This window comes from Paraburkholderia acidisoli (genome assembly GCF_009789675.1).
GTDB lineage: Bacteria > Pseudomonadota > Gammaproteobacteria > Burkholderiales > Burkholderiaceae > Paraburkholderia > Paraburkholderia acidisoli.
The window spans coordinates 1,778,204-1,829,290 of record NZ_CP046914.1 but is presented as its reverse complement, the minus strand read 5'-3'; the positions used below and the strand labels follow the sequence as shown (position 1 = coordinate 1,829,290).

The following is a 51,087-nucleotide window of genomic DNA, read 5'->3' as shown; positions in this document are numbered from 1 at the left end:
GGTCTCGATAGGGTATGTGTCAGGCGGTGGCTATTGTACCGCCCCGCCATCGCCGGACTTTCGGCTCGCCTGACCTCGCGCGCAGAGACAAAATACCTGGTTATCCGAAGTAAATTCGAACGTGCTTTCGGTCGCTCCGTCGAAGCTGCACTTTGCTTCAAAAGCGGCCGGCCATTGCCATGAAATTTCTTTCAGGTTTCATCGACATTACAAATAAATTTCGATTTAGCCCCTTATTTAGCGGCACGATAATGCACGCGCACTATCGTGCAGCCTTGACATCCGATCGGCATAACGCGAATAATGCAGCGTTCGATTAACGAAACCGTGTTCGAATTACGAACACGAGAACAACAAGAACGGGCTGGCCGCCTCGTCGTGCAACACCGCATGCGAGGCGTGATATGAACCCGCTGCGCCGGGGCGGCACCGCCTCTCGCAAATGGAGGAGCGCCGCGTCTGTCTCCCCGTCCACCACGCTCACGCTGGCTCGCCAGTCGCACGGTCCGGGGCCATCCGCAACTCAACGCCGATCCTGTCTGCTCCGGCCAGCCGTAGCCTCACGCTACGAACACGCTGAAAGAGCATGAAAAGAGACCTCCAGACTCAACCCCCCGCGCCGCGTCAAGGCGTCGTGGCCGCCCTCGTTTACGTCTTCGAACGCGTCATGCCCGACCCGTTCGTGCTGTCGATCTGCCTCACGCTCGTCGTCGCGCTGCTCGCATTCGCGATCGCGCCGCATGGCAACGTGCCCGTGGTGCTCGATTCCTGGTACACGGGCACGTTCGGCATTCTCGGCTTCGCGCTGCAGATGATCCTGATTCTCGCGACCGGCTACGCCATCGCCGAGGCGCCCGTGATCCAGCGCGTGCTGCGCGCGCTCGCCGCGAAAGCGCACACGCCCGCGCGCGCCGCCCTGCTGGTGTTTCCAGTGGTAGCCGTGGCGGCGTGGCTCAACTGGGGGCTCGGGCTGATCGTCGGCGCGCTGCTCTCGCGTGAAATCGCGCGCCGCGTGGATGTCGATTTCGCCTGGCTCGTGGCGGGCAGCTATTCCGCCTGGTCGATCTGCAACAGCGGGCTGTCGAGTTCGATCGCGCTCTCGCAGGCGTCGGCGGGCAACGCGCTCAATCTGGTCGAAAAGGCCACGGGCCACGTGATTCCGCTGAGCCAGACCGTGTTCGCGCCGTTCGTGTTCGTGCCCACCGTGCTGGTCGTGGTCGTGATGACGTTCATCTTCATCCGCATGCATCCGAAGCCCGAGCACGTGGCCTCGTTCCGCGAAGCGGCCGAAACCGAAGCGAACGACGCGGGCGGCGATCCGCACGCGCGCGTCGGCGACGCGGCGCCCTCGTTCGCCTCGCGGCTCGAGCAGTCGATGTTCGGCACGCTGCTGCTGATCGTGTTCGGCGTGGGCTATCTGTGGATGGAGTGGAGCGAAAAGGGTTTCGATCTCGACATCAACACGACGATCCTGATCTTCCTGCTGATCGGCCTCGCGCTGCAGCGCACGCCCATCGCCTACGCGAACGCGATTCGCCGGGCGGCGCGCCAGACCGGTTCGATGCTGCTTCAATACCCGGTTTATGGCGGCATCATGGGCATCATGAAGGGCACGGGCCTCGCCTCGATGATCGCCAAGGCGTTCGTCACGATCGCCACGCCCGCTTCGCTGCCGCTCTGGAGCTATCTCAGCTCGCTCATCATCACGCTGCTGGTGCCGAGCGCGGGCGGCCACTGGGCCGTGCAAGGTCCGTTCGTGCTGCCTGCCGCGCTCAGCCTGCATGCATCGGTGCCGCGCACCGCGATGGGCGTGGCGATGGCGGAAAACGTCTCGAACATGCTGCAACCGTTCTGGGCGGTGCCGATCGTCGCGATCGCCGGGATTCGCATTCAGCGCGTGATGGGCTACACGGCGGTGACCTTCGCGGTATCGCTCGTGATTTACGCGGTTTCGCTCTGGCTCGTGCCTTGAGGTTCGCGGCGGCGGGCGCGCGGCTCGAAGCCGGCGCCTGGCCGTTCATGCGCTGAACCCCTGAACGCCGCGCCTCGAAGTTTCGGCGCCAGAGACGCCGCACCGTGGCGCACCCGACGGCGCCGCGCCAGTCGCCCCAAGGCGGCTCGCGCGGCGCCGTTTTGTTCGTGCGTTCGCGGACGCCTTACTCTCAGCGCTTGCGAAGATCGGCGACAATGACCGCGATGCGCCGCCCACCTTCGCTCAAGGAGACTGTCATGACCGCCAACGCACCTTCGTCCTCGTCCGGTTCACCGCCGGGCGCGTCTGGCTCCGGAGGCTCGGGCGGCGGAGAAGTCGATCCGCGCCTCGTCGAGTTCGCGCATCAGGTATTCGATACCGCGCGCCGCGGCGAAGCCAACACGCTCGCCAATCTCATCGATCAGGGCCTGCCGCCCAATCTGCGCAACGAGAAAGGCGACAGCCTCGTGATGCTCGCGAGCTACCACGGCCACGCCGCCGCCGTGCGCGCGCTCGTGCAGCGCGGCGCCGATCCGAACCTGCGCAACGACAACGGCCAGACGCCGATCGCGGGCGCGGCGTTCAAGGGTTTCACCGACGTGATCACGACGCTGCTCGACTGCGGCGCCGATGTCGAAGGCGCTTCGCCGGACGGCCGCACCGCGCTGATGATCGCCGCCATGTTCAATCGCACCGATATCGTCGATTTGCTGATCGCGCGCGGCGCCAACGCCGCGGCCCGCGACGCCGCCGGCAACAGCGCGCTCGACGCCGCCCGCGCGATGGGTGCGGCGGACACGGCCGAGCGCCTGGCAGGAACCTCGGGCGGCGCCGGCGCATCGGACAAAAGCGCTTGAGCGAAAACGGTGCGGGCGGCGAACCCGGCGCGGCAACGCGTTCGGCGTTCGCCGCGACCGCCAAATCGCACGCATCACGAGTCCCGCGACGGGTTTCCCTCGATCCGGGCGCGTGACCGTGCGGGCCACGACGGTGGCCACCGTGTCGACCACCCCACCCAGCGCGCCGCGTTCGCGCGCGTTCCTGGTGTCACTCCTGGTTTGCATACGACGCGCCGCCAGGCGACGCTACTGATGTCATCCGCGTGAAACCCGCACCGACCGGCCCGATGAGGGCAGGCGCAAAAATTCGACCCGTGATATCGTTTTGATAACGCGTTGTGTCATCGAATTGAAAAGCCTGCCGCATCCGTCAATCGAACGCTGTTACTTTCGCGAGCGTCGCCATGAGTGATGTACGCCACCACCTGAGTCCGCGCGACCGCGTGGAACTGCTCTGCTGGCTCACCTGCGGGAGCCTCGGAGCCTACTACCTCAACGAATCCTGGCCGAACGCGGCGTTTCACGTGCAGGCCGCGCACAAGTGGCTCGACCGCCACGCGCGCGAAGCCGACTGGCTCGCGATCGCGCGGCTCGCGGCACTGGCGCAGGACATCGCGCAACAGCACGCGTGGTTCGTCGACGCGGTGTGGGCTCGCGACGCCGTCGAGGAAATTCTCGACACCGACGACCTCAACTATCAGGCCAAGCTGGTCCTGCAAGTGCTGAAGGATTGCGAACGCGCCCTCGCCGACCGCCGTCCCGCCGACTGAGTTCCGCCGACTGAATTCCGCCGACTGAATTCCGCCGGCTGGGTTCCGCCGGCTGGGTTCCGCCGGCTGGGTTCCGCCGGCTGGGTTCTTCCAGTTAAATCGCGCCTGGGCCGATTCGATCGGCCAAACGCTTTCTGTTCGGCACGCCACACAAGCCGCACGATTCTCCATCAGATGATGGAGGCGTCGCGGCTATCGTCCGAACATACTTCCGCGTGCAGTGCCGGCATCCCGCCGGCGCTCGTCCACGCGGGAGCGTTCCATGATTCGCCCTCACGCCCTCACGATCGCCGCGGCGCTCCTCGCGCTCTTTGCGGTCAGTCCCGCAGCACCGGCGCAAACCGGCGCCCATCCGTCCACCCTCAGTACCGCCCGCCCCATCCCTTTGCAAAAGGTCGCCAGAACCAGCCACACCGCCGTCCAGCAGACGGCCAAGGCCACGAAACCCGCGCCGCAATCGCTGCGCTGGCTGCTTTCGGAAACGCCTTGATGTGATCGCGGCACGGCGCGCGGGATAACGCGCTGTGCCGCTTTCTGTGCCGCTTTCCGGCCCGCGAAGAAACGACCGCAACCGGTTCGCGAGGAGACCATCGCTACGATTGCGGCGGCCTGGCACCGGCCGCCGTGGGCGTTTGCGCGGGATCGGGCTGGGTGCCCGGCGGCGCGTTGCCTTGCGCGGGCGTCCAGCCATAACCGAGCGCCTTGTACAGATTGACGATCTGCGCGAGCTGCTGATCCTGCAACGCCGACTGCTGCAACTGCGCCGCGAACAGACTGCGCTCGGCGTCGAGCACTTCGAGATAGCTCGTGTAGCCGCCCTCGTAGAGATCGCGCGACAGCGACGAATACTCGCCGAGCGCCGCCACCTGGCGCGTGGTCGCATCGAGTTGATCGCGCGTGCGCGCCACGCCCACCAGCGCGTTCTCGACATCGGCGAACGCCTGCTGGATGGTCTGCTGATAGCTGAACAGCGCCTCCTGCTGCACCGCCTCGGCCTGATGCACCGAACCGGCGATCGCCCCGCCTTCGAAGATCGGCTGCGAGATCGCGCCCGCGAACGACCAGACGCGCGCCGGGCCGGTCCACAAACCGGAGAGCGCCGTGCTCGCCGCGCCGAACAGGCCCGTAAGCGAGATCTGCGGGAAATACTGCGCGCGCGCCGCGCCAATCGACGCGTTCGCCGCCACCAGCGCCTGCTCGGCCTGAAGAATGTCGGGGCGCCGTTCGATCAGCGACGAAGGCAGCCCGGCAGGAATCGCGGGCGCGCTCAACTGGGTGATCGACTTGCCACGCGGAATGGGCCCCGGATTCTGACCGAGCAGCAATGAGAGCGCGTCTTCCTGCTGCGCGATCTGCTGCTGGATCGCAAATACCGAAGCCTGCGCCGACTCGTATTCCGAGTGCGCCTGACTCAGTTGCAGCTTCGACACCACGCCGCCGCCAAAGCGCTCCTCGAACAGGTCGACGGCGCTCTTGCGGCTTTCGAGCGTGGCCTGGGCGATCAGCAACTGGTTGTCGAAATCGCGCAGTTGCAGATACGAAGTGGCCACGTTCGCGATGATGGCGATGCGCGTGGCCTGCTGCGCGGCCTGGGTGCCCAGATAGTCGGCGCGCGCGGCTTCCGTCAAGCGGCGCAAGCGGCCAAACAGGTCGAGTTCCCACGCGACCGTGCCGTTCAGCTGCACCTGATTGCCGACCGCGGGCGGATAACCCGGCGCGGGCACGCCGCGGCTGCGCGACGCGCCGAAGTTCGCGCCCACCTGCGGAAAGAGACCGGCCCGCGTGACCACGTAGCGCCCGTAATACTCCTCGACGCGCGCCGCCGCGATCGCCAGATCCTTGTTCTGCGCGAGCGCCTTCGCGATGAGATCGTTCAGCACGGGGTCGTTGAACTGGGTCCACCAGTCGAGCGAGGTGTCCACGGCCTCGGCTTGCGGCGAGGCGTAGCGATACGACGAGGGCGTTTCAACCGCGGGCCGACGATAGTCGGGGCCGACCGCGCAGCCGGCGAGCATGACGAGGGTCACGCCTGCCACGGCCAGCGCGACGGGACGCCATGTGCGATGCCAGAGTGTCTTCATCGCGTCAGCCCTCCTGCGAAGGCGGCAGCGCGGGCGGCGTGCCCGCGGGCGGCGCGGCGGCCGCCGCCTTCTTCTTGCGCGACGACAGCGTTTCGAGCCCCCAGAAGAACATCGGAATGAAGAACAGCGCGATGAGCGTCGCACCCAGCATGCCGAAGATCACGCCCGTGCCCAGCGAACGCCGGCTCGCCGCCGACGCGCCGCTCGCGATCGCCAGCGGCACGCAACCGAGAATGAACGCGAGCGACGTCATGATGATCGGCCGCAAGCGCAACTTCGCGGCGCGCAGCGCGGCTTCGTACGGCGAAAGCGCTTCTTTCTCGCGCATTTCCACCGCGAATTCGAAGATCAGAATGGCGTTCTTCGCGGCCAACGCGATCAGCACCGTCAACCCGATCTGGAAATACACGTCGTTTTCCATGCCGCGTATGAAGATGCCGACGAGCGCGCCGAATAGCGCGAACGGCACCGCGAGCAGCACGCCGATCGGCAGCGACCATTTCTCGTACTGCGCCGCGAGAATGAGGAACACCATCAGCAAGGCGAACGCGAACACGAGCGCCGCGGTCGAGCCGGCCTTCTTTTCCTCGAACGCCTGCCCGCTCCACGAAAAGCTGTAGCCTTCGCCGAGCGTTTCGTTCGCGATCTGCTCCATGGCGGCGATGGCTTCGCCCGAGCTATGCCCCGGCGCGGCGTCGCCGATGATCTTCGCGGCCGGGAAGTTGTTGAAGCGATTCACGATGTCGGGGCCCGGCACGAAGCGGAACGTGGTCACCGCCTTGATCGGCACCATGTCGCCGCTGCGGTTACGCACGTAAAGCTGCTGAATGTCTTCCGGGCTCGTGCGATATTGCGGCTCGGCTTGCACGATCACCTGGAACAGGCGGCTACCCTTCGGGAACTGACTCACGTACGACGACCCGAACATGGTCTGGAGTGCAGAATAAACGTCCTGAACCGGCACACCCAGCGTTTCCGCGCGCTCGCGATCCACTTCCACCAGCAACTGGCGCGAGTGCGTGTTGATGGTCGAATTCACGCCGCGCAACGCCGGGTTTTGCCGCGCTTTCGCAATGAACTGGCGCACCTTGTCTTCGAGTTGCTGGTAATTGCCGTCGCCCGTACTTTGCAGCCAGAATTCGAAACCTCCCGTGGTGCCGAGACCCGGAATGGAAGGCGGATTGACCGGCACAACCACGCCGTCCTTGAAGCTCGCGAAGGCCTTTTGCGCGTCGCGAATCAGGTCTTGCGCGGTGCCGTTCGCGCCACGGTCCTTGAAGCCTTTCAGCGTAATGAAGAGCGTGCCCGCGTTCGCCTTGTACTGCGAGTCGATCAGGCTATAGCCGATAGGCGCCGCCACCGAACTCACGGCGGGCTGCTTCGCGAACCAGTCCTCCGCGCGCTTCGAGACTTCGCCCGTGCGGTCGAGACTGGCCGCGTCGGGCAGCACCACGGCGCCGAGCAGATAACCCTGATCCTCCACCGGCAGGAACGACGAAGGAATGTGCTTGAACAGCCCGCCCGTGGCGATCATCATCACGACGATCAAACCGATGGAAAGCACCACGCGGCGTATCGCGCTCTGCACCCAGCTTCCGTAGCCCTCCGTAAGACGTTCGAACTTATCGTTGAACCAGCGGAAAAAGCGATTCTTCTTCTGCTCGCCCGGTTTGAGCAGAATGGCCGCGAGTGCGGGCGACAGCGTGAGCGCGACAATGCCCGAGAGCACGACCGAGACCGCGATCGTCACGGCGAACTGCTTGTACAACTGCCCCGTGATGCCCGAAAGAAACGCCACGGGAATGAACACCGCGAGCAGCACGAGCACGATGGCGACCACCGGCCCGCTTACTTCGTCCATGGCGCGCTTGGCCGCCTCCTTCGGCGCGAGACCGAACTCGCTCATGTTGCGCTCGACGTTTTCGATCACGACGATGGCGTCGTCCACCACGATACCGATCGCGAGCACCATGCCGAACAGCGTGAGCATGTTGATGGAGAAGCCGAACGCCATCATGCCGATGAACGCGCCGATGATCGACACGGGCACCGCGAGAATCGGCACGAGCGTCGCGCGGAAGCTTTGCAGGAACACGAACACGACGAGGATGACGAGGATCACCGCGTCGCGCAGCGTATGGATGACTTCGCCGATCGACTCGCTCACGAACTCGGTCGTGTCGAGCGCGACTTCGTATTTGAGCCCCGGCGGGAAGCTCTTTTGCAATTGCTCGAGCGTTTGCTTGACCTGCTTCGCCACTTGCAACGCATTCGCGCCAGGCTGCTGATACACGGCGATCAGCGTGGCGGTCTTGCCGTTGTAGCGGCCGCGCAACGAGTAGTCTTTCGCGCCGAGTTCCGCGTGGCCGATGTCCTTGATGCGCACGATCGCGGCGTCGCCCGAGGCGGCGCGCAGGATGACATTGTCGAAGTCGGCGGGCTCGGTCATGCGGCCTTTGGTGGCCACCGGAAAGGTCTGCTGCACCGGCGAGGTGGTGGGCGACTGGCCGAGACGGCCCGCCGAAAACTGCTGATTTTGCTGACTGATGGCGTTCTGCACGTCGGCCACGGTAATGCCGAGCTTGGCCATGCGATCGGGCTTGAGCCAGATGCGCATGGCGTAGTCGGCGGAACCGAAGATCGACGCCTGGTTCGCGCCCGGAATGCGCTTGAGCGCGTCGAGCACGTACACGTTCGCGTAGTTCGCCACGTAGGCCTGATCGTAGGCGTTATCGGGCGAATAGATCGCGATCACCATCATGAACGCCGAGGAGCGCTTCTGCACGGACACGCCCTGCGCCGTGACCGCGTCGGGCAGCGTGGGCAGCGCGAGATTCACGCGGTTCTGCACGTCCACCTGCGCGAGCGACGGGTCCGTGCCAATATCGAAGTACACGGTGAGCGACATGTTGCCGGTGGAAGAGCTCGACGAGTTCATGTACATCATGTTGTCCGCGCCGTTGACCTGCTGCTCGATGGGCGCGGCCACGTTCTGCGCGACGATGTCGGCGCTCGCACCCGGATACGTCGCGCTCACGGTGATGGTGGGCGGCGCGATGTCGGGGAACTGCGCGATCGGCAGATTGAACATCGCCACGAGACCCGCGACGACGAGCACGATCGACACGACGGACGCAAAAATCGGCCGGTCGATAAAGAAGTGGGAGAACTTCATCGCTCAGCCTCCCGCGGCGGCCGCAAACGAGACGTCCACGCGGCGCGATTTGTCGGGCGGATCGTTCGCCACGACGCGCGTGGGTTTGCGCATCTCGATGTGCGCGTCGGGCACGCCCGCGACGATCAACGCCGACCGCACCGTGTTCGCGCGAGCATGCGCGAGACGTTCGTTGGCCGCATAGGAGCCGCTCGAATCGGCATAACCCGAGATCACCACGCGCGCATCGGGCGTGCCGGCGAGACGGCGCGCGACGGCCGCGAGCGCATCCGCCGAGCGCGCGTCAAGGCTGGCGCTGCCGGTGGCGAAATAGAGCGCGGTTTGCGTGGCGTGCGACTGCGGTTTCGCTGCGCGGCCTGCATTCGCCGCGTTGGCTTGCGCGCCGTTCGTGGCCGCGCCTTGATTGGCACCGCCGTTTGCGCCACCGCTCGCATCGCCGCTCGCTCCACCGCTCGCTCCACCACCCGCGCCGCCACCATCGGCGCCCTCGCCCAGATTCACGCTGGCCGGCTTCGTCGCCACCACATTGGCCTTGACGGGCGCGCCCGGCATGAGCCGCAACGTGTTGTCGACGATCACGCGATCGCCCGGGTGCAAGCCCGACTGGATCACCCAGTCGTTGCCATTCCATTGCCCCGTTTCGACGGAACGCTGCTGTGCTTTGCTGTCCTTATCGACGGTCCACACGTACGCGCCGCGCGGCCCCTGCTGCACGGCCTCCTGCGGCACCGCGACCGCCGCCGCGCGCTCCGCGCCCAGCAGCTTGATGCGCACGAACTGGCCCGGCCGCAACGCGCCGTTGGGATTGGGCACCTCCGCGCGAATCAGATACGTGCCGGTTTCCGAACTGAGCGCGGCGTCGGTGAACGCGATATGGCCGCGCTGCGGATACGTGCTGCCGTCTGCAAGCACGATCACGGCTTCGAGCTGGCCCACCTGCGGCAGCTTGAGCGTGCCGTTGCGCGTTTGCGTGCGCAGATCGAGCATTTCGTTTTCGGAGAGCGAGAAGTTGATCCACATGGGATCGAGCTTCGCCACATAGGTGAGCAGGCTGTTGCTCGCGTCGATATACGAGCCGTCCTGCTTCTTCGCGAAGCTCGACAAACCCGTGACCGGCGAGGTGATGGTCGTATAGCCGAGATTGAGCGACGCGCTCGTGACGTTCGCGCGCGCCTGTTCGAGCGCGGCGGCGGCGGCTTGCTGCTGGCCGACCGAATCGTCGAGATCCTTCTGGCTCAACGCGTTCTTCGCGACCAGCGGACGCACGCGGTTGAGATTGGCCTGCGCCGTGTCGAGCCGCGCCTTTTGCTGCGCGTATTCGGCCTGCGCAGCGTCGAGCGCGGCCTGATAAGGCTTGCGGTCCATCACGAACAGGACATCGCCCTGATGAACCAACGTGCCCTCCTGATAAACGCGCTTTTCGAGGAAGCCATTCACGCGCGCGCGAATTTCGACCTGCTGCGAACTCTCGGTTTGCCCGACGTATTCGTAGACCACGGGCACGTCGCGCAATGCCACGTCGATCACGTCGACGTTCGCGGGCGGTGGCGCCGATGCGGCAGGTTTGTTTTCATGGCAACCGAAGAGTGCCGCCAGCAACCCCAACGACAGGCACAAACGGGCAAGCCGAATTACGCGTGTCATGCTGTTCTCCGTTATCGACGATCTGCGCTGGACCGGCGTACCCGAATCGTTCACGCGCTGATTCGTCACGCGTGAGACCGACTGGCGCTCGCAATGAATACTACTGTTTTTCCAGACCGTGCAGATCGAATGTGATGAGTCGAGCGGATGCGCGCGAATTGCCATCCCGATCGTTGAATGATCGACGAATTTATTTCGTTCCTCGAAACAAATTCCGATGATGTCGTTCGCTAACGTCCGCGATTTTTTGCAGGACGCCGAGGTTAGCGAAGAAAAGTTAATTCCAGGAAAAACCTGAACGCTTTTTGCGGGCAGACAAAGTTGAGATCGGCGTGTATTGACGCAGTCGTCGCGATACGGAGATGCCTCGCGAAGGCGCAACAAGAGCCCGTCCGAAAATCCGTCAGACCCGGCGATCGAGTTGGCGGATCCGGCCGAATTCGGCGTACGACAGCGTGCGCATGAGCAGCGCCATGGCTTCGGCGACGCGGCGGCGCTCGAGTTCGACGTGCAGACAGGCGAGACCGCAACGCCGGTCGATATCGATCGTATGCACGCCGAGCGCCGCACCGAGCAAACCGTGCAGCGTGCAGCGCGCGAGCTGGGCGTCGCGCGTGGGCACGCGCACGACGAGTTGCACCGTCACCGCTTGCGCGTTGGGTCGAACGGGCGCACGCCCGGTCAGTAATGGGCGCTGCGCCGCGCGTGAGCGGCTTGCGGCGGACGGCACGCGTGGCGAAACAATCGACGTCATGAAGTTGGGCGCGCACGAGTTGGACATGCGCTCATTCTAGAAAGCCCGGTATCAACGCCCCATAAAAAAACGCGGTGCGCGCGCTAAAACGGCATAGCGCACGCACCGCGTGACAGGAATGGCCAACTGCGCCGGTCAGTCGAGCGGACGTCCCGCCGGTTCGCGAATCAGCGGCAACGCCAGCAGCGAGACCGCGCCGCAACCGATCAGATACCACGCGGGCGCCAGCGGATTGTCGAGCAGCTTGATGAGCCACGTGGCGAAGAACTGCGCGAAGCCACCGAAGATCGACACGCCCACGCAATAGACGATCGACATGCCCGTGACCCGGATACGCTGCGGAAACAGCTCGGGCAGCATGACGATGTTGGGCACCGCCGTGAACGCGACGATCGCGCCGAGCACGGCCACCACGGCGAGCACCGTGGTCACGTTCGGCGAAGCATGAATCACCATGAACGCCGGGTAGATCACCGCGATCAGCGCGACGCGCGACAAGCCCATCACCCACTTGCGCCCGAGCCGGTCGGAGAGCATGCCCGCGAACGGCGAGCAGAGCGCCGTGACGAGCGCCGCGACCAGCGCCGCGCTCATGCCCACCGACATCGGCAAGCCGAGAATCTTGATCGCATAGGTGGACATGTAGAACAGCACGATGTAGTTCGCCGCCGTGCCGCCGATGGTCGTGACAATGCCCGCCACCAGCGCCTTGCGATGCCGCGAGACGATCTCGCGCACGGGACGAGCGACGTCGGCCACCGCGGCCGCGCCCTCCACGGGTTCGGGATGCACGAGCGTTTCGTCGAGATGGCGGCGGATATACACGCCCACCGGCACCACGAGCATGCCGATCACGAACGGGACGCGCCAGCCCCAGCTTTCGAGCGCGCCGGGCGAAAGCAGCGAAGAAAGCGTGACGCCGATCAACGCGCCGCAAACCGTGTTGAGGCCCTGGCTCACGAACTGCCAGCTGCCGTAAAAGCCGCGCGAACGGTCGTCGGCATATTCGAGCAACAGCGAAGTGGACGCGCCCACTTCGCCGCCCACCGCGAAGCCTTGCACGAGGCGCGCGAGCAGAATGAGCGCGGGCGCCGCGAGACCGATCTGCTTGTAGGTGGGCGAGAAGGCGATGAGCGCCGAGCCGAGCGCCATGAGCCACAGCGTGAGCGTCATGGCGGCTTTGCGGCCCGCGCGGTCGGCGAATGCGCCGATCACGATGCCGCCGAGCGGCCGCACCACGAAACCCACGCCGAAACTGCCCACGGCCAGCATCAATTGATTGAGCGAGCCCTGCACGGGAAAGTACAGCGAGCCGATGATCGACGCGAAGAAGCTGTAGACCGTGAAGTCGAAAAACTCCAGCCCGTTGCCGAGCGTGATCGCGAAGATGGCCTTCGCGCGTGAGCGACGCGTGGCGCCGTTCGATGCGGCGCTGTGCGACGTGAGAGTGGTGGCGGTCATCGTGGGTCTCCTTCTTCGGTCGTTCGGGAGCGAACTCAGGCGCGCAGGAAGCGCTCGGCGAGTTGCACCCAGTACGCGGCGCCGGTGGCGAGGCAATCGTCGTTGAAATCGTAGCCGGGGTTGTGCACCATGCAACCGCCCTCGCCGTCGCCATTGCCGATGATCAAGTAACTGCCCGCGCAACGCTCCAGCAGGAACGCGAAATCTTCGCTGCCCGTGAGCGGCGCCATGTCGTCGATCAGACCATCCGCGCCGAGCCAGTCGCGCGCCACCTGCTGCGCGAAGGCCGTCATCGCCTCGTCGTTGACGAGCACGGGATAGCGGCGTTGATAGTCGATACGCGCCGTCGCGCCGTAGGCGCTCGCCTGCGCATGCACGAGCGCGGTAATGCGCTCCTGCAGCAGATCGCGCACTTCGGGGCGCAACGCGCGCACCGAGAGTTTCATCTGCGCGGTTTGCGGAATCACGTTCGGCGCCTCGCCCGCGTGGATCGCGCCCACGGTCACGATCGCCATGTCGAGCGGCGGCACGTTGCGCGAGACGATCGTTTGCAACGCCAGCACCACGTTCGCGCACACGACCACGGGATCGATGGCCTTGTGCGGCACCGCGCCGTGACCGCCGCGCCCGTCGATGTCGATCACCACGGTATCCGACGAAGCCATGAACGGCCCCGCGCGAAAGCCGAGCTTGCCGGTGGGAAAGCCGGGCATGTTGTGCATGGCGAACACGGCGTCGCACGGAAAGCGCTCGAACAGGCCCTCTTCGAGCATGCGCTTCGCACCGCCCAGACCTTCCTCGGCGGGTTGAAAGATCAGGTGCAGCGTGCCGTTGAATTGACGCGATTGCGCGAGATGCTTCGCGGCGGCCAGCAGCATGGCGGTGTGACCGTCGTGGCCGCACGCGTGCATCTTGCCCGCGATCCGGCTCTCCCAGGGAAGACCCGTGGTTTCGTGGATGGGAAGCGCGTCCATGTCGGCGCGCAAGCCGAGGTGCAGCGGGCCGGCGCCCACCTTGAGCGTGCCGACGACGCCGGTGCCGCCCAGCCCGCGATGCACCTCGTAACCCCACTCCGCGAGCCGTTGCGCAACGAGATCGCCGGTCACGAATTCCTCGAAGCCCAGTTCCGGGTGGGCGTGGATCTCGTGGCGCAGCGCGATCATTTCCTCTTCGATCGCTGCGATTGCGGCGGGAATGGCCATCGTGTTCATGCGGGTTCTCCTGTCGATCGATTCCGAATCAACGCCGAGGATAATGACGCCGTTTTTTGACCGACAGCCCTAAAATGGTTGGCCCGCCAACCAGAAGTGAGCACCCGGGTTATCCCTATGAAGTTTCACCAGTTCAGGACGCTCGTCGCCATGGCCGACACCGGCAGCATTCGCGCGGCGGCGCGTCAGCTCGGCATTTCGCCCGCCGCGGCCACCAAGGCGGTGCGCGAGCTGGAGGCCGAGCAGCAGATCGCGCTCGTCACGCGCAACGCGAACGGTATTGCGTTCACGGAAGCGGGCCAGGCGCTGCTCGTGCACGCGCGGCTCGTCGTGCACCAGATGTCACGCGCGCAGGACGAACTCGACGCGCGGCGCGGGCGCGGCGGCGGCAAGCTCGCGATCGGCGTGACGCCGTGGCTCGCGCTCTCGTTTCTGCCGGATGCGGTCACGCGGTTTCGTGAGCGCATGCCCGAGATGCAGCTGGAGTTTTACGAAGGATTGCTGAATATCGTGATGCCGCGCCTGCGCGACGGCTCGCTCGACTTCTCGCTCGGCAAGCCGAGTTCGGCTTCGCTGCATGCGGAGTTCACGCAAACGCCGATCTTCGCAACCGAATCGGCCGTGGTCGTGCGTCACGATCATCCGCTCGCGCACGCGCAATCGCTGCGCGATCTTCAGGAATCCGAATGGCTACTGAACTGGGATCCGGCCAGCAAGGAGATGATCGCCGACGACGTATTCCGCCGCCACGGCTTGCCCATGCCGCGCAAGGTGCATCTCGCGCATTCGTTCATCGTGGCAATGGGCCTCATCATGAACACCGACATGGTGAGCATTTTCCCGTGGCCGCTGGTGGAATCGCGCTTTGCGCGCGAGAACCTGCGTGCGCTCGCGCTGCACGAGGAAGTGGATCGCACGGTGGTCAGCATTGTCGCGCGGCGCGGCGTGCCGCTCTCGCCCGCCGCCGAATGCTTTCTGGATTGCCTGAAGGAAGCGATACACGCCGGCGAGGCGTCCACCGACCCGGAGCGGCGGCGCCTCTATCATTCGCTTGAACTGCTGATCTGAGCGCCGCCGGTTTCGGTTGCCCGCGTTAGAACGACGTACCGATCTGGAACTGGAACTTCTGGTACTGATCGCCCGCGTGCTTGACGATCGGGAAGCCGAGGTCGAGCTTGAGCGGCCCGATCGGCGAGATCCATTCGAGACCCGCGCCGTAGCTGTAGCGCAGGCCGTTCGCGCCCGTGCTGTTGCCTTCCGTGCCCCAGACGTTACCGCCGTCGACGAACGTGAACACGCGCAGCGTACGATCGTAACCCGTGCCCGGCAGCGGGAACGTCAGTTCGATATTGCCGACCACCATCTTCGAGCCGCCAATCGGATCGTTCGTGCTCGCGTCGCGCGGACCGAGCGAACTGGGCTCATAGCCACGCACCGACCCGATACCGCCCGCATAGTAGTTCTTGAAGATCGGATACGGCTTGCCGCCGAGACCGTTACCGTAGCCCGCCTGCAGATTCAGCCCGAGCACGAAGCCGCGCGCGAACGAATAGTAGTACTGCGACTGCACGTCGGCCTTGTAGTATTCCGTGCCGATCGGCGTGCCATATTCGGCGTTGGCCTGCGCGAAGTAACCGCGGCTCGGCACGAGCGCGCTGTCGCGATTGTCGCGCGACCAGCCGATCGTGAACGGCACCGTGTTCGAGACGCGGCCGAAATCGTTCACATAGTCGATATAGGTTTGCGGCGTGGTCGAGTCCACGTCGAGCCGGTCCTGTTCGATACCGAGACCGAAATACACCATGTCGGTTTCGGAGAACGGAATGCCGAACTTGGTATCCGCACCGTACGAAATGATGCGGAAGCTCGTGTCGTTCGTGCTCGAATAATAGAGCGGCTCGGTCGTGCGGTAATACACGTCGGTGATGCGCTTGATGCCGTCCACCGTGAAATACGGATCCACTTCCGTCACCGAAAGCGTGCGGTAGGTCGTGGCCGTATTCACGTTCAGCGAAAGACTATTGCCCGAACCGAACACGTTGTCCTGCGACACGCCCGCCGAAATGATCGGGCCTTCGCCCGAACCGTAACCCACGCCCAGCGAGATCGTGCCCGTGGGCTTTTCCGTCACGGCAACGTCCACGTCCACTTCGTCCTGCGTGCCTTCCACGGGCACCGTGGTCACCTGCACGTCGGTGAAATAGCCGAGACGATTGACGCGGTCCTTGGAAAGCGCGAGACGGTTCGAATCGAACCACGAACTTTCGAGCTGACGCATTTCACGGCGGATCACTTCGTCGCGCGTGCGCGTATTGCCCGTGATATTCACTTGCCGCACATACACGCGGCGGCTCGGATCGACCTGCAGCGTGAGCGCGACCGTGTGGTGCGCCTGATCGATCTGCGGTTCGGCGTTCACCGTGGCGAACGCATAACCGTATTCACCCAGACGATCGACAATCGCCTTGGTCGTGTCCTTGAGCTTTTGCGCCGAAAAACGCTGGCCGGGCTTGATCGTGACGAGCTTGCGCAATTCCGGTTCGCGATCGAGCAGATTGCCCGCGAAATTGATGCTCGAAATAGTGTACGGCTGGCCCTCGTGCACGGCGACCGTGAGGTACATGTCCTTCTTGTCGGGCGAAAGCGAAACCTGAGTCGAGTCGATATTGAATTCGAGGTAACCGCGATCGAGATAATACGAGCGCACGTTCTCCAGATCGCCCGTGAGTTTTTCCTTCGAATACAGATCGTTCTTCGTGTACCACGAGAACCAGTTCGGCGTGGATAGCTGCATTTCGTCGCGCAGCGTGCCTTCGCTGAATGCATGCGTGCCGATGAAATTGACCTGGCGAATCTTCGCGCTCGGCCCTTCTATCACCGAAAACAACAGGCCCACGCGGTTGCGATCGATCGGCGTGACCGTGGTCGTGACTTCCGCCGCGTAATAGCCGCGCGTGAGATATTGACGCTTCAGTTCCTGCTCGGCTTTGTCGACGAGCGCCTTGTCGTAGCTGAGGCCCGGCGACAAACCCACGGCCTTGAGCGCCTTCGTCAGATTGTCCTTGTCGAATTCGTGAATGCCGGCGAAATCGATCGTGCCGATGGCGGGACGCTCCTGCACCTGCACGACGACCGTGCCGCCCTCCACCGCGATGCGCACGTCGCTGAAAAAGCCCGTGGCATAGAGCGCACGAATCGCGTCGGAAGCTTTATCGTCGGTGAACGTGTCGCCCTGCTTGATCGGCAGATAAGCGAACACGGTGCCCGGTTCGATGCGCGAAAGACCGTCGATGCGGATGTCCTTGACCACGAAGGGCTCGGTGGCATGCGCCGAGGCGGTCACGCCAATGCCGAGACCGGCGAGTGTCAGCGCGCGAGCAACGCGCGCCGTGGTAATTGATGCCGTCATGCGGGAGGTGGAAAGAGAGGCCAACGAAAGCCGCCAGGCAGCGCGATGCGTGCGCGGCGGCGACGACGGAAACAGCGGGTGCGACGAATGCGGCCGCGTTACTGGACGCTCATGCCGCCGGGGCGACGCACCGCGGCGAGACCGGTGACGAGCGACAGGACTTCGGTCATATGCGCGGCCTGGGCCGGATGCAGACGAAACGACAATTCAGCGCCGCCCGGCAGTCGAAAACTCACGACCAGGTGCTGCACCTCGCCCGATTCGCGGCCGATTTCCCACGCCTCGCAGGGCATGGTGAATTTCACGCTCGCGGTCTTCTGACGAATCCGTTCGGAACGGCCAATTGCATTGGAAAGCGCGGCAAGCAACTCATGCATCACCGAACAATGCAGCGCAACGCTGTCGGGCTGATTGCCGTTCACCATCAAATACTGGCCGTCCGCAGTCAGCTCGAAATCGCGCAGGGAATGAATGGCAAGAGCCGGGGACGAAGGCATGAGCAACGCTCCGAGACAAAAAGCATCGGCGGAGTCTAGGGGTTGCGTGAGCGCCGTCACATTACCCGCGCATTACTCGTATTACTTTCATCAATATTCGCGACGATGGAATCTTGCCGCTTTTTTGGCGTTGGTTTTCGACGCAGGCGTTATTGGCTTGTTTCGCGAGGCGGCTTTCAATTGCCGGCACCGATAGCGCCGCACACCCTTTCGGCGAAATTTTTGGTAACCGTAGCGGTTACCGATACTTGCGATCACAAAACAGTCATATTAAGGATCTGGCCATTCGATCGACAGAATAGAAAGCCACGCGTCATGCGCTGAAATGTTCGCGCAACAACTGGATGGGCGCGCTCACGGCGAGCGCCTGAAAAGGAAAGCATTGCGCGATCCCCTCTTCTATATTGCGGAGTTGGGCAACGCGCGTGAGCATGCCCGCCGCCGGCATTTCACGCAGCGCGCCATGCCGATCGAGAAATTGCCCCCAGAGCGAGAGCGCGCGCCAACGCGGCACGGGCTGCGCGCTGGCCACGTAAACATCGGGAAAGAGGCCTCGATACGCGGGCACGTTATAAAGCCAGGACGTGCCGTGCAGTTCGAGCGACGACCAGGCGGGATCGTGTTCGCACACGTGCTCGATCAACCGCTGCAATTCGGCGCGGCGAGCGTGGCGCCGCCGGATATCGAGCGGCGACATGCCTCTATCGACACGCGGGTCGAAATGCAGCCGCACGCCGCCGTGCGCGTCGCGCGCATAGGCGAAGCAACCGAAGCTCGCGATGACATACGGCGACGCGCGATGCGTCGGGCACCGCTGGAGATAGCGCCATGTCCATTCGCATTGCTGCGCAAGCGGCGCGCTTTCGTCGATACCGCTCGAATAGGCGGCCCAAAGCGGATGCGCCGGATCGAAAGCACGCCCCGCTCCGAAACGCACATACAGATTGGTCCACTCGAGCAACGCGCCCACGAGCGGCGCACCGGTCAAGCGCGCGGCTTCGTGCGCGAAGCGCACCTGCAGGTCGAAAAACGCGCGCGCGGGTCTCACCGGGCCTGGCCTCCCTCGTCCACGATACAATGCGGCTGCGCTCGATCCGTCCCTCGCTGCCCCAATCCGACATGCAGAATTCTACCCGGGCCTTTCTGCTAGGCCCGTTGCTCAAAGGCGTTTCCCGTTCGTTCTACCTCACGATGCGCGTGCTGCCGGCCGGCATGCGCGACCCCGTGGGCGAGGCCTACCTGCTGGCGCGCGCCGCCGACACCATCGCGGACACCGCGCTGATCCCGCCCGAGCGCCGCCTCGCGCTGCTGCTCGCGCTGCGCGAACGGATCGACGGCACCACGACCGACAACCGCGCGCTCGCGCATCTCGCGGGCGAAGTCGCGGGCCAGCAAACGCATTCGGACGAGAAACTGCTGCTGGAGTCGCTCGATGGCGCGCTCGACATCCTCGCGCAACTCGACGAAGGCGATCGCGCGGCCGTGCGCGGCGTGGTCGCGACGCTCACCGAGGGCATGGAATTCGATCTACGCACCTTCCCCGACGAACAATCGGGCGAAGTGAAGGCGTTGGAAACGCGCGACGATCTCGACCGCTACACGTATCTCGTGGCGGGTTGCGTGGGTGAGTTCTGGACGCAGATGACTTACCGCCATGTGCCGGGTGCGCTCGCGCCATCGCTCGAGGCAACCCTGTGCGCGCGCGGCGTGCGCTTCGGCAAAGCGCTGCAACTGGTGAACGTGCTGCGCGATTGCGGCAAGGATCTGCGTATCGGACGATGCTATTTGCCCGTGTCGATGCTCGGCGAACTCGGACTCGACGCGCGCGCGCTCATGCAGCCCGGCGCATCGTTGCGCGCGCAACCGGTCATGTTCGACCTCGTACGCGTGGCGCTCGAGCACTTCCGCGCGGCAATCGACTATACGTTCGCGTTGCCGCGTCTTTCACTGCGTTTGCGGCTCGCGTGCCTGTGGCCCATTCTGATCGGCCTCGAAACGCTCGACCGTCTCGTGGCCAACGAAGACTGGCTCGATCCCGCGAAAACCTCGAAGGTTACGCGCCACGACGTCTATCGCATCCTCGCGTGCTCGACCGTGCTCGCGCCTTCGAATGCGCTGTTGAACCGCTGGTTCACACGCCTGATCGACGGCATCGAATCGAAGATGCATGCGGCCATTGCGGCGCGCCAATAAAAAAGCGCGCCCGTTAAGGCGCGCCTCGATACGTTGGATCCCACGCGTTATTGGTCGCTACGGTAGAGCTTGATGATCGCCGAAAAATCGAGCTTGCCGTCGCCGCGCGTACTCATTGCCTGATACAGCTGTTGCGCGAGCGCGCCCATGAACGCAGGCTGGCGCGCGCCCTTCGCGGCGTCGGTGGCGAGCCCGAGATCCTTGAGCATGAGATCGGTGCCGAAGCCGCCCGAATAACCGCGCGAGGACGGCGCCGTTTCGATTACGCCCGGAAACGGGTTGTACGTGTCCGAACTCCAGCTGCGACCCGTGGACGTGTTCATGATGCCGCCCAACACCTTCGGGTCGATGCCGAGCGCCTCGCCCAGCGCCATCGCTTCGGCCACGCCCGCCATCGTCACGCCCAGCACGAGGTTGTTGCAGATCTTCGCGACCTGCCCCGTACCCGTCTCGCCGCAATGCACGATGTTCTTGCCCATGCCCGAGAGCACGGGTTTCACGCTCTCGTAGATCGCCGCGCTGCCGCCCACCATGAACGTGAGCGTGCCCGCCGCCGCGCCGCCGGTGCCGCCGGAAACGGGCGCATCGACGAATGCGTTGCCGTGCGCGGCGGCGAGCGCCGCGAACTCCTTCACGCTCGCGGGATCGATCGTGCTCGAGTCGATGATCGTCACGCCCTTCGCGATGCCCGCGAGCACGCCGTCTTCGGCACCGAGCACGCTGCGCACGTGCGCGGCGGCGGGCAGCATCGTGATCACGTATTCGGCGCCGTTCACGGCGTCTTTCGGCGAAGCGGCCTTGCGCGCGCCCGCATCGGCAAGCGTTTGCATGGCGTCGGCGCTCAGGTCGAACACCGCCAGCGCATGCCCTGCCTTGAGCAGATTGAGCGCCATTGGCGCGCCCATGTGGCCCAACCCGACGAATGCGATTTTCATGAGCGTGTCTCCGTTATCGTTGATAGAGGTCGGTTGCGCGCGCAACCGTTCAGCGCAGACTGATCGTGGTGTTCACGCCGTCGTTCACCGTGGCGTCGTCGAACCAGCGCGCGGTGACCGTCTTGGTTTGCGTATAGAACTGCACCACTTGCTTGCCGTACGGGCCGAGATCGCCGAGCTTCGAACCGCGCGAACCCGTGAAGCTGAAATAAGGCACGGGCACCGGAATCGGAATATTGATGCCGACCTGGCCGATGTCGATTTCGCTCTGGAATTTACGCGCCGCCGCGCCGCTTTGCGTGAACAAACCCACACCGTTGCCGAACGGATTCGCATTGACGATAGCAATGGCTTCGTCGAGTGTGTTTGCCGTAAGCACCACGAGCACGGGCCCGAAAATCTCATTGGTGTAGATGTCCATCCCGGTCTCGACGTTCGTGAACACCGTTGGCCCGACGAAATTGCCGCTCTCGTAGTTCGGCACCTTCACGTCGCGGCCGTCGAGCGCGAGCGTCGCGCCCTGCTTCACGCCCGCTTCGATCAAACCGAGAATGCGCGTTTTCGCCGCGCGCGACACCACCGGACCCACGTCGGTATTCGGTTCGTGGCCCGCGTTCACCTTGAGCGTCTTCGCCTTCTCGACGAGTTCGCCCACCCACTCCTGAGCCGCGCCCACGAACACCGCCACCGAGGTCGCCATGCAACGCTGGCCCGCCGCGCCGAACGCCGCGCCCACCAGCGCGTTGATCGTCTGCTCGCGGTTCGCGTCGGGCAGCACCACGGCGTGATTCTTTGCGCCCATCATCGACTGCACGCGCTTGCCGTGCTCGCTGCCGAGGCGATAGACATGCGTGCCCACGGCCGTCGAGCCGACGAAGGAAATGGCCTTCACGAGATCGTGCGTGCAGATCGCATCGACGACTTCCTTGCCGCCGTGCACGACGTTGAGCACGCCCTTGGGAATGCCCGCTTCGATCGCGAGTTCGACGAGTTGCATGGTCGAAAGCGGGTCTTGCTCCGAGGGCTTCAGCACGAACGTGTTGCCGCACACGATCGCCATGGGGAACATCCAGAGCGGAATCATGGCGGGGAAATTGAACGGCGTGATGCCCGCGCACACGCCAATCGGCTGTTGCAGCGTATAGGTATCCACGCCGCCCGCGACGTTCTCGGCAAAACCGCCCTGCTGCAACGTGCCGATCGAACACGCGTGCTCGACCACTTCGAGGCCGCGGAAAATGTCGCCTTCCGCATCGGGCAGTGTCTTGCCTTGTTCCGCCGTGAGCGTTTGCGCAATACGCGACATATTCTCGCGAATCAACGCCTGCAGCTTGAGCATGATGCGCAGCCGCACACCCAGCGACGTGTTTCTCCAGCTCGCGAAGGCGGCGTGTGCACTCTTCACAGCGAGATCGACTTCTTCGACGGTCGCGAACGGCACGCGCGCCAGCACTTCCTGCGTGGCCGGATTGACGATGTCGCGCCATTCGGTGGTTTTCGATTCGACGAATTCGCCGTTGATCAGCAGCTTGACGGTGGAGACTTGTGCGTTGGAAGCCTGGGTCACAGCATTCATGATGAACTCTCTCGGATAAGAATGGGGTCAATCCAGCGGTTTAATCGTGCTTCGAGCCTGAACAACGTGCAGACCAGCGCAACGATGGATGGTCGCGGCGGATCACACCGGCAATTGATACGGAAACCGAAATAATTTTGTAGCGAATCTCCGCGGAGAACACGTCGATTTACGGCCCGCGCGATCGCGGAAGTGACCGAATGCGACGCCTGCCATGGGCCGGCCAATCAAGCCTGCGGCAGAGGTGGCGAATGCAGCCAGTGTTCCGAAAATGGGATCGAGCGCGGGAAAGAAAATCTTGCTGAAAACGAGCGCGGCGGCGGTGCCGCAAAGGAAGAAGCCGTATGACTCGATCGCCGTGGCGGCCATGCTGGCCCCGCCTGCGATCCGATAGTCGCGTGCGCGTTCAGGAACGGAAGCGGCAACGGCCGCCCCGCGTGGGGTCGACTGCATGTGCATCGTCTGTCTCCATCTTTATTGTGCGACCGCTGAGTCGGGTCTGCAAACGAGTATAGTTATTCGAATATCCTCAGCATAGAGATGAAAAAGCCCATCCGATATGCAAAAAAACACAAGCGGGAAGTTGGAGACATTGAATTGGGACGATCTGCGCTATTTCCTCGAAGTCGCGCGCACGCAACGCGCGAGCGGCGCCGCGAAGCGGCTGGGCGTGGATCACACTACGGTCGCGCGCCGTGTGCGCGAGCTGGAAGCGGCGCTCGGCACGGTCCTGTTCGATAAGTCGCGCGCGGGCGGTTTCGTGCTCACGGCCGAGGGTCAACGTTTGCTGACCTATGCCGATGCCGTGGAGACCACCGTGCAATCGGCGAGCGAGCAATTCGCGCTGGGCGCGCAATCGCTTTCCGGGCACGTGCGCGTGGGATCAACGGAAGGTTTCGGCTGTTTCTTTCTCGCGCCGCAACTCGCGCGCTTCGCGGGCGAACACCCGGACATGTCGATCGACTTGCTGCCGGTCCCGCATTTCGTGAGTCTTTCGAAGCGCGAGGCCGATCTGGCGATCATGCTGGAGCGCCCCGAGCGCGGCCAGTATGTTTACACCAAGCTATGCGATTACCGCTTGCGGCTCTATGGCACGCCCGGCTATCTCGCCCGGCACGCGCCCATTCGCTCGACCGCGGATCTGCGCCATCACGCGTTCATCAACTATGTCGCCGACCTGGCATTCAGCCACGAACTGCTCTACCTCGAACGCACCGCGCCCAACGTGACAGCCAGCCTGTGCAGCACGAGCGTGATCGCGCAATACCATGCCGCGCTGCAAGGCAGTGCCCTGGCGATTCTGCCGTGCTTCATGGCGACCCCCGACCCGCGCCTCGTGCCCATCCTGCCCGAAGAGGTCGTCGTTACGCGGCGCTTCTGGCTGTGCAGCCGCGAAGACCTGCGCAAACTGCGGCGCATCACGTCGCTATGGGATTATCTGCGCGCCGCCGCCGACGCCAATTGCTCGCTGCTCATGGGCGAATCGCCGGAGATGCATTACGTCGATCCTTGAGCGGCCACGCTGCACGATGGGCGCATGCAATAAAAAACCGCACATGCAGCCCATGAACTGGACTGCATGTGCGGCTTCGAGATGAACCCGGACGCGCGCCAGGCGGCACGATCGTGCCGCAGGCGCCGCGAACGCTCAGGTACCGACCGGACGGATCGTCAGGGCGTTCTTCACCGAGGTCACGCCCGACACGCCCTTGGCGACGTCGGTGGCCTTGTCGACCTGCGACTGGTCGGGCACCGTGCCTTGCAGGACCACGGCACCGTCGCGTGCGCGCACGGTGATGTTCGAGACGCTGATGTCCTTGTCACGGGCCAGCGCCGCGCGAACCTTGCGGCCGAGCGCGCGATTGGCCGCCTTCGCCGACTTGTATTGCGACTTCGATTGCTTGTATTGCTGCTGCGCTGCGGCCGTGGGCGCGCTCGCGGCCGGCGCGGCGGAAGCCGACGTGTCCTGCGCGTACACCTGGAACGACGCCGCCACGAGGACGGTGGTTGCGGCCAGTTTGAATACCTGAATAGCCTTCATGCAATTTCTCCTGTTGTCACAGTCTTATTGCCGGCCCACGAAACGGGCCCATTCCACTACACCATTCACTACGAAACTCAGGCGCGCCAAACGCGTGGGGACTAACGATACTCCAATTAAATTATCGATGAGTCGAAGCGTGCAGCAGGCTCCCGGCCCCCGCCCCACCGGCTTTGCGGCATTCCCTGGACAAATCGTTTTGCCAGCAGCGGCAGTGTGAATCGCTAATTCGTTCACCGGCACTACGTGAATACCGGCATTGAAACGCATTCGTTTGCGTTTGCATGAATCATCGTTCCGCTTTGGTGCACAGTGGTGCATGCGATATGAATTGGCGATTCAATCGTATAAAACATGCAGCGAAATTCATGGGCTCTATCGGACAGCAACGTGCATCGCAATGCATGGGTTGACAAGAAATGCACCGGTAAAACCCGCATGTATCTCGAATGCGTGCAATGCGGTCTCAATTGGCCAGTTGCGCCTTCACCCAGCGGTAAAACTGCTGAATGGCCGCTTCGCGCGGATGTCCCTCGCGCCACGTGATGTAGTAGTCGAGCGATGCAGGTATGCGAACCTGGCCGAGTTGCACCAGTTGGCCGCGCTCGATGAAACCGCGCGCGAGTTGCAGGCGCGCCGTGGCCACGCCCTGGCCCGCCACCGTGGCTTGCAGGAGCAGACCGGCGTCGTCGAATACGGGACCGCGCTCGGGTTCCACGCCGCTCACGCCGGCCGCCTCGAAGAAATCGCGCCACGTACGTCGCGAGAAGCGCAGCAGCGGCAGGGTTGGCAAGTCTTCGATGCGAAAGTCGGGATAGCGCGCGAGCAAGGCCGGGCTGCACACCGCGACCACCTGATCGTCGAGCAGTTTGCGAATCTGGAAGCCGGGTTCGTCCACGCGCCGATGCCAGATGCCGATGTCGAACGGATACGGATCGGGCGGCGAGACGTCGGCGTGCATGCGCAGCGAGAGATCGACCATCGGGTGACGATCGTAGAAGTCGCCCAGCCGCGGGATCAGCCAAACCGACGCGAAATCGGACATCACGCTCAGTTCGAGCCGCGTCACACCGCTCACGCCGGGCCGCGTGGCGTCGAGCGCCTCGCGTAAATCCTCCAGACTGCGGCGCACGCGCTCGGCCAGTTGCGCGCCCGCGGCCGTGGGAATCATGCGGCTGCCCGCACGGCGGAACAATTCCACGCCAAGTTCGGTTTCGAGCGCGCGCAGATGATGGCTCACCGCGCTGTGCGTCAAATGCAATTCTTCCGCCGCACGGCTGAAACTGCGCCGCCGCGCGGCGGCTTCGAGGGCGCGCAGCGCCTGGAGAGGGGGAAATGATCGGGCCATGACGTCAAATTTTACTCACAATCGTGGCTGATATCTCTCGCTGGTCAGGCGCGCGCCAATCGCCAATAATCTCGCCCATAACAACATCCAGACACTCGCCCGCCGCTGCGCCGGCTCCGCCCGCACCATGACATCACTGAGATTGCGCGTTTTCGCCGTTTTCGCGCTCGGCTACTTCGTTTCTTACCTGTTTCGCGGCGTAAATCTCGGCTTCGCGCCGTTTCTTTCGCATGAAATGGGTTTCACCGCTACCGATCTCGGCACGCTCACGAGCCTGTATTTCCTTGGCTTCGCGGGCGCGCAGATTCCCGGCGGCGTGCTGCTCGACCATTTCGGCCCGCGCCGCGTCACCGCCTGCGTGATGCTCGTGGCCGCGGCGGGCGCGCTCATCTTCGCCGTGTCGCACGACATCGCCGCGATGATGGTCGGCCGCCTGCTGATCGGCGTGGGCGTCTCGGTGTGTCTCGGCGGCGCGTTCAAGGCCACAGCGCAGCACTTTCCCGTCGCCCAGCTCACGCTCGTCAACGGGCTCGTCATGGCCGTGGGCGGCCTCGGCGGCGTGGCCGTGGGCGCGCCGCTGTCGTGGCTGCTCTCGATCGCGCCGTGGCGCGGTGTGAGCCTCGGCCTCGCGGTGCTGACCGTCATCGTTGCCGCCATCATCTGGCTCGGCGGCCCGCGCACGCGCGACACGCATCATCAGGCCAGCGTGCTCGAGCAGTTCAAGGGCACCGCGCATATTCTCAAGAGCCATGCGTTCTGGAAAACCGCGACGTTTTCCTCGCTCACGCAGGCTGTGTTCTACGCGATGCAGTCGTTGTGGGTCGGCGCATTCCTGCGCGACGTCGTGCCCGCCGGCAGCACCGACGTCGGTGCGCGCGCCGCGTCGCTCGTTTCCATTCTGGGCGCCGCGTTCATCATCGGAAACATTGGTTTTGGCGCGCTGGCGCGGAGTTTCGAGCGCCGCGGCGTGAGCGTGCAACTTTTTTCCGGCGTGACGATGCTGCTGTTCGTGGTCGTGCAGGCGCTGCTCGCCGCACGCGTGCCGCTGCCGCCCACGCTGCTGTGGGCCGCGTACGGGGCGTTCGGCGGCACGGGCATTCTCACGTACGCCGTGCTCGCCGAATATTTCCCGCCGCGTTTGATCGGCCGCGTGAACACGACCTTCACGCTCGTGATCTTCGTCGGCATCTTCGTCTTGCAGATTGCCATCGGCGCGGCGCTTGGCCACTGGCCCGCGCTCGACGGCCACTATCCGGCCATCGCGCACCAGACCGTGTGGGCCGTGCTCGTCGTGTTGCAGGCGCTTGGCGCGATCTGGTACTTCATGCCTTCGCGGCGCACGCGCACCGCGGCTCACGCGGCGGAAAACACCTGATCACCCTCTAAGAAACGCCGGCATGCGCACCGCATGACCGGCGCTATTGCCTCGCTGGCGGCTCTTCTCTTGTCGCTTTTCGCTTCGATCGTTAGCACGATTTCTTCCTTGAGCGGCTTCCTCGCTCCACTATCATGGAAGCGCCCTTCGCTTGCATGACGGATCCACGGCGTCACAGCCGAAGCGCAGAAATACAAATCGCGAATCATTGGTTGTCCTGATCGATCACGCGGGAAAGAATGACGCAACGGCATGCCGGTTTGCCCATTCGGTTTCATCACCCCACTCGATCCTGCTCATGCGACCTTCCCGCGTTTTGCAGTACCTGTTTTGCGTTGCGCTTTCCTTCGCCGCCGCTCAGGCTTTCGCCGACAAACCCACCGTGATCCGCATCGGCGTCGCACAGCAAGGCGCGGGCGATCCGCCTACATTTGGCGGCTCGCCGGCGGCCACGGTGCAAGGCCAGCAATGGCTCGAAAAGGAATTCGCCGCCGACGGCATCAAGGTTGAATGGCTCTTCTTCAAGGGCGCGGGCCCGGCTGTCAACGAAGCCATTGCCGACAACGCACTCGACTTCGCGTTTCAGGGCGATTTGCCCGCGGTGCTCGCGCGCGCGAATGGACTCAAGACCCACATCCTGCTCGAATCGGGCGTGCGCTCGGGCGTGAAGATCGGCGTGCCGCCCGACTCCGGCATCAAGTCGATCAAAGACCTCAAAGGCAAGCGCGTCGCCATCTTTCGCGGCACCAATCTGCAACTCGTGGCCGACAACGTACTCGCCGAGAACCAGCTCGACGAGCGCGCGTTACGCGTGATCAATCTCGACACGGCCAGTTCGCTCGCCGCACTGGCGTCCAACGGCATCGACGCCTCGGTCAACGACTATCACCTCTATCGCTTGCGCGATCAGGGCCTTGCCCGCATCGTCTACGAATCGCAACGCGACGGCCCGCAATACACGCGTCAATCGCACCTGCTCGTGCTCGACGGCTTCGAGACCGCGCACCCCGACATCGTGCAACGCGTGGTCAACGTCTTCGTGAAGGCCGCGCAATGGTCGTCCGACGAAGCGAACCGCGACGCGCTCTTCAAGCTGTGGGCGAAAAGCGGCGTGAGTGATGCGTCGTGGCAAGCGGAATTCGCGGACCAGCGTCTCAAGGATCGCAACTCCCCGCTGATCGACCCTTTCATCGTCGCGCGTTACAAGGCCGTCGCGCAGGATGCGTTGCGGCTCAAACTGATCCGCCAGCCTATTGATGTCGACTCGTGGTTCGAACCGCGCTATCTCGACAACGCACTGCACGCGCAAAAACTCGACGGCTACTGGACGCGCTACGACGCGGCCGGCAAGCCCATCGGCTGAATCCTCGGCTGAACGCATTCAAGCCACACTCGAGCGCAACGACCCACGGAGCCGCCGATGACGGAAACCGCGATCACGATTGCACCGGACAGCACGCGCGCCGCGCGTGAACCGCTACGCGAACGCAAGCCGCTACGCGCGATCGCGTGGCATCTCGCGCCGTGGCTGCTGCCCGCCTTGCTCTTTTTGCTCTGGAGCGTGGGCTGCGCGCGCGGCTGGATCGCGCCGCAAATTCTGCCCGCGCCGCAACGTGTGTACGAGACTTTCGTCGATCTCGCGCAAAGCGGCGAGCTGGCGCACAACACGCTCATCAGTCTGCAACGCGTGCTGCTCGGTTTCGCGGGCGGCACGGTGCTCGGTTTCGCGATCGGCGGCGCGCTCGGCCTCTCGCGCACGCTCGAAGCATGGGTGCTCCCCAGTTTCAATGCGCTCGTGCAGATTCCCGTGCTGGGCTGGCTGCCGTTTCTGTTGCTGCTCGTGGGCGTGGGCGAGCCGCTCAAGTATCTGCTGATCGGACATGCGGCGCTCGTGCCCGTCACGCTCAGCACGATGCAGGGCTTTCGCCAGACGCCGCCCGCGCTCGACGAAGTGGCGCGCGTGTTCGCGTACACGCGCTGGCAACGCATCGTGCGTGTCGTGCTGCCCGCCGCCGTTCCCACGCTCGCGACCGGCGTGCGGCTCGCGTTCACCAAGGCGTGGCTCGCGCTGGTGGTGGTCGAACTCGTGGCCTCGTCGGAAGGACTCGGTTATCTGATCGTATCTGGGCGCCAGCTGTTTCAGCTCGATCTCGTGATGGCGGCGGTCGTGATCGTCGGTGCGATCGGGCTCGTCATCAATCGCGTGCTCGACGCGATCGAGACGCGCTTGCGGCGCGGCACGCCTTCCGCGTTTCGCGGCTGAGCGCAGGCAACGGAGATGTCGATATGAAACTGGCCTGGCTACCCAAACGATCGAACACCGTGTGCGATGGCGAGTGCGTGTCGCCCGATCCGTCACCGCCGCGCCGCATCGATCTGCGCGGCGCCGCGTTGCCCGCCGTCGCGCTCGTCGCGTGGTGGGTCTTGAGCGCTTCGCACGTCGTCAAGAGCGGCTTGCTCGTGAGCCCTGCCGACGTGTGGCATGCGGCACGCGAGCAGGTCGAAAGCGGTGCGTTGACACGCGCGCTCTCCGCTTCGCTTGCGCGCGAAGCGAGCGGCTTCGCGATCGGTGCGACGGCCGGACTCGTCCTGGGCGGCGTGCTGGGTCTTTCGCGCATCGCGGCACGCATCGTCGGCCCGAGCTTCGACACGTTCAAACAAATCTCGCTGTTCGCGTGGATCCCGCTGATTTCCGTATGGTTCGGTCTCGGCGATGCGGCCAAGGTCGTATTTCTCTCGCTCGCCGCCCTGCTGCCCGTGGCCGCGCATACCTGCGATGGCATTCACGCGGTGCCGCGCCAATACCTCGAAGTCGCTCGCGCGCTGCGCTATTCGCATCGACAACTGATTCGCCATGTCCTGTTGCCCGCGGCATTGCCATCGATTTTCACGGGGCTGTATCTCGCGCTCATCTACTCATGGCTGGCAACGCTGGGCGCCGAGTATCTGCTCGTGGCGGGCAGCGGCATCGGCAATCTGCTGATCGACGGCAGCGAGCAGTTCCGCATGGATCTCGTGCTGTTCGGCATCATCGTGGTAGGCGCGACGGGCTGGGCGCTCAACGCCATTGCCCGGCGCGTGGAGCGCGCGGTGCTCGCGCGCATGCACGTCACTGGCCAATGATTCGGAATCCGATCTAATCGACTCGTCAACGAAGGAACCACCATGAGCGCGACCGAACCCGAAGGCATCGACATTCTGCACGTGAGCAAGCACTACGGCACGGGCGCTTCGCAACTCGTCGTGCTCGACGACGTCACGTTGCACATTCGACCCGGCGAATTCGTCAGCGTGCTGGGCGCGAGCGGATGCGGCAAGTCCACCTTGCTGCGTTTGATCGCCGGTCTCGACGCCGGTTATCAAGGCGCGATCATGATGCATGGCGAGCGCGTGAACGACACGTCGCTCGAACGCGGCATCGTGTTTCAGGACCATCGGCTGTTTCCGTGGCTCACCGCCGAACAAAATATTCTCGCGGCGCTGCGTAATGCCCCGCTGTCCCCGCGCCAGAAACGCGAAGCCGTGGCCGCACACATCGCGCTCGTTGGGCTTGCCGGTTTCGAGCGCGCGTATCCGCATCAGCTCTCGGGCGGCATGGCGCAACGCGTGGCCATCGCGCGCGGTCTCGTGAACCGGCCGCGCGTGCTGCTGCTCGACGAACCGTTCGGTGCGCTCGACGCCCTCACGCGCGGCCGCCTGCAAAACGAACTGCTGCGGATCTGGGAAAGCGAGCGCATCACCATGCTGCTCGTCACGCACGACGTGGACGAGGCGATCTATCTCGGCGATCGTGTGGTGTCCATGGCGCCGCGTCCGGGCCGCATTCGCCGTATTGTCGACGTGACATTGCCGCGTCCGCGCGATCGCGCCGATGCGCGTTTCCAAAGCCTGCGCGACCGTATTCTCGCGGACTTTTCCGACTCCGGTGAGCCCACGCCCGCCAGCGGCAAGCCGGTCGAGGAAGCCCCGCGCGTGGCCGAAAACGGCTGGCGCATGGCGTGGTGAGCACGATTTAAACGTCTTTGTCGTTCGTCTCTTCAGGCACCACCATCGTGCACGGCGCCACGACCGCCCGGTCGCGCCGCATCGACATCTCGACAGCCCGTATGGGCCAAACGCGCCCGGCGTGAGAAAATCCGCTTTCGAACGGAAACGCCGCGCGCGAGCGCACCGTCGTTCCCCAGCCACGTTGACGCGAGTTGCGCGTTTTTTCGCCCCCTTTGCCGGCATATCCGCCCCGATCGGTACAAGGGTGCGCGGAGGACAGGCGCTTCACGCGAACCAGACGGCAGGTTTCCGATCCGTAAGGAGCCCGCTCAGCGTAAACTCACGCTGTTGCCATTCGATTGTGTCGATTCATGATAAAGAGAGAAACATCCATGCCACACACACCTCACTCGCAAGAACACGATCACGAGCATTCGGAATCGTGCGGCTGCGATCTGTTGCACCTGCTCGACGGCGTGGACGAATTCACTCAACAGGTATTCCCGAGCAACAAGGAACTCTTCCACAGCCTCGCTTATAGCCAGGCGCCGCACACGCTGTTCATCACCTGCGCCGACTCGCGCGTGTCGCCCGAGATGATCACGCAGGCCAAACCCGGCGAGCTGTTCGTTTGCCGCAACATCGGCAATATCGTGCCGGCGTATGGCGAAATGCTCGGCGGCGTCTCGGCCGTGGTGGAATTCGCGGTGCTCGCGCTCAACGTGCGCCAGATCGTGCTGTGCGGCCACACGGATTGCGGCGCGATGAAGGGTCTCGCGTCGGGCGCCGAAGCCACGGCCAACATGCCCACCGTGCAAGCCTGGCTGCGCAACGCCGAAGCGGCACGCAGCGTCGTGAAAACGCGTGGTCTCGGCGAAGACCAGATCGTGCAGGCGCTCGTGGAAGAAAACGTGCGTTTGCAGCTCACGCATCTGCGCACGCACCCCGCCGTCGCGGCGCGCGTGGCGCAAAACCAGCTCGAACTGCAAGGCTGGGTATACGACATTGGCCAGGGCAAGGTCACCGTGTTCGACGACACGCGCGGCAATTTCGAATCGCTCGGCGAAGCACGCGCGCGCCTGCGCAAACGCGTCGAGGAATAAACCTCGCAACGGGCGCGGCCCCACCCTCGGGCCGCGCCGCCGCTTTCCCGCTCCCCCGTTTTATCTATTCAGCATGAACCGGAATGCAAATGCATTGCATTTCCGGTTGTTGGCGTTGGATTTTTACACTATACGCAACGCATTTTCTTTCATTAGGGATTTACCCTAGGTGAAAACCCGAATACACTCTCGGTCTGTCATGCGGCTTTCGGCCGCAAAGAAAAATAATTCCGGAGGGTAGTCGTACATGCAATGCGTTGCTCCGCCGTACCCGTCAAAGCCGTCGCTATCCCGTTTTATCTGCACTGCTGACGCATCGCGTCATCGCGCGTCGCTATACCGCGCGTCGCTGTAATCAGCACGTGCCCTCTGCCTGCACGCAATAAAGTGCCGGCGGATTTTCAGGCCCACTCCGCGTTATCGCCGTTTCCGGTCCGCAATTTTGCGGCGGGCGGCGCGCGCCCTCGCGCGTCAGGACACTCGGTAATGGGCATTGCACCCGTCACGGGCCACGCGCCCGATTACCGCAGGAGAAACGTCCGTGGAGTTTGCCCAGCAGTCGCCCATTACGCAGTCGAAAATTGAAGTCAAACTGGCCTTGCATCCGCACGATCACCGTCGTGCCATGGCCGCCGCGAAAGCGCTGAATCTCGCCGAAGACGAGTTTTACGCGCTCGCCGTGCATCTCGGCGCCGCGCAAATCCTGCGCGACGCGCAAGCCGCCTGAACGGCTCGCGCCCTTCGCTACCGCATCGGCCAGATCGACAACCGGCCAACCCGCGCGTGGCTTATTCTTCGCGCGCCACCGGCGAAGGATTGCGCTCGGCGAATCCTTCCTGATGCCAGTAGGGATACGCGGGGCGCACCGCGCTCGCCGCGTCGAGCTTCGCGACCTGCTCCGGCGTGAGGTTCCAGCCCACCGCGCCCAGATTCTGGCGCAGCTGCGCCTCGTCTCGGGCACCGATGAGTACCGTGGAAACGTTGGGGCGCTGCAACAGCCAGTTCAGTGCGATCTGCGGAATCGTCTTGCCGGTTTCCCCGGCGATTTCGTCGATGGCGTCGATCACGCGGTACAGGTATTCATCCGGCACCGGCGGTCCCATATCGGCAGTTTTGTGCAGGCGGCTTTTCTCGGGCAGCGGCTGGCCGCGACGGATCTTGCCGGTCAGGCGCCCCCAGCCGAGCGGGCTCCACACCACCGCGCCCACGCCCTGGTCGACGCCGAGCGGCATCAGTTCCCATTCGTAGTCGCGGCCGATCAGCGAGTAATACGTCTGGTTCGCGACATAGCGCGGATAACCGTAGCGGTCGGCCACGGCCTGCGACTTCATCAGGTGCCAGCCCGAGAAGTTCGACACGCCCGTGTAGAGAATCTTGCCCGCGCGCACGAGGTCGTCGAGCGTCGACAACACTTCCTCGACAGGCGTGCGCGCGTCGAAGCCGTGGAGCTGAAACAGGTCGATGTAATCGGTTTGCAGGCGCTTGAGCGCCGCGTCCACGGCACGCGTCAGATGAAAGCGCGACGAGCCCACGCTGTTCGGACCGTCGTCGAAACGAAAGGTGGCTTTCGTCGAAATGATGACCTTGTCGCGGCGTCCCTTGAGCGCCTCGCCGAGCACCGACTCCGAGGCGCCGCTCGAATAGATGTCGGCGCTGTCGAACATGGTCACGCCCGCGTCGAGGCAGATGTCGATGAGCTTGCGCGCTTCGGCCACGTCGGTGGCGCCCCAAGCTTCGAAGAATTCGCCCTTGCCGCCAAATGTGCCCGTGCCGAAGCTCAGGACCGGCACTTTAAAACCAGACGCGCCCAGAAAACGGTATTCCATTTCACTGCCTCCCATCGAGGGTTGACGATGCGTTGCCGAGAGCCGACGAGTCTACGCGCATCGCGCCATGCTTGCCCGCCACCCTCCTACACCTCACGACGTGTTGGCTTACGTCTGTACAGACGCGGTGACGTATTGGAAACTGTCGCCTTCCCTCGTTTCACGATCGCGGCCGAAAAATTCCAATCGGCAACTCGCGACGCTCACCGCTCATGATCCGCAACCTCTCGCTTCCTCCGCGTTTCCTCGTTACGCCTTCGCGCGCGGAGGCCGCATGAGCGCGCCCGCGCAACGCGGCGCCGGCGTCGGCTGGCTGCCCTATATCGTCGCGGCCACGTTCTTCATGGAGTATCTCGACACGACCGTGATCGCCACGGCGCTGCCCGCGATGGCGCGCTCGTTCGGCATCGGACCGAACAGCCTGAGCCTCGGCGTCACGGCCTACATGCTCGCGCTCGCGATCTTCATTCCCGTGAGCGGCTGGGTCGCCGACCGCTACGGCTCGCGCACGATCTTCTTCGGCGCGGTGGTCACGTTCACGGTGGCGTCGGTGTTGTGCGGCATCGCGCAGAATCTCGACGAGTTCGTGGCCGCGCGCGTGCTGCAAGGCATCGGCGGCGCGATGATGGTGCCGGTCGGTCGCTCGATCGTCGTGCGCACGACCGACAAGAGCCTGCTGATGCGGGCGATCTCCACGATCACGTGGCCCGCCATTGCCGCGCCCGTGGTCGGGCCGCCGATCGGCGGTTTCATCACGACCTACGCGTCGTGGCGCTGGATCTTTCTGCTCAACGTGCCGTTCGGCATTGCCGTGCTCGTGGCCATCGCCTTCATGGTGCCGAACCTGCGCGGCGAAGCGCGCCGCCCGCTCGACGTGATCGGCCTGATCCTGAGCGGCGCGTCGCTCACCGCGCTGCTGTACGGCGCGGAACTGGCGAGCCAGCCGAACGAAAATCCATGGACGGGCGTGGCGATCGTCGCGGCCGGCATCGTGATCGGCGCAATCGCGTTTGCGCACGCGAAGCGCCATGCGCATCCGCTCATCGACGTGTCGACCTTGAAGATCCCGACGTTCTCGGTAACGGTCGTGACGGGCTCGATCACGCGCATCGGCATTGGCGCGGCGCCCTATCTGATGCCGCTGCTGTTCCAGATCGGCTTCGGGCTTTCGGCGTTCAAGTCGGGCTTGCTGCTGCTCGCGAGCGCGCTCGGCAATCTCGGCATGAAGGCGCTGACCACGCGCATTCTCGAGCGCTGGGGCTTTCGCATGGTGTCGGTGGTCGACGTGACGATCGCGGGCATTTCGCTGATCGCGTGCGGCTTGCTCACGCCCGGCACGCCGATCGCGCTCGTGGTGCTCGTCATCTTCGTGTACGGCGTCACGCGCTCGATGCAGTTCTCCACGCTCGCGACGCTCGCTTATGCCGATGTCGCGCAGCCGCAGATGAGCGCGGCCAGCACGCTCTGGAGCGCCGCCGCGCAAATGACGATTGGCTTGGGCATCGCGTTCGGCGCGCTCTCGCTGCGCGTGGCCGCGACGTTCCACGGCGAAGCCACCGGCCACGTGTTCACGCTCGACGACTTCCGTCTCGCCTTCCTCGCCGCCGGCGTGCTCACGCTGATCTCGGTATGGGGCTATGCCCAGCTCGCGCGCGACGCGGGCCAGAACATCAGCAGCGCATCACGGCGACAGCGCGCCTGACGGCGCGAACCGGCCGCGCGTTCCGCTCGCTTCGCGCCGTTTCCAAAGCGAAATCGAGAAAACTCGCGGCCGAAAATCGAGAAAACTCGCTATTTGGAAAGACTCGCGCGGACGGTGTATTCCTCGTCCGCGTCGACATCCTCGCCCGCCAGCAGCGCGTGGAATTCCGCGGAAAGCGGCTCGACCGGATAACCGTGCCGTTCCCACGCGTCGAGGCCGCCCTTGAGCGCGCGCGCGTGATAAATGTGCTTGTTGCGCAGTTGATCGACAATGCGCTTGGCCGTCGCCTCGTTCGGGCACACGCAATAGACCACGATCGGCCGGTCCAGCAGTTCGGGCGCGAGCGCCTCGCTCGACTCCAGATCGAGCGGCCGCGCGCCGGGAATGCGATACGACTCCTTCTCGCGGATCGAAGCCGGGCGCGCGTCGAGCACGATGGGCGGCGCAGTCGACTTCATCATCTCGTCGAGCTGATCCGGCGAAATGCGATGCGTCGCGAGCCAGTGGCGGAACTGCATGCGCCGGAACAGACGCCAGGCGAGAAACAGCACGCCGGCCACCGCGAGCACGTCGAAAATCGTCATGCCGTTGGCGCGCACGAACATCGCGAAACGCACGATTTCGGCATGCAACGCCGCGCCGCCGAGCAGCCAGGTGCCCGCCCACAAGGTCGCGCCTATCGCGTCCCACAGCAGGAACACGCGCACGTCCACGCTGGTCGTGCCGAGCAGCGGCGCGGAGATCAGGCCGAGTCCCGGCACGAACTTGGCCACCGAGAGAATAGGCGCGCCATAGCGCTCGAACACGTTGCGCGCGATGCGGATGGTCGTATCGAGCGACAGCGAAAACCGCACGAGACCGTTGAGCAGCCGCCGCCCGCGCACGCGGCCCGCCGCGAACCACAGCGAATCCGCGAGCAGCGTGGCGATCACGGCCGCGACCAGCAAGCTCGCGTACGACGTTTCCCCGCTCGCCGCCATCGTGCCCGCGAGTATCAGCACGGGTGCGGCCGGGACCGGCACGCCGAGCTGCGTCACGAGCACGCTGAGGAAAACCGCTCCAACGCCGAAATCGGGTGGAATCGCGGTGGGGAGCGTCAACATTTCGAGATATCCTGCGCGGGAGGCGGGTGCGTCTACGTATGGAAACATGGCGCACGGATGCGCCGGCCGAGCGTGGAGATTACCGCAACGGCCGCATCCTTGCTCGCATCGCCACGGATGCAGCGTGTTGGCGGGCGCCCGCGTTCCGGCCCCGTTCCCGTCTTTTTCTCGCGTTCGTGCTGGCGTTTCTCTTAGGGTCTTTTTCGAGCCGATCGGAAACGGTGCTAATCTCATAAAGCACCGCGTTTTTTCGCTTTTTCCGATTAGAAACCCATGCGTTACTGGCGTCTCGACCGACCACGTCAGACGGGCCAATTCGACCTGTCGCGCGTCACCAGCCTCGTTTCGGCCATTGGCCGCGACGACGCCAACGCGCTCGCCGCCGAAGTGCTCAACATGCTCGGCCCGGCCACCTCGGTCACGCAGTGCACCGTGTTCGCCTACGAATTCGGCAACCGGCCGCGCACGGTTTCCGTTGCCGATCATCGCGGTGGCCGCTTCCTGCGCGACGTCGCCGACACCTACGCGCGCCTGTTCTACGCGCTCGACGGCAACCAGCGCATCGTCAACGGCGAGGCCGAAGACGCGCCCGGCTCCTCGCTCGTGCTCCACTGGCAAAGCAGCGCCGACATCGCGCACGACGGCTATCGCACCGCGTGCTACGCCACGCCCAATGTGTCCGACCGGCTCTCGCTGCTGCTGCAACCGGCCGCCGACATCTGGCTCTCCGTGAACCTCTACCGCGAGCGCGACGCCGGCAACTTCCAGCCCGCCGAAGTCGAACTCGTCGAATCGCTCGCGCCGTTGATCGGCGAATCGGCGAAACATCACTACACGATTCGCGGCCAGCGCCAGCTCGGCATTCCGCAGCTCATGCTCGCGCGCCTGCGCACGCTGTGCCCGACGCTTTCGAAGCGCGAACTCGACGCGCTGCGCGGCGTGCTCGAAGGCCACAGCACCGTCGAGATCGCCGAGCACATGGGCGTGAAGCCCAGCAGCGTCGTCACGTACCAGAAGCGCGCGTATCAGCGGCTCGGCATTTCCGGCCAGCGGCAACTGTTCGCGCTCTGTCTCTCGGCCGAACCGGGCTGAAGCAGCCGAAAGCGCTCGAGCCCGCGCGGCCTTTCAGCGTCGACTTTCATCGCCATCAACACGCTGTACCCAAATTGAGGACAGCGCGACGGCGCGCGCGCGCCATACTGCGTTCATCGATGCACGGACCGCCAGGCGACTCGCTTGCGCGGCCGGAAAAAAATTTTCGTATCGGAGACGCAATCCCCATGGCTTCCCTCGCCTTCTCCCCGCGCGCCCGTGGCGCCACGCTCGTCCGGAGCGCACGATGAACGCCGATTTCAAACCGTATCCGTTCGAAGCGAAGCACTACCCCGCGCGCGTGCCCGAACTCGACCATGGCCGCGAGAAGCAACGCCACGCGGTGACGATCGTCGGCGGCGGTCCGGTCGGGCTCGCCATCGCGCTCGGTCTCGCGAAGCACGGTGTGCGCTCCGTGCTGATCGAAGCCGACGATTCCGTGTGCTACGGCAGCCGCGCCATCTGCATCTCGCGGCGCAGCCTCGAAATCATCGAACGCCTCGGCGCGCTCGACGGTTTTCTCGCCAAAGGTCTGCCGTGGACGGGCGGCCGCAGCTTCTATCGCGACGACGAAGTGCTGCACTTCACGATGCCGCAGGACGAGAACCAGAAGCTGCCGCCCATGGTGAATCTCGCGCAATACCATATCGAGCAATTCCTGCTCGACGCGGCCGAGCGGCACGCCGATCTCATCGACATCCGCTGGGGCACGAAGGTGACCGCCGTGCAGCAAGACGCGCACGGCGCGACGCTCACGCTCACCACGCCCGCCGGCGACTACGTCGCGCACACCGACTGGCTCGTCGCGGCCGACGGCGGCCGCAGCACGGTGCGCGAAGCGCTCGGGCTCAAACTCACCGGTACGAGCTACGAAGGCCGTTACGTGATCGTCGACATTCTGCTCGACAGCGCGCGGCCCACGGAACGGCTCGCATATTTCGATCCGGCGTCGAACCCCGGCTCGACCGTGCTCGTGCACAAGCAGCCCGACAACGTCTGGCGCATCGACTACCAGTTGCGCGACGGCGAAGACGCCGAGGCCGCAATCCAGCCCGAAAACGTCGTGCCGCGCGTGCAAAGCCTGCTCGACATGATGGGCGAAACGGCGCCGTGGTCGCCGGTCTGGATCACCATCTACAAGGCCAATGCGCTCACGCTCGAACGCTATCGCCATGGCCGGGTGCTGTTCGCGGGCGACGCGGCGCATCTCGTGCCGATCTTCGGCGTGCGCGGCGCGAATTCGGGCATCGACGACGCCGACAATCTCGCGTGGAAGCTCGCTTTCGTCGTGCAGGGGCGCGCCGGCGAAGCGCTGCTCGACAGCTATTCCGACGAGCGTGTGCACGCCGCGCACGAGAACCTCAGCTACGGCACCAAGAGCACGGAATTCATGGCGCCGCCGTCGTTCGCATTCGAGTTGATGCGCACCGCCGTGCTGAGTCTCGCGCGCGAGCATCCGGCCGTGCGCTCGCTCATCAACCCGCGTCAGACCTCGGCGATCGCCTACACGCAGTCGCCGCTCAACGCGGCCTCCGATGCGCTCGCGGCCGGTCCGGCGCCTGGCGCGACGCTGCCCGAATGTCCGCTCACGATCGTCGATCGCGAAGGCGCCCGCGACGGGCATCTCACCGACTTCGTGGGGCCGTGCTTCACGGCGCTGTATTTCGTCGACGATGCCGCGCAGCCTGGCGTCGGTGCCGCCATCGCCGCGCTCGAAACCGCTTTCGCCGATGGCGCGATGGCGCCCGCGCCGCTGCCCGTATCCAGCCGCGTATCAAGCGTATCGATCGTGCCGGTTGCGCGCCGCCCGCCCGCCGATGTCGCGCGTCGCTACGGCTGGGACAGCACGGGGCGCCTCTTCGCGATGGTCGGCGCGCAGCCCGGCACGCTGTATCTCGTGCGCCCGGACGGCCACGTGCTCGGGCGCTGGCAAGGCGACGCGCCCGCCGATGCCCACGCCAACGCAAGCGCCATTGCGACGAAGGCGCGCGCCGCGCTCGACCACGCGCTGCAAGCGCCATCCGCAGCCTGAAAATCCAACGAAGGAGACACCATGACCGACAGCGAACGCGACGCCGTCTACACGCAGTTGTGCAAGACCATGACCGGGCTGGGCGAAGCCAACGCGCCGCTTTTTCTCGCGCGTTTCGCGCTGCTGGCGATCGAACGCATCGACGATGCCGCGGCGGCGCGCGCGCTCATCGAGGCCGCGCGCACGAGCCCGCCCACCGCGACGTAGCCCGCCGCGGCGGCCGGCTTCAGCGCCGCAACAACCGCGCGAGCCGCGAACGGTTGCTCACGCCGAGCTTGTGAAACGAGCGGTCGAGGTGCGTGCGCACCGTCGTATAGGAGATGCCGAGCCGCTGCGCGATTTCCTTGTCGAGCAGCCCTTCGGCAACGAGCGCCACCACTTCGCGCTCGCGCGGCGTCAACAGGCTGAGCGCGCCGTTCACCGAGTCGGGATCGGCGGGCGCGCCGTTGTGATCGGCGGCCGGCAACGGCGCCGCGCGCGAGCGCACTAGTGCCGCCGTGAACGCGGGCCGCACGAGCTCGAACAGCGCGAGTTCGCGATCGGAAAAATTCTCGCGATGCTCGCCACGCCAGATGCGCAGATCGCCGATATTCTGCTCGCCCGCCCAGACGAACAGATTCATGCCCCAGTGCAGGCCGTCGCGGCGCAGGAAGTCGTTGTAAATCTCGGTACGCACGAGTTCTTCGTGCGGCACGACGTCGGTCACGCGCACGGCCGTGCGCAGCGGCTGCAGGCGCGGCGCAATGGGGTCGTTGAACTGGAAGTGTTGTTCGTACTCGCGCAGGTTGTCGTCCGACATGTTGATCGAGACGCGGCGGTCGAAGCGGCCAAGCGTGTCGTCCCAGACGTAGGACGCGAGAAAGTCCGCTTGCAGCAGATCGAGCAGGCGGCGCCCCACTTCGAAACGCAGGACGTCTTCGGGCATCGCATGGTCGGCGAGCAGCGCGAAGATGTCGGAGACCAGTGCGAGTTCGCGGCTAGTCAGGTACATGCGGCATGCAGGCAGTGAACAATCGTCAGAATGTAGTAGGCGGTTCAGGCGAATTCAAGCGAAGTTGCGACCGGTAACATTCGCATGTCGGGTCGTCCAAAAGAAAACGGGGCGGCACAGGCCACCCCTCAAAACACACGCCGGCAGAGATCTGTCTTAACCGCCGGAAGTTGCATCCTACGCGATGTTGATGCGTAGAGAATCCCCAATATAGGGGATAACGTTCACGGCATGCGAGCTTTCGGCAGTTTCAACGATCTCCGCGCTTACTGGATCACCGCGGTCACGCCACGGCCGCGCGGGTCGGCGGCGGGTTCGGGCGTGTCGCCGTCGATGCGGATCGCCTGAATGTCGCCGTTGAAGTTCTGGCCTTTGAGCGTATAGCCCTTCGCTTCCACGGCCTTGGCGAGATCGCCGTTGATCGGCTCGTACGGCTCCCAGAAGATCGTGTTGGGCGGCAGCAGCTGGTGATGGAAGCGCATGGCGGCCACCGCATCCTTCAACGGCATCTTGAAGTCGTAGATATTGTTGATGACCTGGAAGATCGACGTGAAGATGCGCGAGCCGCCGGGCGTGCCGATCACGAGCGCCACCTTGCCGTCCTTCGTGAGGATCGTGGGCGACATCGACGAAAGCGGCCGCTTCTTCGGCGCGATCGCGTTGGCGTCGCTGCCCACCACGCCGAACATGTTCGGCACGCCGGGCTTGGAGGCGAAGTCGTCCATTTCGTCGTTGAGCACGATGCCCGCGCCCGGCACGACCACGCCCGAGCCGAAGTAGCCGTTGATCGTGTAGGTGTTCGAGACCGCGTTGCCCCACTTGTCGACCACCGAGAAGTGCGTGGTTTCGGCCTTCTCCGGCATGGAGGTGCCAAGGCCGGGCTGCACGCTCTTCGTGTCGGACGGTTTGTCGGGATCGACTTCGGCCACGCGCTTCGCGAGATACGCGGGGTCGATCAGCTGATCGACCGGCACCTTGTAGAAGTCGGGGTCGCCGAGATACTGCGCGCGGTCGGCGAACACGCGCTTCTCGATCTCCGAAATCAGATGGATGTATTGCGGCGAGTTCAGCGGCACGTCCTTGAACTGCGGCGCCATCATCGCCTTCATCGTGAGCAGCTGCACGAGGCCCACGCCGCCCGAACTCGGAGGCGGCGCGGTGATCACGTCGTAGCCGTTCCACTTCGCCTGCACGGGCTGGCGCCACACCGCCTTGTACTCATGCAGATCCTCGCGCGTGATGAGCCCGTTGCCCTTCATCGCGGCGGCGATCAACTCGGCGGTCTTGCCGTCGTAGAAGTCCTTCGCGCCCTGGTTCGCAATGCGCGTGAGCACGGCGGCGAGGTCGGGCTGCCTGAACGTCGTGCCCTCCTTCATCGCGCCGAAATACTGGTCGAAGTTGGTCTTGCCGCCGAATTCCTTCGAAGCGTCTTCGCGGCGTTTGGCGAGTTGTTCGTCGACGAGGAAGCCGTTGCGCGCATACGCGATGGCCGGCGCCAGCACCTGCTTCCACGAGAGCTTGCCGAAGCGCTTCTGCGCTTCCCACATGCCTTCGACCGTGCCCGGCACGCCCACGGCGTAGTAACCGTAGAGGCTCTTGCCTTCGATCACGTTGCCCTTGTCGTCGAGATACATGTTGCGCGTGGCGGCCAGCGGCGCGCGCTCGCGATAGTCGAGAAAGTACGGCTTGCCGTTCACGTACAGCGTCATGAAACCGCCGCCGCCGATATTGCCCGCTTCGGGGTAGGTCACGGCGAGCGTGAAGGCAATGGCGACGGCCGCGTCGACGGCGTTGCCGCCTTCCTTGAAGACCTGTTCGGCGGCGGCCGCGGCGTATTTGTCGGCCACGGCCACGGCCGAGGCGTTCAGAACCGCGGGACGATGCTGCGTGTCCTTCGCATAAGCCGGCGTGACTTCGAGGAAGCCCGCGGACAGCGCGGAAAGCGAAACGAGTGCGAGAGCGGCAGCGGAAGTTTTCGTTTTTTCAACCAGCTTCATTGAGTGCGTCCTCCATGATTCGGTTTATCGACCTGCCTTGGCCTTATAGCACGGCCGTTATTTCCGTGCGATCAGGCCATCCGCTGATATCGCGCACGCACTCCCGGTTGCATCAAGCCTTGCCGCGCCGCCCGCGCGCGATCTCGTCGCCGGCGTTCGCGGGCAGGCGCATCGTCACCGGAATCGAGGCGACCGAGAACAGGCCAACCACGAGAAACGCGGGCCAAAAATCTGACCAGACGATGCTCGCGTGGCCTTGCACGCGATGCGAGATCTGCAGCACGATCCCCGCGATGGTCACGCCGAGGCCGAGCGAAACCTGCTGGATCACGCTCGCCACGCTGGTGGCGCGGCCGATGTCGCGCGTGGCAATGTCGGCGTAGGCGAGCGAATTGAGCCCGGTGAATTGCAGCGACGGAAACAGGCCGCCCGCGAGCACGATGAACCAGATCAGCCACACGGGCATGCCCGGCGAGAACGAACCGCAGATGGCGATGGCGCCGCCCGCCAGCATCGCGTTGACGATCAGCGTGCGGCGGAAACCGAAGCGCCCGAGCACGCGCGAGACGATCGCCTTCATGAAGATCGAGCCGAACGCCGAGGCGCAGGTGATCGTGCCCGAGGCGAACGCGGTCATGCCGAGCCCTTCCTGCAAGGTGAGCGGCAACAGGAACGGCATGGCGCCCAGACCGATGCGGAACAGCGAACCGCCCGCCACGCTCGCGTTGAAACTCGGAATACGCAGGAATTGCAGGTCGAGCACGGGACGCTCGACGCGTTGCGCATAGAACCAGTAGACGATCAGCAGCAGCGCGCCGATCGCGCACATCGTGAACGCTGTCGCGTTGGACACGAGTTCGCCGCCCACGAGCGAGAGCCCGAGCATGAACAGCGAGGCGCCACCCGCCGAAAGCACGAAACCGGCCCAGTCGAGCGGGCCGGGATCGTCTTCGTGCAGATTCGCGATATGCCGGTTGGCGAGCCAGATGCCGAGCACGCCGATAGGAATATTCACGAAGAAGATGAAACGCCAGTGCAGATACGTGGTGATGAAACCGCCGAGCGGCGGCCCGATCACCGGCCCGAGCAGCGCGGGCACGGTCAGGTAGTTGACCGCGCGGATGAAGTCGGATTTGGGCAGCGAACGGAAGATGATGATGCGCCCGACCGGCACCATCATCGCCCCGCCGATGCCTTGCACGAAGCGCGCGAGCACGAACATTTCGAGCGACGTGGAGGCCGCGCAGAGCAGCGAGCCCGCCATGAAGATGCCGATCGCCGTGCGGAATACGTTGCGCGAACCGAAGCGGTCGGCGACCCAGCCGCAGATCGGAATGAAGACGCCGAGACCGATCACGTAACTCGTGACGGCGAGCTTCAGGGTGATGGGATCCTGGCCGAGATCGCGGGCCAGCGCGGGCAGCGAAGTGACGATGACAGTCGCGTCCACGTTCTCCATGAACATCGAGCACGCGACGATGAGCGGGACGATGAAAGCGCCGAGAGCAAGAGGCATGGGCAGGAACGACGATCAGCGCGGCTGAAGGCGTAAAGCTGCCATTATGGCACCGTGTTGCAGAAAACGCACACCCGGCAACAGATGAAGCAACGCGTCACGCGAAGCGCGCCCATCAAAAAACCGCGAAATCCCGGGGACTTCGCGGTCTCTTGCCACGGCGTGAAAGACGCCGCGCGCGCTTATTCGGCCGTCTGGCTCACGCGGCTCACGACCGGGCGCAGTTGCGGCAGCACTTGCTCGGCCGCGCGCGTGACGTCGTTCGGGAAGTCGATTTCGATCCACGGCGCGCCCGTGACATCCGCGGTGTCGAACTCGTTGCCGCGCTCGAGCAGCAGGTCGCGCAGCGCTTCTTCGTGCGGCAGGTTCGCGCGTTCCGTGTCGATATAACCCGCGACGATCTCGGCAAAACGGCGCGCCGTGGCTTCGTTCAGGCGGAAGAAACCCACCGACTCGCCGATCGTGTCGTACTGCAGGCCCACCGCCAGTTGCTTGCGCAGCTCGACGGGCACGCCGTCGCGCAGGCAAAGCTTGACGGGTTCGTCGCCGGCTTCGAAGTCGCGGTCGATCAGCAGCCGGTTGGTGGGCGCCGCGCCCGCCACGAGCGGCGCGAACACGCGCTCGTCGTAGAGCACGTCGGCGTCCATCAGCAGCACGTCGCCGCCGCGCGTGATGGCTTCGGCCGTGCGATGCACCGTGAGCACGCTACCCAGATCGAAACGCGGATTCAGTACGACTTCCACGTGATGCGGCCAGTTGATGCGCTTGAGTTCGGCTTCGACCAGTTCGGGCTGGAAACCCAGCGCGAGCGTGACTTCCGTGACGCCGGCCTCTTCCAGCAATTGCAGATGGCGTTCGAGCAGCGTCACGCCCTCGAATTGCAGCAGACATTTCGGAAACTGTTCTCCAGCGCGTTGCTGAAGGCGCAGGCCGAGGCCTGCCGCGAGAATGATGGCGCGCATGCGCAAGCTTTCCTTGGGAGAAGAGGTCAATCGGCGATTTCGACAGCGGGCACGCGCAAGGCGCGCCGGCGTTGCCAGCGACGTTCGCTGAAATGCAGGTACAGCAGGCCCGGCAAGCCGAGCACGAGTTCGCGCGCGCGCTTGGCGAGCGAGAGCGCGAGCGCCGCTTCGGGCGGCAGGCCGACCAGCGGCGCGAGCAGCAGATAACCGCCCTCTTGCACGCCGAGCGAGCCGGGAATGGCGAAGGCGGCACCGCGAATGGCCTGGCCGATGCTTTCGAGCAGCAGCGCGTCGACCCAGCCCACGGGATGGCCGAGGAAGTGCAGCGCGAGCCAGACTTCGGCGGTGCCCACGAGCCAGCCCGCGAGGCTCAGCGCGAAACTCGCGGCGGCGCGGGCGCGTTGTTCGTAGAGCGACTTGACGGCCGCGTCGATGGCGTCGGCGCGCGTGGCCAGCGCCGACCAGTCGCGCCTGGCGAACAGCTTCTGCGCGAGACGCAGCAAACGGCCGAACAGGCCGCGGCGTTGCGCGACGTAGAACAACGCGATGATGCCGCCGAGCACGACGGTACCGATCACGGCCGCGAGACCGAGATCGCGCGGCGCGCCGTTCGCGGCGTAAGCGGAAAAGAGCGCGATGCCGAACACGGCAAACACGATTTGCGCGACGGCCTGCAAGGTGGTGCTCACGGTGATGGCCGCAGCCGCGTCGCGCATGGCCATGCCGCGCTGCGCGAGCTGGCGCACCATCGCCACGGGACCGCCAATCTGGCCGGCCGGCAGGAGACTGTTGACGGCCTCGCCGCTCCAGCGCGCGAGCAACGCGTGACGCTGATCGACATGCTCGCCTTTGCGAAACAGCACGGCGATGGCGCCCGCGTCGAGCGCGAGCGGCACCACATGGAATGCCGCCACGAGCGCGAGACCCCAGCCCGCCACCGCGAGCGTGTTCGTGACCGAGCCGAAGCCCTGCCACGCGAGCAAGGCGACGAACAGCGCCGTGCCGACCGAAAGCAGCAGGATGGCCGCGCGACTCACGCCTTCACTCCCAGCGCCTTGCGGAACACCTGGCGGAAACCGAAGTACGCGATCGCGTCCTTCATGTTCGAAATGAAGCGGCGCCACGGACGCATGTTCGGGTTCGTCACGTATTCGAGCGTGAGCGAAACGCGCATTTCGCCTTCGAGGCTGGGCGTCACGCGATGGCGCAGCTTGTCGCCGTCGAACACGATCAGCGCGCCCGGCGGATATTGCACCGAGCCCGGCACGTCGGCCTGGCCCGGATCCTTCGTGTGCAGTTCGTAATCGAGCTTGCACGACGAGTCGTCGATCACGCCGATCAGCACCGTGTAGCGGCGGCCGTCGTAATAGGACGTGTCGTAATGCCAGCCGATATGGTCGCCCGCGCGCATGTAGTAATAGAGCGCGTAAGCGTGCGGATCGTCTTGCGGCGAAAGCTGGAGGCGGTCGCCCGTGATCTTTTCGAGCCACGCGATCAGTTGCGGCGAGCGATACAGTTCGGCGATATACGGCGCGAGACGGTCGATGGTGTGACGGCTCACGCTGCCGCCGGCCTTGTGACCCGGCAGATAGTTGCGGTTGACTTCGGGCAGCAGCGCGTTGGCCGCGTCGATCAGCTGTTGCGTGGCGTCGGCGGGCAGGAAATCGGAGAGATACAGGAACGCGCCCTGTTGCTGGTACTCCTCGCGCAGCTTGCCCATGTCGAGCGGACGCACCGCGCGGCCCACGGCGTCTTCGCACGCACCCGTGGCGACGAACGGCGCCGCGCCACCGGCAACGGCGGACGACGTCAAAACCTGTTCTTGTTCTGCTTGCACATTCATCGGCTGATCCACACCTGGCTGGTTTCCTTGGCGGGACGCAAGCGGCGCGTCACGCGCCAATAGTCGACCACGACCCAGATCGCGAACAACGGCGCCCCGATTGACGCCGCGATGATGAACGGCGAGACGACGCCCGTCAGCGTGACAAGAGGTAGCAGATACAGCACGTCTTCGGTTTCGAAGCCGCCGACGAAAGCCTGTTGCGTGCCGGCCTTGCCCGCCATTTCCTCGATACGCATGCGCAGGAAGAAGATCGCGGCCACGGCGACGCCGGCGATCGCGCCGAGCAACGCGGGCGGCACGTGCCATTCGGCGCCGGTGCTCGCCGCATGGACGCCGAGCCCGTAGCCCATGCCGAAGAACAAGCCGACGGTCGTGAGCGCGTCGGCCGCGAGATCGTAGAAATGGCCGATACGGCTCGTCTTGCCGCTGATGCGCGCGAGTTCGCCGTCCGTGTGATCGACGAAATTCGACAACACGATCAGCAACGCGCCGATATTGGTATACGCGAAACCGCCGCGCGCGAGATAACACGCGCCGGCAATACCAATTAGCAGTCGCAGCGTGGTGAGGTGATTCGGCGTTACGGGGGTCGAAACAAGCGGCGTCACGAGCAAGCGCGCGGCGCGTCCGTCCCAGGTGCGAGGCAACGGCACCGTTCTGGGGCCCGTATTTTCGGGATGGTCTTTTCCTGTCATAGCTGGCGAATATATACGGCTTCCGGAAATCTTGCAGGTATTCCGGCGGTTTTAAGACTACAGTCGGCATTATTTGCCGCAATGCAACAGGCGAACTCGCACGAACACGCGTAGAGTGCTCGCTTTGTCACGCCCGACCCCAACAGCGCAGGCCGCAATCCGGCTTCGGCGCCGGCCTTTTTCGCACACGATTCGATGACACGGTTCTCTCTTGCCGCCCTTCTGCTGTCCGCGTTGCCGCTATTCGCAACAGCCGCGCACGCCGCCGAACTCGACGACGCTCTGACGTGCAAGGAAAACGCACATGCGTTCATTTCGGATCTGCTCGATCAGCAATTGATCAATCCAAAGCCCATGCGCGTGGAAAGCAATTCGATCAACGCGTTCTGGCCCGCGCAAGGTCAGCGAATGACGGCTTACGGCTTCAGCGTGTTCGCGATCGTCGCGTACCAGAAAGACGATCCGCTCTTTCGCCCCGGCGACGGCACGCCTATCGCGCCTTCCGCTTACGGCGCCGTGGTGGTGGGCACGCAATCGCGGGTGCAGGCGGCGCTCACCGCGGCGGGCAACACCGCCATCGTCCATCACGCGGGACCGCTCCTGACCGCCATCTTCTGCAAGCAGGACTAAGCGGCACGGCGGCGCGAACGCGCGCGCCGTGGGTTATTCGATCCGCCCGAAACCACCCTCGGCCCACGACTGCGCGCGCGCCTTCGTCAGCTTGAAGTTGGGCGCGACGCGCACCTGCGCGATCTGCTCCCCATACGCGTCGAGCGCGCTCAGCAGCGCGAACGGCTCGTATTCGTCGGGGACGATGTCGAGCGTCACTTCCACGTCGCCTTCCGCGGTTTCGAGACTCAGGCGCTTGTGCAGCAGCGCGTGCAGTTGCTGCTCGTGACGGCGCAGCACTTCCGAGGCGGTTTTCACGAGCGTGTTGAACGCGTTCGTGTCGAGCGGCTTGGGGTTCTTCTTGTCGCGGCCCATGGTCCACGGCCCGACCAGCGCGGGTTCCGGCTCGCCGTCCTTGATCATCTCGACGGCCCAGCCGTCGTCGTCTTCATTCTTGATGACGCGCGCGGTCCAGCCGTCCTTGTGCCACAGACGCGGCTCCTGAATGACCTCGTCGCCGGACGAAGCGGCGCTGGCGTCGTGGTCGGGATCGTGGTCGAGGGCGGGCGAAGAATCGGTCATGGCGGGTTCCATCGGGTTCTGCAGGTTCGCCTTGCGGCGAGCGAACCCGGCATTTTACCCGCCCCGGCGCGCGCGGCCCGCCGTCTCGACGCTTTCTTTGCGCCGAACGCGTGGCGCCGCCGGATTCAAAACCACCGGCGATTTTATCCTTGCGAATTCTGGAACAGAGTTTTTCGCCCCGATCGATTATCTTGTCGATATTTTTCGATGGCAAAAAAAACGCGGCCCGAAAGCCGCGTGAAAACAGATGAAAAAGACCACCCTTGGTCAAGGGCTGAATGAATTTTAACGCCAGCCGGCCTCCCGTTTCAAACCATAAACTGGAACAGTACCTTTCCGGAATCGACGCGAAAAACGCTTGAAATATCACAAAATCCGGCGCTTGACCAAGCCCTGCGGGGCTTTGCCGCAGCGTCGCGATCGAGCAACATATTGCGGCCCTGTCACACTTTGCCACACCTCTTAATCGTTTTAAAAATCGCTTTATTTGCAGCGACTTAGATAAATTAATGCCGATAGCGAAATTCGGCCGTCAGATTATTGCGTTTATCGGCACGAATAAATGACACCCGAGGCCTACACTCCGCTCCGAATCGTTGCACCACGAGCCGGCACCTCATTAACCGGCCGTGATTCCCAGTACTGTCCGGAGTTAAAACATGAACAAAAATCTGATCCTTGCCGCGGTTCTCGGTGTCTTCGCCGCCGGCGCCCATGCCCAAAGCAGCGTCACGCTTTACGGCTCGCTCGACGCGGGCCTCGTCTACGCCAACAACGCGGGCGGTCACAGCTTGTGGGCGCAAGGCAGCGGCGCGCTCTCGAACGATTACTTCGGCCTGCGCGGCAGCGAAGACCTCGGCGGCGGCACCCGCGCCATCTTCACCCTGGAGAGCGGTTTCAACCTGAACAACGGCGGCTACAAGAACGGTGACAGCGGCTTCAACCGCCAGGCGTACGTCGGCTTGCAGAACGACCAGTTCGGCACGCTCACGCTCGGCCGCCAGTACGACTCGATGGTCGACTACCTCTCGCCGCTCGCCGAAGCGGGCGCGGGCTTCGGCAACAACCTCGCGGGCCATCCGTTCGACAACGACAACCTCGCGCAAACGTACTCGGTCAAGAACGCGGTCAAGTATGCGAGCGTGAACTATTCGGGCTTCCGGTTCGGCGGCCTCTACGGATTCAGCAACGACGCCAACGGTTTCTCGAACGGCCGCGCGTACAGCTTCGGCGCGTCGTACGGCAACGGCCCGCTCAGTCTCGCCGCGGCCTACTCGCAGGCGAACAACTCAGGCGGGCTCGGCGCGTCGAACAGCGCGGCATCCGGCGACCAGAACATCTCGGCGCGTCTGCAACGCTCGTTCGGCGCGGGCGTGAGCTACACCTACGGTCCGGCGCAAGTGGGTTTCGTGTGGACGCATTCGCAGATCGACGGCATGCAAAGCCTCTCGAGCGGCGGCACCACGCTGCCCGGACTCGCGGGCCTCAATCTGCATCTGAACAACTATGAACTGAACGGCGCGTATCACCTCACGCCCGCGCTGGCGTTCATCGGTTCGTACACGTTCACCGACGGCAGCGTGACGGGCACCGGCAACGGCGACAACGCGCCGAAGTGGCACACCGTCGTGCTCGGCACCGACTACGCACTGAGCAAGCGCACCGACGCCTACGTGGCCGGCGTCTACCAGCACGCCACGGGCAACCTCGGCTATGGCAGCGACGGCGCCGCCGTCTCGAACGTGGCCGCGATCAACACGCTC

Annotated in this window: 45 protein-coding genes and 1 pseudogene (1 of these 46 running past the window's edge); 21 read left to right on the top strand and 25 right to left on the bottom strand. The window is 64.5% G+C overall.

Translation table 11 applies throughout. The annotated features are described in order from the left end of the window. Nucleotides 1–667: 667 nt before the first annotated feature. The 4 genes from FAZ98_RS22245 to FAZ98_RS22230 all read left to right on the top strand — a co-directional run bounded on the left by FAZ98_RS22245 (nucleotide 668) and on the right by FAZ98_RS22230 (nucleotide 4,071). Nucleotides 668–1,972, top strand: a complete 1,305-nt coding sequence (locus tag FAZ98_RS22245) for a TIGR00366 family protein (protein WP_233272766.1) — start codon at nucleotides 668–670, stop codon at nucleotides 1,970–1,972. 257 nt (nucleotides 1,973–2,229) lie between these two features. Next, entirely contained in the window at nucleotides 2,230–2,829 is a 600-nt protein-coding gene (locus FAZ98_RS22240; RefSeq protein WP_158953869.1) for an ankyrin repeat domain-containing protein, read from the top strand. A gap of 386 nt (nucleotides 2,830–3,215) precedes the next feature. Then, nucleotides 3,216–3,581, top strand: a complete 366-nt coding sequence (locus FAZ98_RS22235) for a hypothetical protein (RefSeq protein ID WP_158953867.1) — start codon at nucleotides 3,216–3,218, stop codon at nucleotides 3,579–3,581. Between the two features lie 262 nt (nucleotides 3,582–3,843). Beyond that, complete coding sequence (locus tag FAZ98_RS22230) at nucleotides 3,844–4,071, top strand: hypothetical protein (RefSeq protein WP_158953865.1); 228 nt, start codon at nucleotides 3,844–3,846, stop codon at nucleotides 4,069–4,071. Between the two features lie 103 nt (nucleotides 4,072–4,174). Here FAZ98_RS22230 and FAZ98_RS22225 read toward each other — a convergent pair whose 3' ends face one another. The 6 genes from FAZ98_RS22225 to FAZ98_RS22200 all read right to left on the bottom strand — a co-directional run bounded on the left by FAZ98_RS22225 (nucleotide 4,175) and on the right by FAZ98_RS22200 (nucleotide 13,907). Next, the gene (locus tag FAZ98_RS22225) at nucleotides 4,175–5,596 is read right to left on the bottom strand and encodes an efflux transporter outer membrane subunit (protein WP_158954128.1); all 1,422 of its coding nucleotides are present in this window, start codon (nucleotides 5,594–5,596) and stop codon (nucleotides 4,175–4,177) included. A gap of 70 nt (nucleotides 5,597–5,666) precedes the next feature. Then, nucleotides 5,667–8,837, bottom strand: coding sequence for an efflux RND transporter permease subunit (locus FAZ98_RS22220; protein WP_158953863.1), 3,171 nt, complete (start codon nucleotides 8,835–8,837; stop codon nucleotides 5,667–5,669). Nucleotides 8,838–8,840: 3 nt separating this feature from the next. Continuing rightward, complete coding sequence (locus FAZ98_RS22215; RefSeq protein ID WP_158953861.1) at nucleotides 8,841–10,481, bottom strand: efflux RND transporter periplasmic adaptor subunit; 1,641 nt, start codon at nucleotides 10,479–10,481, stop codon at nucleotides 8,841–8,843. Between the two features lie 403 nt (nucleotides 10,482–10,884). Then, entirely contained in the window at nucleotides 10,885–11,262 is a 378-nt protein-coding gene (locus FAZ98_RS22210; protein WP_158953859.1) for a hypothetical protein, read from the bottom strand. A gap of 108 nt (nucleotides 11,263–11,370) precedes the next feature. Next, nucleotides 11,371–12,696 carry an MFS transporter gene (locus tag FAZ98_RS22205; protein WP_158953857.1) on the bottom strand — a complete coding sequence of 442 codons (1,326 nt, stop codon included), beginning with the start codon at nucleotides 12,694–12,696 and terminating at the stop codon, nucleotides 11,371–11,373. Nucleotides 12,697–12,731: 35 nt separating this feature from the next. After that, nucleotides 12,732–13,907, bottom strand: coding sequence for a M20 aminoacylase family protein (locus FAZ98_RS22200; RefSeq protein ID WP_158953855.1), 1,176 nt, complete (start codon nucleotides 13,905–13,907; stop codon nucleotides 12,732–12,734). Between the two features lie 117 nt (nucleotides 13,908–14,024). Between FAZ98_RS22200 and FAZ98_RS22195 the strand changes: the two genes are divergently transcribed. After that, on the top strand, nucleotides 14,025–14,975 hold the full coding sequence (locus FAZ98_RS22195) for a LysR substrate-binding domain-containing protein (RefSeq protein WP_158953853.1): 951 nt from the start codon (nucleotides 14,025–14,027) through the stop codon (nucleotides 14,973–14,975). 25 nt (nucleotides 14,976–15,000) lie between these two features. Here FAZ98_RS22195 and bamA read toward each other — a convergent pair whose 3' ends face one another. The 3 genes from bamA to FAZ98_RS22180 all read right to left on the bottom strand — a co-directional run bounded on the left by bamA (nucleotide 15,001) and on the right by FAZ98_RS22180 (nucleotide 18,861). Then, nucleotides 15,001–17,316, bottom strand: a complete 2,316-nt coding sequence (bamA, locus tag FAZ98_RS22190; protein ID WP_158953851.1) for an outer membrane protein assembly factor BamA — start codon at nucleotides 17,314–17,316, stop codon at nucleotides 15,001–15,003. Nucleotides 17,317–17,414: 98 nt separating this feature from the next. Continuing rightward, nucleotides 17,415–17,813: a hypothetical protein gene (locus tag FAZ98_RS22185; RefSeq protein WP_158953849.1), complete on the bottom strand. Its 399-nt coding sequence runs from the start codon at nucleotides 17,811–17,813 to the stop codon at nucleotides 17,415–17,417. A 313-nt stretch (nucleotides 17,814–18,126) separates the two neighbouring features. Further along, on the bottom strand, nucleotides 18,127–18,861 hold the full coding sequence (locus FAZ98_RS22180; protein WP_158953847.1) for a hypothetical protein: 735 nt from the start codon (nucleotides 18,859–18,861) through the stop codon (nucleotides 18,127–18,129). A 71-nt stretch (nucleotides 18,862–18,932) separates the two neighbouring features. Here FAZ98_RS22180 and FAZ98_RS22175 point away from each other — a divergent pair, with 71 nt between their 5' ends. Then, nucleotides 18,933–20,006, top strand: a complete 1,074-nt coding sequence (locus tag FAZ98_RS22175; protein ID WP_158953845.1) for a phytoene/squalene synthase family protein — start codon at nucleotides 18,933–18,935, stop codon at nucleotides 20,004–20,006. Nucleotides 20,007–20,053: 47 nt separating this feature from the next. Here the strand turns inward: FAZ98_RS22175 and mmsB are convergent, their stop codons facing one another. The 3 genes and pseudogenes from mmsB to FAZ98_RS22160 form a co-directional block, all read right to left on the bottom strand. After that, complete coding sequence (gene mmsB, locus FAZ98_RS22170; RefSeq protein WP_158953843.1) at nucleotides 20,054–20,941, bottom strand: 3-hydroxyisobutyrate dehydrogenase; 888 nt, start codon at nucleotides 20,939–20,941, stop codon at nucleotides 20,054–20,056. A gap of 49 nt (nucleotides 20,942–20,990) precedes the next feature. Then, the gene (locus FAZ98_RS22165; protein WP_158953841.1) at nucleotides 20,991–22,517 is read right to left on the bottom strand and encodes a CoA-acylating methylmalonate-semialdehyde dehydrogenase; all 1,527 of its coding nucleotides are present in this window, start codon (nucleotides 22,515–22,517) and stop codon (nucleotides 20,991–20,993) included. A gap of 165 nt (nucleotides 22,518–22,682) precedes the next feature. After that, a pseudogene (locus tag FAZ98_RS22160) lies at nucleotides 22,683–22,976 on the bottom strand (MFS transporter); the annotation flags it as partial. A 100-nt stretch (nucleotides 22,977–23,076) separates the two neighbouring features. Here FAZ98_RS22160 and FAZ98_RS22155 point away from each other — a divergent pair. Then, entirely contained in the window at nucleotides 23,077–24,030 is a 954-nt protein-coding gene (locus FAZ98_RS22155; RefSeq protein ID WP_158953839.1) for a LysR family transcriptional regulator, read from the top strand. A gap of 135 nt (nucleotides 24,031–24,165) precedes the next feature. Here FAZ98_RS22155 and FAZ98_RS22150 read toward each other — a convergent pair whose 3' ends face one another. Next, nucleotides 24,166–24,558, bottom strand: coding sequence for a BON domain-containing protein (locus tag FAZ98_RS22150; protein WP_158953837.1), 393 nt, complete (start codon nucleotides 24,556–24,558; stop codon nucleotides 24,166–24,168). 466 nt (nucleotides 24,559–25,024) lie between these two features. Then, nucleotides 25,025–25,906: a LysR substrate-binding domain-containing protein gene (locus FAZ98_RS22145; protein WP_158953835.1), complete on the bottom strand. Its 882-nt coding sequence runs from the start codon at nucleotides 25,904–25,906 to the stop codon at nucleotides 25,025–25,027. A 127-nt stretch (nucleotides 25,907–26,033) separates the two neighbouring features. Between FAZ98_RS22145 and FAZ98_RS22140 the strand changes: the two genes are divergently transcribed. Continuing rightward, nucleotides 26,034–27,281, top strand: coding sequence for an MFS transporter (locus FAZ98_RS22140; RefSeq protein ID WP_158953833.1), 1,248 nt, complete (start codon nucleotides 26,034–26,036; stop codon nucleotides 27,279–27,281). Here FAZ98_RS22140 and FAZ98_RS22135 read toward each other — a convergent pair. Continuing rightward, nucleotides 27,260–27,559 carry a hypothetical protein gene (locus tag FAZ98_RS22135; protein WP_158953831.1) on the bottom strand — a complete coding sequence of 100 codons (300 nt, stop codon included), beginning with the start codon at nucleotides 27,557–27,559 and terminating at the stop codon, nucleotides 27,260–27,262. The genes FAZ98_RS22140 and FAZ98_RS22135 overlap by 22 nt on opposite strands. Before the next feature lie 20 nt (nucleotides 27,560–27,579). On the opposite strand from FAZ98_RS22135, the gene FAZ98_RS22130 reads away from it, so the two are divergent. The 6 genes from FAZ98_RS22130 to FAZ98_RS22105 all read left to right on the top strand — a co-directional run bounded on the left by FAZ98_RS22130 (nucleotide 27,580) and on the right by FAZ98_RS22105 (nucleotide 33,098). Then, the gene (locus FAZ98_RS22130; RefSeq protein WP_158953829.1) at nucleotides 27,580–28,644 is read left to right on the top strand and encodes an ABC transporter substrate-binding protein; all 1,065 of its coding nucleotides are present in this window, start codon (nucleotides 27,580–27,582) and stop codon (nucleotides 28,642–28,644) included. 57 nt (nucleotides 28,645–28,701) lie between these two features. Further along, on the top strand, nucleotides 28,702–29,544 hold the full coding sequence (locus FAZ98_RS22125; RefSeq protein WP_158953827.1) for an ABC transporter permease: 843 nt from the start codon (nucleotides 28,702–28,704) through the stop codon (nucleotides 29,542–29,544). A 23-nt stretch (nucleotides 29,545–29,567) separates the two neighbouring features. After that, nucleotides 29,568–30,404 carry an ABC transporter permease gene (locus FAZ98_RS22120; RefSeq protein ID WP_158953825.1) on the top strand — a complete coding sequence of 279 codons (837 nt, stop codon included), beginning with the start codon at nucleotides 29,568–29,570 and terminating at the stop codon, nucleotides 30,402–30,404. 42 nt (nucleotides 30,405–30,446) lie between these two features. Beyond that, on the top strand, nucleotides 30,447–31,286 hold the full coding sequence (locus FAZ98_RS22115; RefSeq protein ID WP_158953823.1) for an ABC transporter ATP-binding protein: 840 nt from the start codon (nucleotides 30,447–30,449) through the stop codon (nucleotides 31,284–31,286). 374 nt (nucleotides 31,287–31,660) lie between these two features. After that, nucleotides 31,661–32,371, top strand: a complete 711-nt coding sequence (locus tag FAZ98_RS22110; protein ID WP_158953821.1) for a carbonic anhydrase — start codon at nucleotides 31,661–31,663, stop codon at nucleotides 32,369–32,371. A 541-nt stretch (nucleotides 32,372–32,912) separates the two neighbouring features. Next, nucleotides 32,913–33,098: a hypothetical protein gene (locus FAZ98_RS22105; protein ID WP_158953819.1), complete on the top strand. Its 186-nt coding sequence runs from the start codon at nucleotides 32,913–32,915 to the stop codon at nucleotides 33,096–33,098. A 61-nt stretch (nucleotides 33,099–33,159) separates the two neighbouring features. Here the strand turns inward: FAZ98_RS22105 and FAZ98_RS22100 are convergent, their stop codons facing one another. Then, on the bottom strand, nucleotides 33,160–34,197 hold the full coding sequence (locus FAZ98_RS22100) for an aldo/keto reductase (protein WP_158953817.1): 1,038 nt from the start codon (nucleotides 34,195–34,197) through the stop codon (nucleotides 33,160–33,162). Between the two features lie 274 nt (nucleotides 34,198–34,471). Here FAZ98_RS22100 and FAZ98_RS22095 point away from each other — a divergent pair, with 274 nt between their 5' ends. Next, nucleotides 34,472–35,899 carry a DHA2 family efflux MFS transporter permease subunit gene (locus FAZ98_RS22095; RefSeq protein ID WP_158953815.1) on the top strand — a complete coding sequence of 476 codons (1,428 nt, stop codon included), beginning with the start codon at nucleotides 34,472–34,474 and terminating at the stop codon, nucleotides 35,897–35,899. Between the two features lie 89 nt (nucleotides 35,900–35,988). Here FAZ98_RS22095 and FAZ98_RS22090 read toward each other — a convergent pair whose 3' ends face one another. Beyond that, a complete protein-coding gene (locus FAZ98_RS22090) occupies nucleotides 35,989–37,002 on the bottom strand; it encodes a VTT domain-containing protein (protein ID WP_158953813.1) in 1,014 nt (337 codons plus the stop codon). A 273-nt stretch (nucleotides 37,003–37,275) separates the two neighbouring features. On the opposite strand from FAZ98_RS22090, the gene FAZ98_RS22085 reads away from it, so the two are divergent. The 3 genes from FAZ98_RS22085 to FAZ98_RS22075 all read left to right on the top strand — a co-directional run bounded on the left by FAZ98_RS22085 (nucleotide 37,276) and on the right by FAZ98_RS22075 (nucleotide 40,333). Continuing rightward, nucleotides 37,276–38,094: a helix-turn-helix transcriptional regulator gene (locus FAZ98_RS22085; protein ID WP_158953811.1), complete on the top strand. Its 819-nt coding sequence runs from the start codon at nucleotides 37,276–37,278 to the stop codon at nucleotides 38,092–38,094. 247 nt (nucleotides 38,095–38,341) lie between these two features. Further along, nucleotides 38,342–40,126 (top strand): FAD-dependent oxidoreductase, encoded by a 1,785-nt coding sequence (locus FAZ98_RS22080; RefSeq protein ID WP_158953809.1) that lies wholly within the window; start codon nucleotides 38,342–38,344, stop codon nucleotides 40,124–40,126. A 21-nt stretch (nucleotides 40,127–40,147) separates the two neighbouring features. Beyond that, a complete protein-coding gene (locus FAZ98_RS22075) occupies nucleotides 40,148–40,333 on the top strand; it encodes a hypothetical protein (RefSeq protein WP_158953807.1) in 186 nt (61 codons plus the stop codon). A 19-nt stretch (nucleotides 40,334–40,352) separates the two neighbouring features. Here FAZ98_RS22075 and FAZ98_RS22070 read toward each other — a convergent pair whose 3' ends face one another. The 7 genes from FAZ98_RS22070 to FAZ98_RS22040 all read right to left on the bottom strand — a co-directional run bounded on the left by FAZ98_RS22070 (nucleotide 40,353) and on the right by FAZ98_RS22040 (nucleotide 48,133). Then, complete coding sequence (locus FAZ98_RS22070; protein ID WP_158953805.1) at nucleotides 40,353–41,117, bottom strand: helix-turn-helix transcriptional regulator; 765 nt, start codon at nucleotides 41,115–41,117, stop codon at nucleotides 40,353–40,355. A gap of 266 nt (nucleotides 41,118–41,383) precedes the next feature. Next, the gene (gene ggt / locus FAZ98_RS22065; protein ID WP_158953803.1) at nucleotides 41,384–43,114 is read right to left on the bottom strand and encodes a gamma-glutamyltransferase; all 1,731 of its coding nucleotides are present in this window, start codon (nucleotides 43,112–43,114) and stop codon (nucleotides 41,384–41,386) included. Between the two features lie 112 nt (nucleotides 43,115–43,226). Next, on the bottom strand, nucleotides 43,227–44,630 hold the full coding sequence (locus FAZ98_RS22060; protein WP_158953801.1) for an MFS transporter: 1,404 nt from the start codon (nucleotides 44,628–44,630) through the stop codon (nucleotides 43,227–43,229). Between the two features lie 182 nt (nucleotides 44,631–44,812). After that, the gene (locus FAZ98_RS22055) at nucleotides 44,813–45,592 is read right to left on the bottom strand and encodes a phosphocholine cytidylyltransferase family protein (protein ID WP_158953799.1); all 780 of its coding nucleotides are present in this window, start codon (nucleotides 45,590–45,592) and stop codon (nucleotides 44,813–44,815) included. A 26-nt stretch (nucleotides 45,593–45,618) separates the two neighbouring features. Beyond that, the gene (locus FAZ98_RS22050) at nucleotides 45,619–46,629 is read right to left on the bottom strand and encodes a flippase-like domain-containing protein (RefSeq protein ID WP_158953797.1); all 1,011 of its coding nucleotides are present in this window, start codon (nucleotides 46,627–46,629) and stop codon (nucleotides 45,619–45,621) included. Beyond that, a complete protein-coding gene (locus FAZ98_RS22045) occupies nucleotides 46,626–47,435 on the bottom strand; it encodes a 2OG-Fe(II) oxygenase (protein WP_158953795.1) in 810 nt (269 codons plus the stop codon). The genes FAZ98_RS22050 and FAZ98_RS22045 overlap by 4 nt, the downstream gene beginning before the upstream one ends. Continuing rightward, on the bottom strand, nucleotides 47,432–48,133 hold the full coding sequence (locus FAZ98_RS22040) for a CDP-alcohol phosphatidyltransferase family protein (RefSeq protein WP_158953793.1): 702 nt from the start codon (nucleotides 48,131–48,133) through the stop codon (nucleotides 47,432–47,434). The genes FAZ98_RS22045 and FAZ98_RS22040 overlap by 4 nt, the downstream gene beginning before the upstream one ends. Before the next feature lie 195 nt (nucleotides 48,134–48,328). Between FAZ98_RS22040 and FAZ98_RS22035 the strand changes: the two genes are divergently transcribed. Beyond that, nucleotides 48,329–48,763: a hypothetical protein gene (locus FAZ98_RS22035; protein ID WP_158953791.1), complete on the top strand. Its 435-nt coding sequence runs from the start codon at nucleotides 48,329–48,331 to the stop codon at nucleotides 48,761–48,763. Nucleotides 48,764–48,796: 33 nt separating this feature from the next. Here the strand turns inward: FAZ98_RS22035 and FAZ98_RS22030 are convergent, their stop codons facing one another. After that, complete coding sequence (locus FAZ98_RS22030) at nucleotides 48,797–49,324, bottom strand: hypothetical protein (RefSeq protein ID WP_158953789.1); 528 nt, start codon at nucleotides 49,322–49,324, stop codon at nucleotides 48,797–48,799. On the opposite strand from FAZ98_RS22030, the gene FAZ98_RS22025 reads away from it, so the two are divergent. Together FAZ98_RS22025 and FAZ98_RS22020 are read left to right on the top strand one after the other, a co-directional pair. Beyond that, the gene (locus tag FAZ98_RS22025) at nucleotides 49,323–49,565 is read left to right on the top strand and encodes a hypothetical protein (RefSeq protein WP_158953787.1); all 243 of its coding nucleotides are present in this window, start codon (nucleotides 49,323–49,325) and stop codon (nucleotides 49,563–49,565) included. The two genes, FAZ98_RS22030 and FAZ98_RS22025, sit on opposite strands and share 2 nt — an antisense overlap. A 418-nt stretch (nucleotides 49,566–49,983) precedes the next feature. After that, on the top strand, nucleotides 49,984–51,087 hold the 5' portion of the coding sequence (locus FAZ98_RS22020) for a porin (protein WP_158953785.1). The gene runs 60 nt beyond the window's last position; 1,104 of the gene's 1,164 nt are visible here — the first part of the coding sequence; it begins with the start codon at nucleotides 49,984–49,986; the stop codon falls past the right edge of the window.

Coding starts and splice junctions, on each gene's coding strand:
- FAZ98_RS22100 (WP_158953817.1), bottom strand. CDS start 34,197: ATGGAATACCGTTTTCTGGGCGCGTCTGGTTTTAAAGTGCCGGTCCTG.
- FAZ98_RS22125 (WP_158953827.1), top strand. CDS start 28,702: ATGACGGAAACCGCGATCACGATTGCACCGGACAGCACGCGCGCCGCG.
- FAZ98_RS22085 (WP_158953811.1), top strand. CDS start 37,276: ATGCGTTACTGGCGTCTCGACCGACCACGTCAGACGGGCCAATTCGAC.
- FAZ98_RS22075 (WP_158953807.1), top strand. CDS start 40,148: ATGACCGACAGCGAACGCGACGCCGTCTACACGCAGTTGTGCAAGACC.
- FAZ98_RS22165 (WP_158953841.1), bottom strand. CDS start 22,517: ATGAATGCTGTGACCCAGGCTTCCAACGCACAAGTCTCCACCGTCAAG.
- FAZ98_RS22145 (WP_158953835.1), bottom strand. CDS start 25,906: ATGGCCCGATCATTTCCCCCTCTCCAGGCGCTGCGCGCCCTCGAAGCC.
- FAZ98_RS22130 (WP_158953829.1), top strand. CDS start 27,580: ATGCGACCTTCCCGCGTTTTGCAGTACCTGTTTTGCGTTGCGCTTTCC.
- FAZ98_RS22245 (WP_233272766.1), top strand. CDS start 668: ATGCCCGACCCGTTCGTGCTGTCGATCTGCCTCACGCTCGTCGTCGCG.
- bamA (WP_158953851.1), bottom strand. CDS start 17,316: ATGACGGCATCAATTACCACGGCGCGCGTTGCTCGCGCGCTGACACTC.
- FAZ98_RS22045 (WP_158953795.1), bottom strand. CDS start 47,435: ATGAATGTGCAAGCAGAACAAGAACAGGTTTTGACGTCGTCCGCCGTT.
- FAZ98_RS22230 (WP_158953865.1), top strand. CDS start 3,844: ATGATTCGCCCTCACGCCCTCACGATCGCCGCGGCGCTCCTCGCGCTC.
- FAZ98_RS22060 (WP_158953801.1), bottom strand. CDS start 44,630: ATGCCTCTTGCTCTCGGCGCTTTCATCGTCCCGCTCATCGTCGCGTGC.
- FAZ98_RS22150 (WP_158953837.1), bottom strand. CDS start 24,558: ATGAAGGCTATTCAGGTATTCAAACTGGCCGCAACCACCGTCCTCGTG.
- FAZ98_RS22195 (WP_158953853.1), top strand. CDS start 14,025: ATGAAGTTTCACCAGTTCAGGACGCTCGTCGCCATGGCCGACACCGGC.
- FAZ98_RS22140 (WP_158953833.1), top strand. CDS start 26,034: ATGACATCACTGAGATTGCGCGTTTTCGCCGTTTTCGCGCTCGGCTAC.
- FAZ98_RS22030 (WP_158953789.1), bottom strand. CDS start 49,324: ATGACCGATTCTTCGCCCGCCCTCGACCACGATCCCGACCACGACGCC.
- FAZ98_RS22240 (WP_158953869.1), top strand. CDS start 2,230: ATGACCGCCAACGCACCTTCGTCCTCGTCCGGTTCACCGCCGGGCGCG.
- FAZ98_RS22110 (WP_158953821.1), top strand. CDS start 31,661: ATGCCACACACACCTCACTCGCAAGAACACGATCACGAGCATTCGGAA.
- FAZ98_RS22055 (WP_158953799.1), bottom strand. CDS start 45,592: ATGCGCGCCATCATTCTCGCGGCAGGCCTCGGCCTGCGCCTTCAGCAA.
- FAZ98_RS22200 (WP_158953855.1), bottom strand. CDS start 13,907: ATGAACACGATGGCCATTCCCGCCGCAATCGCAGCGATCGAAGAGGAA.
- FAZ98_RS22070 (WP_158953805.1), bottom strand. CDS start 41,117: ATGTACCTGACTAGCCGCGAACTCGCACTGGTCTCCGACATCTTCGCG.
- FAZ98_RS22090 (WP_158953813.1), bottom strand. CDS start 37,002: ATGTTGACGCTCCCCACCGCGATTCCACCCGATTTCGGCGTTGGAGCG.
- FAZ98_RS22185 (WP_158953849.1), bottom strand. CDS start 17,813: ATGCCTTCGTCCCCGGCTCTTGCCATTCATTCCCTGCGCGATTTCGAG.
- FAZ98_RS22040 (WP_158953793.1), bottom strand. CDS start 48,133: ATGACAGGAAAAGACCATCCCGAAAATACGGGCCCCAGAACGGTGCCG.
- FAZ98_RS22135 (WP_158953831.1), bottom strand. CDS start 27,559: ATGAAACCGAATGGGCAAACCGGCATGCCGTTGCGTCATTCTTTCCCG.
- FAZ98_RS22235 (WP_158953867.1), top strand. CDS start 3,216: ATGAGTGATGTACGCCACCACCTGAGTCCGCGCGACCGCGTGGAACTG.
- FAZ98_RS22080 (WP_158953809.1), top strand. CDS start 38,342: ATGAACGCCGATTTCAAACCGTATCCGTTCGAAGCGAAGCACTACCCC.
- FAZ98_RS22175 (WP_158953845.1), top strand. CDS start 18,933: ATGCAGAATTCTACCCGGGCCTTTCTGCTAGGCCCGTTGCTCAAAGGC.
- FAZ98_RS22155 (WP_158953839.1), top strand. CDS start 23,077: ATGCAAAAAAACACAAGCGGGAAGTTGGAGACATTGAATTGGGACGAT.
- FAZ98_RS22025 (WP_158953787.1), top strand. CDS start 49,323: ATGGCGGGTTCCATCGGGTTCTGCAGGTTCGCCTTGCGGCGAGCGAAC.
- FAZ98_RS22115 (WP_158953823.1), top strand. CDS start 30,447: ATGAGCGCGACCGAACCCGAAGGCATCGACATTCTGCACGTGAGCAAG.
- ggt (WP_158953803.1), bottom strand. CDS start 43,114: ATGAAGCTGGTTGAAAAAACGAAAACTTCCGCTGCCGCTCTCGCACTC.
- FAZ98_RS22205 (WP_158953857.1), bottom strand. CDS start 12,696: ATGACCGCCACCACTCTCACGTCGCACAGCGCCGCATCGAACGGCGCC.
- FAZ98_RS22120 (WP_158953825.1), top strand. CDS start 29,568: ATGAAACTGGCCTGGCTACCCAAACGATCGAACACCGTGTGCGATGGC.
- FAZ98_RS22210 (WP_158953859.1), bottom strand. CDS start 11,262: ATGTCCAACTCGTGCGCGCCCAACTTCATGACGTCGATTGTTTCGCCA.
- FAZ98_RS22215 (WP_158953861.1), bottom strand. CDS start 10,481: ATGACACGCGTAATTCGGCTTGCCCGTTTGTGCCTGTCGTTGGGGTTG.
- FAZ98_RS22225 (WP_158954128.1), bottom strand. CDS start 5,596: ATGCTCGCCGGCTGCGCGGTCGGCCCCGACTATCGTCGGCCCGCGGTT.
- FAZ98_RS22220 (WP_158953863.1), bottom strand. CDS start 8,837: ATGAAGTTCTCCCACTTCTTTATCGACCGGCCGATTTTTGCGTCCGTC.
- mmsB (WP_158953843.1), bottom strand. CDS start 20,941: ATGAAAATCGCATTCGTCGGGTTGGGCCACATGGGCGCGCCAATGGCG.
- FAZ98_RS22035 (WP_158953791.1), top strand. CDS start 48,329: ATGACACGGTTCTCTCTTGCCGCCCTTCTGCTGTCCGCGTTGCCGCTA.
- FAZ98_RS22095 (WP_158953815.1), top strand. CDS start 34,472: ATGAGCGCGCCCGCGCAACGCGGCGCCGGCGTCGGCTGGCTGCCCTAT.